55 protein-coding genes and 1 riboswitch are annotated in these 56,460 nt (G+C 65.4%); of the genes, 24 read left to right on the top strand and 31 right to left on the bottom strand.

Annotated features, from left to right (window positions below; genetic code table 11):
- Positions 1–26 precede the first annotated feature (26 nt).
- From PV761_RS06635 to PV761_RS06625, 3 genes are read left to right on the top strand one after another with little or no spacing between them, the layout of a single operon-like run.
- Positions 27–695, top strand: coding sequence for a TetR/AcrR family transcriptional regulator (locus PV761_RS06635; protein WP_028272582.1), 669 nt, complete (start codon positions 27–29; stop codon positions 693–695).
- 51 nt (positions 696–746) lie between these two features.
- Complete coding sequence (locus PV761_RS06630) at positions 747–971, top strand: DUF3107 domain-containing protein (RefSeq protein WP_028272581.1); 225 nt, start codon at positions 747–749, stop codon at positions 969–971.
- Between the two features lie 46 nt (positions 972–1,017).
- Positions 1,018–1,320 carry a hypothetical protein gene (locus PV761_RS06625; RefSeq protein ID WP_028272580.1) on the top strand — a complete coding sequence of 101 codons (303 nt, stop codon included), beginning with the start codon at positions 1,018–1,020 and terminating at the stop codon, positions 1,318–1,320.
- Positions 1,321–1,326: 6 nt separating this feature from the next.
- Here PV761_RS06625 and PV761_RS06620 read toward each other — a convergent pair whose 3' ends face one another.
- From PV761_RS06620 to thiO, 4 genes are all read right to left on the bottom strand, one after another.
- Positions 1,327–1,992 carry a 4a-hydroxytetrahydrobiopterin dehydratase gene (locus tag PV761_RS06620; protein WP_347895344.1) on the bottom strand — a complete coding sequence of 222 codons (666 nt, stop codon included), beginning with the start codon at positions 1,990–1,992 and terminating at the stop codon, positions 1,327–1,329.
- Between the two features lie 27 nt (positions 1,993–2,019).
- Positions 2,020–2,838, bottom strand: coding sequence for a thiazole synthase (locus tag PV761_RS06615; RefSeq protein ID WP_028272579.1), 819 nt, complete (start codon positions 2,836–2,838; stop codon positions 2,020–2,022).
- Positions 2,839–2,843: 5 nt separating this feature from the next.
- Positions 2,844–3,080: a sulfur carrier protein ThiS gene (gene thiS, locus PV761_RS06610; RefSeq protein ID WP_028272578.1), complete on the bottom strand. Its 237-nt coding sequence runs from the start codon at positions 3,078–3,080 to the stop codon at positions 2,844–2,846.
- Positions 3,077–4,414 carry a glycine oxidase ThiO gene (thiO, locus tag PV761_RS06605; protein WP_347895341.1) on the bottom strand — a complete coding sequence of 446 codons (1,338 nt, stop codon included), beginning with the start codon at positions 4,412–4,414 and terminating at the stop codon, positions 3,077–3,079. Before thiO ends, thiS begins: the two co-directional genes overlap by 4 nt.
- Positions 4,401–4,520, bottom strand: a riboswitch (TPP riboswitch). (Overlaps the previous gene by 14 nt.)
- 26 nt (positions 4,521–4,546) lie before the next feature.
- On the opposite strand from thiO, the gene thiE reads away from it, so the two are divergent.
- Complete coding sequence (thiE, locus tag PV761_RS06600) at positions 4,547–5,227, top strand: thiamine phosphate synthase (RefSeq protein WP_347895339.1); 681 nt, start codon at positions 4,547–4,549, stop codon at positions 5,225–5,227.
- On the opposite strand, the gene PV761_RS06595 is transcribed toward thiE, so the two are convergent.
- Positions 5,228–5,902, bottom strand: a complete 675-nt coding sequence (locus tag PV761_RS06595) for a ferritin-like fold-containing protein (protein ID WP_347895337.1) — start codon at positions 5,900–5,902, stop codon at positions 5,228–5,230. It lies immediately after the preceding gene.
- 41 nt (positions 5,903–5,943) lie between these two features.
- Between PV761_RS06595 and PV761_RS06590 the strand changes: the two genes are divergently transcribed.
- The 3 genes from PV761_RS06590 to PV761_RS06580 all read left to right on the top strand — a co-directional run bounded on the left by PV761_RS06590 (position 5,944) and on the right by PV761_RS06580 (position 10,327).
- Positions 5,944–7,419, top strand: a complete 1,476-nt coding sequence (locus PV761_RS06590; RefSeq protein WP_347895335.1) for an RNB domain-containing ribonuclease — start codon at positions 5,944–5,946, stop codon at positions 7,417–7,419.
- Between the two features lie 299 nt (positions 7,420–7,718).
- Positions 7,719–9,446, top strand: coding sequence for a DEAD/DEAH box helicase (locus PV761_RS06585; RefSeq protein WP_347895333.1), 1,728 nt, complete (start codon positions 7,719–7,721; stop codon positions 9,444–9,446).
- Positions 9,447–9,454: 8 nt separating this feature from the next.
- A complete protein-coding gene (locus tag PV761_RS06580; RefSeq protein ID WP_028269419.1) occupies positions 9,455–10,327 on the top strand; it encodes a site-specific DNA-methyltransferase in 873 nt (290 codons plus the stop codon).
- A 71-nt stretch (positions 10,328–10,398) separates the two neighbouring features.
- Here the strand turns inward: PV761_RS06580 and PV761_RS06575 are convergent, their stop codons facing one another.
- Positions 10,399–11,247 (bottom strand): PHP domain-containing protein, encoded by an 849-nt coding sequence (locus PV761_RS06575; RefSeq protein WP_347895330.1) that lies wholly within the window; start codon positions 11,245–11,247, stop codon positions 10,399–10,401.
- 129 nt (positions 11,248–11,376) lie between these two features.
- On the opposite strand from PV761_RS06575, the gene PV761_RS06570 reads away from it, so the two are divergent.
- Entirely contained in the window at positions 11,377–12,963 is a 1,587-nt protein-coding gene (locus PV761_RS06570; RefSeq protein WP_347895328.1) for an aminopeptidase P family protein, read from the top strand.
- Positions 12,964–13,039: 76 nt separating this feature from the next.
- Here the strand turns inward: PV761_RS06570 and PV761_RS06565 are convergent, their stop codons facing one another.
- Positions 13,040–13,921, bottom strand: a complete 882-nt coding sequence (locus PV761_RS06565) for a general stress protein (protein ID WP_347895326.1) — start codon at positions 13,919–13,921, stop codon at positions 13,040–13,042.
- A gap of 76 nt (positions 13,922–13,997) precedes the next feature.
- Here PV761_RS06565 and PV761_RS06560 point away from each other — a divergent pair, with 76 nt between their 5' ends.
- The 3 genes from PV761_RS06560 to PV761_RS06550 are packed head-to-tail and all read left to right on the top strand — an operon-like array spanning position 13,998 to position 17,117.
- Complete coding sequence (locus PV761_RS06560) at positions 13,998–15,281, top strand: CBS domain-containing protein (protein ID WP_028269423.1); 1,284 nt, start codon at positions 13,998–14,000, stop codon at positions 15,279–15,281.
- Entirely contained in the window at positions 15,262–15,978 is a 717-nt protein-coding gene (locus tag PV761_RS06555; RefSeq protein WP_028269424.1) for a DUF1003 domain-containing protein, read from the top strand. Before PV761_RS06560 ends, PV761_RS06555 begins: the two co-directional genes overlap by 20 nt.
- Positions 15,979–15,989: 11 nt before the next feature.
- The gene (locus PV761_RS06550; RefSeq protein WP_028269425.1) at positions 15,990–17,117 is read left to right on the top strand and encodes a P-loop NTPase; all 1,128 of its coding nucleotides are present in this window, start codon (positions 15,990–15,992) and stop codon (positions 17,115–17,117) included.
- A 76-nt stretch (positions 17,118–17,193) separates the two neighbouring features.
- On the opposite strand, the gene PV761_RS06545 is transcribed toward PV761_RS06550, so the two are convergent.
- The 3 genes from PV761_RS06545 to sigE all read right to left on the bottom strand — a co-directional run bounded on the left by PV761_RS06545 (position 17,194) and on the right by sigE (position 19,391).
- Positions 17,194–17,595 (bottom strand): protein translocase TatA, encoded by a 402-nt coding sequence (locus PV761_RS06545; protein WP_028269426.1) that lies wholly within the window; start codon positions 17,593–17,595, stop codon positions 17,194–17,196.
- Positions 17,596–17,676: 81 nt separating this feature from the next.
- Positions 17,677–18,753: an anti-sigma factor gene (locus tag PV761_RS06540; RefSeq protein ID WP_347895322.1), complete on the bottom strand. Its 1,077-nt coding sequence runs from the start codon at positions 18,751–18,753 to the stop codon at positions 17,677–17,679.
- Between the two features lie 8 nt (positions 18,754–18,761).
- Entirely contained in the window at positions 18,762–19,391 is a 630-nt protein-coding gene (gene sigE, locus PV761_RS06535) for an RNA polymerase sigma factor SigE (protein WP_028269428.1), read from the bottom strand.
- 300 nt (positions 19,392–19,691) lie between these two features.
- On the opposite strand from sigE, the gene PV761_RS06530 reads away from it, so the two are divergent.
- Positions 19,692–20,324, top strand: a complete 633-nt coding sequence (locus PV761_RS06530) for an O-methyltransferase (RefSeq protein WP_028269429.1) — start codon at positions 19,692–19,694, stop codon at positions 20,322–20,324.
- Between the two features lie 45 nt (positions 20,325–20,369).
- Here the strand turns inward: PV761_RS06530 and PV761_RS06525 are convergent, their stop codons facing one another.
- The 4 genes from PV761_RS06525 to PV761_RS06510 form a co-directional block, all read right to left on the bottom strand.
- Positions 20,370–20,537 (bottom strand): DUF3117 domain-containing protein, encoded by a 168-nt coding sequence (locus PV761_RS06525; RefSeq protein ID WP_009357720.1) that lies wholly within the window; start codon positions 20,535–20,537, stop codon positions 20,370–20,372.
- A 265-nt stretch (positions 20,538–20,802) separates the two neighbouring features.
- Positions 20,803–22,020 (bottom strand): hypothetical protein, encoded by a 1,218-nt coding sequence (locus PV761_RS06520; protein ID WP_347895319.1) that lies wholly within the window; start codon positions 22,018–22,020, stop codon positions 20,803–20,805.
- A gap of 62 nt (positions 22,021–22,082) precedes the next feature.
- Entirely contained in the window at positions 22,083–22,442 is a 360-nt protein-coding gene (locus tag PV761_RS06515; RefSeq protein WP_028269431.1) for a DivIVA domain-containing protein, read from the bottom strand.
- Positions 22,443–22,465: 23 nt separating this feature from the next.
- A complete protein-coding gene (locus PV761_RS06510) occupies positions 22,466–23,293 on the bottom strand; it encodes a TIGR00730 family Rossman fold protein (protein ID WP_028269432.1) in 828 nt (275 codons plus the stop codon).
- A 164-nt stretch (positions 23,294–23,457) separates the two neighbouring features.
- On the opposite strand from PV761_RS06510, the gene PV761_RS06505 reads away from it, so the two are divergent.
- The 4 genes from PV761_RS06505 to PV761_RS06490 all read left to right on the top strand — a co-directional run bounded on the left by PV761_RS06505 (position 23,458) and on the right by PV761_RS06490 (position 26,748).
- The gene (locus PV761_RS06505; RefSeq protein WP_028269433.1) at positions 23,458–24,213 is read left to right on the top strand and encodes an amino acid ABC transporter ATP-binding protein; all 756 of its coding nucleotides are present in this window, start codon (positions 23,458–23,460) and stop codon (positions 24,211–24,213) included.
- Between the two features lie 69 nt (positions 24,214–24,282).
- Positions 24,283–25,167 carry a glutamate ABC transporter substrate-binding protein gene (locus PV761_RS06500; RefSeq protein WP_347895316.1) on the top strand — a complete coding sequence of 295 codons (885 nt, stop codon included), beginning with the start codon at positions 24,283–24,285 and terminating at the stop codon, positions 25,165–25,167.
- A 94-nt stretch (positions 25,168–25,261) separates the two neighbouring features.
- Positions 25,262–25,912 (top strand): amino acid ABC transporter permease, encoded by a 651-nt coding sequence (locus PV761_RS06495; protein ID WP_028269435.1) that lies wholly within the window; start codon positions 25,262–25,264, stop codon positions 25,910–25,912.
- Complete coding sequence (locus PV761_RS06490; protein ID WP_028269436.1) at positions 25,909–26,748, top strand: ABC transporter permease subunit; 840 nt, start codon at positions 25,909–25,911, stop codon at positions 26,746–26,748. Before PV761_RS06495 ends, PV761_RS06490 begins: the two co-directional genes overlap by 4 nt.
- Before the next feature lie 76 nt (positions 26,749–26,824).
- Here the strand turns inward: PV761_RS06490 and dapE are convergent, their stop codons facing one another.
- Complete coding sequence (gene dapE, locus PV761_RS06485; protein WP_028269437.1) at positions 26,825–27,949, bottom strand: succinyl-diaminopimelate desuccinylase; 1,125 nt, start codon at positions 27,947–27,949, stop codon at positions 26,825–26,827.
- Positions 27,950–27,999: 50 nt separating this feature from the next.
- Here dapE and dapD point away from each other — a divergent pair, with 50 nt between their 5' ends.
- Together dapD and PV761_RS06475 are read left to right on the top strand one after the other, a co-directional pair.
- On the top strand, positions 28,000–29,031 hold the full coding sequence (gene dapD / locus PV761_RS06480) for a 2,3,4,5-tetrahydropyridine-2,6-dicarboxylate N-succinyltransferase (protein ID WP_028269438.1): 1,032 nt from the start codon (positions 28,000–28,002) through the stop codon (positions 29,029–29,031).
- A 55-nt stretch (positions 29,032–29,086) separates the two neighbouring features.
- Positions 29,087–29,938, top strand: coding sequence for a hypothetical protein (locus PV761_RS06475; RefSeq protein ID WP_347895313.1), 852 nt, complete (start codon positions 29,087–29,089; stop codon positions 29,936–29,938).
- A gap of 29 nt (positions 29,939–29,967) precedes the next feature.
- Here the strand turns inward: PV761_RS06475 and PV761_RS06470 are convergent, their stop codons facing one another.
- Together PV761_RS06470 and PV761_RS06465 are read right to left on the bottom strand one after the other, a co-directional pair.
- Positions 29,968–30,579 (bottom strand): hypothetical protein, encoded by a 612-nt coding sequence (locus PV761_RS06470; protein ID WP_028269440.1) that lies wholly within the window; start codon positions 30,577–30,579, stop codon positions 29,968–29,970.
- A gap of 58 nt (positions 30,580–30,637) precedes the next feature.
- Complete coding sequence (locus PV761_RS06465; protein WP_028269441.1) at positions 30,638–31,276, bottom strand: TetR family transcriptional regulator C-terminal domain-containing protein; 639 nt, start codon at positions 31,274–31,276, stop codon at positions 30,638–30,640.
- An 81-nt stretch (positions 31,277–31,357) separates the two neighbouring features.
- On the opposite strand from PV761_RS06465, the gene galE reads away from it, so the two are divergent.
- Positions 31,358–32,371, top strand: coding sequence for a UDP-glucose 4-epimerase GalE (gene galE / locus PV761_RS06460; RefSeq protein WP_347895310.1), 1,014 nt, complete (start codon positions 31,358–31,360; stop codon positions 32,369–32,371).
- 80 nt (positions 32,372–32,451) lie between these two features.
- On the opposite strand, the gene PV761_RS06455 is transcribed toward galE, so the two are convergent.
- The 3 genes from PV761_RS06455 to fdxA all read right to left on the bottom strand — a co-directional run bounded on the left by PV761_RS06455 (position 32,452) and on the right by fdxA (position 35,480).
- Positions 32,452–33,735: a citrate synthase gene (locus tag PV761_RS06455; RefSeq protein WP_028269443.1), complete on the bottom strand. Its 1,284-nt coding sequence runs from the start codon at positions 33,733–33,735 to the stop codon at positions 32,452–32,454.
- A 259-nt stretch (positions 33,736–33,994) separates the two neighbouring features.
- Positions 33,995–35,143 (bottom strand): succinyldiaminopimelate transaminase, encoded by a 1,149-nt coding sequence (gene dapC, locus PV761_RS06450; protein ID WP_347895307.1) that lies wholly within the window; start codon positions 35,141–35,143, stop codon positions 33,995–33,997.
- A gap of 10 nt (positions 35,144–35,153) precedes the next feature.
- Positions 35,154–35,480, bottom strand: a complete 327-nt coding sequence (fdxA, locus tag PV761_RS06445; protein WP_028269445.1) for a ferredoxin — start codon at positions 35,478–35,480, stop codon at positions 35,154–35,156.
- Between the two features lie 170 nt (positions 35,481–35,650).
- On the opposite strand from fdxA, the gene PV761_RS06440 reads away from it, so the two are divergent.
- Positions 35,651–35,896 carry a hypothetical protein gene (locus PV761_RS06440; RefSeq protein ID WP_347895305.1) on the top strand — a complete coding sequence of 82 codons (246 nt, stop codon included), beginning with the start codon at positions 35,651–35,653 and terminating at the stop codon, positions 35,894–35,896.
- Positions 35,897–35,915: 19 nt separating this feature from the next.
- Here PV761_RS06440 and PV761_RS06435 read toward each other — a convergent pair whose 3' ends face one another.
- Both PV761_RS06435 and typA read right to left on the bottom strand, forming a co-directional pair.
- Positions 35,916–36,278 carry a hypothetical protein gene (locus tag PV761_RS06435; RefSeq protein WP_347895303.1) on the bottom strand — a complete coding sequence of 121 codons (363 nt, stop codon included), beginning with the start codon at positions 36,276–36,278 and terminating at the stop codon, positions 35,916–35,918.
- Between the two features lie 48 nt (positions 36,279–36,326).
- The gene (gene typA, locus PV761_RS06430) at positions 36,327–38,255 is read right to left on the bottom strand and encodes a translational GTPase TypA (protein ID WP_028269448.1); all 1,929 of its coding nucleotides are present in this window, start codon (positions 38,253–38,255) and stop codon (positions 36,327–36,329) included.
- A 274-nt stretch (positions 38,256–38,529) separates the two neighbouring features.
- Here typA and PV761_RS06425 point away from each other — a divergent pair, with 274 nt between their 5' ends.
- Positions 38,530–39,474: an SGNH/GDSL hydrolase family protein gene (locus PV761_RS06425; protein ID WP_347895300.1), complete on the top strand. Its 945-nt coding sequence runs from the start codon at positions 38,530–38,532 to the stop codon at positions 39,472–39,474.
- A 169-nt stretch (positions 39,475–39,643) separates the two neighbouring features.
- Here the strand turns inward: PV761_RS06425 and PV761_RS06420 are convergent, their stop codons facing one another.
- The 5 genes from PV761_RS06420 to PV761_RS06400 all read right to left on the bottom strand — a co-directional run bounded on the left by PV761_RS06420 (position 39,644) and on the right by PV761_RS06400 (position 47,149).
- On the bottom strand, positions 39,644–41,371 hold the full coding sequence (locus PV761_RS06420; protein WP_347895298.1) for an ABC transporter ATP-binding protein: 1,728 nt from the start codon (positions 41,369–41,371) through the stop codon (positions 39,644–39,646).
- An 11-nt stretch (positions 41,372–41,382) separates the two neighbouring features.
- Positions 41,383–42,333, bottom strand: a complete 951-nt coding sequence (locus PV761_RS06415) for an ABC transporter permease (protein ID WP_347895296.1) — start codon at positions 42,331–42,333, stop codon at positions 41,383–41,385.
- Positions 42,323–43,252, bottom strand: coding sequence for an ABC transporter permease (locus PV761_RS06410; RefSeq protein WP_347895294.1), 930 nt, complete (start codon positions 43,250–43,252; stop codon positions 42,323–42,325). The genes PV761_RS06415 and PV761_RS06410 overlap by 11 nt, the downstream gene beginning before the upstream one ends.
- Positions 43,253–43,386: 134 nt before the next feature.
- Entirely contained in the window at positions 43,387–45,075 is a 1,689-nt protein-coding gene (locus PV761_RS06405) for an ABC transporter substrate-binding protein (RefSeq protein WP_028269453.1), read from the bottom strand.
- A gap of 238 nt (positions 45,076–45,313) precedes the next feature.
- The gene (locus PV761_RS06400) at positions 45,314–47,149 is read right to left on the bottom strand and encodes an ABC transporter ATP-binding protein (protein WP_347895291.1); all 1,836 of its coding nucleotides are present in this window, start codon (positions 47,147–47,149) and stop codon (positions 45,314–45,316) included.
- A gap of 77 nt (positions 47,150–47,226) precedes the next feature.
- Here PV761_RS06400 and PV761_RS06395 point away from each other — a divergent pair, with 77 nt between their 5' ends.
- Positions 47,227–47,856, top strand: coding sequence for a PH domain-containing protein (locus PV761_RS06395; protein WP_347895289.1), 630 nt, complete (start codon positions 47,227–47,229; stop codon positions 47,854–47,856).
- Between the two features lie 24 nt (positions 47,857–47,880).
- On the opposite strand, the gene PV761_RS06390 is transcribed toward PV761_RS06395, so the two are convergent.
- The 3 genes from PV761_RS06390 to PV761_RS06380 form a co-directional block, all read right to left on the bottom strand.
- On the bottom strand, positions 47,881–48,981 hold the full coding sequence (locus tag PV761_RS06390; RefSeq protein WP_347895287.1) for an ABC transporter permease: 1,101 nt from the start codon (positions 48,979–48,981) through the stop codon (positions 47,881–47,883).
- The gene (locus tag PV761_RS06385) at positions 48,978–50,519 is read right to left on the bottom strand and encodes an ABC transporter permease (protein WP_347895285.1); all 1,542 of its coding nucleotides are present in this window, start codon (positions 50,517–50,519) and stop codon (positions 48,978–48,980) included. Before PV761_RS06385 ends, PV761_RS06390 begins: the two co-directional genes overlap by 4 nt.
- Before the next feature lie 180 nt (positions 50,520–50,699).
- On the bottom strand, positions 50,700–52,478 hold the full coding sequence (locus PV761_RS06380; protein ID WP_347895283.1) for an ABC transporter family substrate-binding protein: 1,779 nt from the start codon (positions 52,476–52,478) through the stop codon (positions 50,700–50,702).
- A gap of 398 nt (positions 52,479–52,876) precedes the next feature.
- Between PV761_RS06380 and PV761_RS06375 the strand changes: the two genes are divergently transcribed.
- The gene (locus PV761_RS06375) at positions 52,877–53,917 is read left to right on the top strand and encodes an LLM class flavin-dependent oxidoreductase (RefSeq protein WP_347895281.1); all 1,041 of its coding nucleotides are present in this window, start codon (positions 52,877–52,879) and stop codon (positions 53,915–53,917) included.
- 54 nt (positions 53,918–53,971) lie between these two features.
- Here the strand turns inward: PV761_RS06375 and ychF are convergent, their stop codons facing one another.
- Entirely contained in the window at positions 53,972–55,057 is a 1,086-nt protein-coding gene (gene ychF, locus PV761_RS06370) for a redox-regulated ATPase YchF (protein ID WP_028269460.1), read from the bottom strand.
- A gap of 114 nt (positions 55,058–55,171) precedes the next feature.
- Between ychF and PV761_RS06365 the strand changes: the two genes are divergently transcribed.
- The gene (locus PV761_RS06365) at positions 55,172–56,383 is read left to right on the top strand and encodes a DNA recombination protein RmuC (RefSeq protein WP_028269461.1); all 1,212 of its coding nucleotides are present in this window, start codon (positions 55,172–55,174) and stop codon (positions 56,381–56,383) included.
- Positions 56,384–56,460 lie beyond the last annotated feature (77 nt).

The following is a 56,460-nucleotide window of genomic DNA, read 5'->3' as shown; positions in this document are numbered from 1 at the left end:
TAACTGCAATCGAAAGAAGGCCAACAGTGGTTCATCATGCACCGGTTGATCGGACACAGGCCGGGAAGGCAGCCGCGGGACAGGCGCGCACCGGCGGTGCGCGTTCAGCGCGGCTTCCGCGTGACGAACGGCGCGCCCAGCTGCTGGCCGCCGCGCAGGAAGTCTTCGTGGCCAACGGCTACCACGGTGCGGCCATGGACGAGATCGCGGAAACGGCCCACGTCAGCAAGCCGGTGCTGTACCAGCACTTCCCTTCCAAGCGCGAGCTCTACCTCGCCCTGCTGGACAGCCACCTCAGTGCCCTGACCGAGTTGATGATGGGGGCGCTGAATTCCACCGACGACAACGACGAACGTGTCCAGGCGGTCATGCGGGCCTATTACCGCTTTATTGCCAGTGACGACCAGGCACACCGCCTGGTCTTCGAATCAGACCTGATTAATGACAGCGACGTCAGCTCCAGGCTCGAAACATTCAACAAGGCTTTTGCCGATGCCATCGCGCGGGTCATCGCCGAGGACACCAAGCTCCCCATGCTGGAGGCCCAGCTGCTGGGGCGCGGACTCGCCGGAATGGCGCAGGTCAGCGCGCGTTACTGGCTCGAAACCGACGGAAACCTGGACCTCGATGTGGCCAGCGACCTGATCTATCGTTTAGCTTGGCGCGGAATCTCCCGCTTTCCCAAGGAAACCTAGACTACAAATAGAGAACACCTTTAGAACTTTGATTGGCTGGGAGGCCTCGCTGTGGAAGTAAAGATCGGCATTCAGAACATCGGCCGCGAAATTGTGCTGGAATCGGCTCAGGATGCTGACGCTGTTGCAAAGCTCGTCGAGGAAGCCATCGCCAAGGGCTCCGAGCTTCGCCTGGCTGACGAAAAAGGCCGTGTGGTCATCGTTCCCGCCAACGTCCTGGGCTACGTCGAAATCGGGGCAGAAGAAGCCCGCCGCGTCGGTTTCGGCCAGCTCTAGGCCCCCGCTTAGCCCAACCCGCCCCGCAGCAAGGAGTTCGCCGAAAATGCTTTCCCTGGTCATCGTGGCCCTGGTCACCGCTGCCGCAGGCTTTGTTGTCTGGGCCAACGACCGGCGCCACGCGAAGTACGGCATCGCCATGCCGCCGGGCGTCTCCGTCGCCGTGGGGATGCTGAGCTGGATCATCTTCATGGCAGCGGGGCTTGGCTACCAGCCCGGCCTGACGTGGATTCCGTGGGTTCTGCCCATGGTCCTGGGCACCGGGGCGGCACTCGCCGCCGCGGTGTACCTGGGCCGCAAGCGCACCCTGCATGACACGAGGCAGCTGACGGCCGCCCTCAGGCTCTAGCCGGAGCTACAGATCCGGTTCGTGCCCTTCCTCGGTGCAGAGGCACAGCCGGTTTCCCTGAGCATCCGTGACCACCACCCAGTTGGGTGCGTGGTCACGGTTCATTAAGGCCCCTGTGGCGGCTGTTTTCTCCAGTGCCGGGCCGGATTCCGCCTTGCTGCGGTGGATGTCCAGGTGGAAGCGGTTCTCGTTCGGGGCGGGCGTTTGCTGGAACCAGACTCCGGGGCCGCGGCCGTAGGGGTCAACCAGGTCGCCGTACCGGCCTTTCCGGTAGCCAAGGGCAGTCCGCCACACCTCGGAAATCTCGTCGGGGTTTGCCGTGTCGATGGCGATCTCCACCGTCCGGTACAAGCCGGGTTCCACGGCCGCCGAGGCCGCAGCGGCCGCCAGGCTCACGGCCGCAGCTGCGGCGACGTCACGCTCCGTCACCTCCGTGCCGGCGTCGTGCGAGGTGAAGCGGATGAACACCCTGTTGTAGCGCCAGTCCAGGTCCGGGTGGTGGTTTTGTTCCTCAGCAAGGCGCCCGACGGCGGCAATCAGGTCAAGCGCTCCGGCCGCCGTCGGCGTCTTGAAAACGGTCACCAGGCCGCCCAGCCGGTACCTCCAGTCGGGCAGGTCCGCCAGGGCGGCGTCGATCCGGGCTCGGGTCAGAACATCTTCCTTGCCGGTCACCGCTGGCTCCTTGCATGGTTCGGACTGCTACAGGAACTCCGCCCGGCCTTCCATGGCGGACGAGGCAAGGGCGTGTTCGCGGCGCGGAATCCGGCCGGCCGCCTTCGCCAGCCTACCGGCGATGACAGCGTGTTTGAAGGCCTCTCCCATCATCGCCGGGTTCTGCGCCCGGGTCACTGCGGTCGCCAGCAGCACGGCGTCGCAGCCCAGCTCCATGGCCAGGGCCGCGTCGGACGCCGTACCGATGCCGGCGTCCAGCACCACGGGAACGGATGCCCTGGAAACGATGAGCTCGATGTTGTGCGGGTTCAGGATGCCCAGGCCGGTGCCGATGGGCGATCCGAGCGGCATGACGGCCGTGGCTCCGAGGTTCTCCAGCCGCAGGGCCAGCACGGGATCGTCATTCGTGTAGGCGAACACCTTGAACCCGCGGTTGACCAGTTGTTCGGTGGCGTCCACCAGCTCAACGGCGTCCGGCAGGAGGGTGTGTTCGTCGGCAATCACTTCAAGCTTCACCCAGTCCGTTTCCAGGGCTTCCCGCGCCAGTTCCGCAGTCATGACGGCGTCGCGTGCCGTGAAGCAGCCCGCCGTATTGGGCAGCACCCTGATGTTGTGGTCCACCAGGAGCTGGAACAGCGAACCCGTTTCCGCCGGGGAGTAGCGGCGCATGGCCACGGTGGTCAGCTCCGTGCCCGACGCGATTAGAGCCGCCCCCAGGCCGTCCAGGCTGGGCGCGCCGCCGGTGCCCATGATCAGCCGTGATCCCAGGTGGACACCGTCCACGATGAAGGGGTCCGCCGTGTGCTGTGCGGTCCCTGCCGCGCCGGCAACCGTAGTTCCTGCCATGATGCTCAACCTCCCTGTACTGCGGTAACGAGTTCGACGTCGTCGCCCTCGGCGAGCGCCGTGACGAACCACTGGCTGCGCGGCACCACCTCGGAGTTCCGGGCCACTGCGACGCCCAGTTTCCGACCGTCGGCGGCCTGCCCGCTGGGGGCGAGGTTCCTGCCCGTGACCTGGCTGATGAGGGTGGTGACGGACGCGCCGTCCTCCACCGCATGGACGGTGCCGTTCAGAGTGATGTTCATGCTGTTTCCTTGTTCGGGTCAATTGTGACGATGTTCAGTGGCGCTGCCGGCGTTCCCGGCGTCGGCGAGGGGACGGAAAACCGGTCGGGCCGGAAGGGCGCCCAGCGGGGATCGGCGTTGCCGTCCATGAGCTGCCTGCAGATGGACCCCGCCGCAGGAGTGAGCAGGACACCGTGCCGGAAGAACCCGGTGGCAATGATCAACCCCTCGACGTCGCCGCCGGTTCCCGCGGCGGCTACGCGCCCCAGCAGGGGCGCGTTGTCCGGTGTTCCCGGACGGGCCCGCGCCGTGGCTTCCAGGAGTTCCAGTTCGGCGACGGCCGGAACCAGCACCTGCGCGTCACGGAGCAGCTGGTAGACGCCGCCGGCGGAAACAGCTGAACGGGCCGGCGTTGCGTGTTCGGTTCCAAGGCCGGCAGCCTCTGCCCCCGGGAGGGCGTCTTCACGCTGGGTGGCCCCGATCACCACGGTTCCGTCCTGCCGGGGCACGATGTAGACGGGAACCCCATGGACCATGCCGCGGACGGTGGATGTCAGCAGCGGCCGCAGGTAGGCGGGGACCCGAAGGCGCAGGATGTCGCCGTACACCGGGCGGAGGGGCAGCTTCAGTCCCGCCGGCAACCCGTTGAGGGCCGCAGACTCCAGCCCGTTGGCAATGATCGTCTCCCCGGCATGCACCGCACCTCCCCCGGCCAGGCTGACGCCGCTGACCCGCCCGTCCGCCCACAGCAGGCCGTCCGCCCGCCGGCGCACGGCGGAACCTGCCAGCGACTCGGCGATCAGGGCAAGGAGCTTGCGGGGATCCACCTGGTGGTCCGCCGGGATGTCGAAGGCACAGGAGATTCCGGGGCTCAGCAACGGTTCCCGTGCCCGCGCCTCCCTGACAGTCAGCGGTTCCACCGTGAGGCCGCTCGACAGCTGGACGCCGCGCAGGTCGGCGAGCGCCCGGCGGTCGGCGGCGTCGGCACCCACGGCGAGGGTCGACGTCGTGAGGTAGCCGGTGTCCGGGCCGCCGCTGCCGGATTCCCCGGGTTTCCCCCGGGGTTGAAGGCTCGCGGCAAAGCCGGGCCACAGCGCGGAGGAGTGAAGCATGAGCTCCAGGAGGTCCTCCTCCTGGTAGTGGAGTTCGCTGACCGGTGCCAGCATGCCGGCGGCGGCCCAGCTCGCTCCGGTGCCGGGCGCGTCATCGATGAGCACCACGGACCGGCCCGACTGCCGGGCCTCCCAGGCGATGCCGTGGCCGATGATTCCACCGCCAACCACGGCGACGTCGGCGCTGATGTCGCGGCTGCGCGCGGCGGGGCTGCCCGTTGGGGATTGCGGGGTCATTGTCATCCTTCCCTACGCCGGTACTAACCGGATCAGGTCAAGCGGTCGGCTCTGACGCCCTCTCAGCCCTGCAGCTTTGTGACAGCTGCCGCGGGCTCCCGCGGTACTCCCCCAGTTTAGGGGAACTAGGCTGGTGCCATGACCGAGCAAGCTCTCCTCACTGACGCCCGCCTGTACCTCTGCACCGACGCCCGCACGGATCGCGGCGACTTCGAAGACTTCGTCGATGCCGCCTACGCCGGCGGCGTCGACATCATCCAGCTCCGCGACAAGAACCTGGAGGCAGCCGAAGAACTCGAGCTTCTTGATGTGCTGCAGTCCGTTGCGCGCCGCCACGGACGCCTCTGGTCGGTCAACGACCGCGCGGATGTCGCCTCGCTCTCCGGCGCACCGGTGCTGCACATCGGGCAGAAGGATCTTCCGCTGGCGGCTGCCCGGAAGTTCCTCGGCAACGACGCCGTAATCGGCCTGTCAACGCACGGCACCGAACAGATCGACGCCGCGGTGGCCGCCTCCCGCGGTACCGGCGGGCTGGACTACTTCTGCGTGGGGCCGGTCTGGGCCACGCCCACGAAGCCGGGCCGGGCCGCCGTCGGCCTCGACCTGGTCCGCTACGCGGCCCGGGCCAGCGGCAACGAAACAGCAGGCGGGACCACGGTCCCGTGGTTCGCCATCGGCGGCGTTGACCTGGGCAACGTCGAGCAGGTGGTGGCTGCAGGGGCGCAGCGGATCGTGGTGGTCCGCGCCATCACCGAGGCTGACGACCCCGCCGCAGCCGCGCGGTCACTGCTCGAAGCGCTCGACGCCGGCGCATCCTGACTACCCGGTCAGTCCGAGCTGCGTCATCCGCTTGGAGTGGTTTTCCGCCAGCCCGGCGATCAGGCCGCTGACCAGCTCCTTCGCCGCGGCGGTGTCCTCACCGCCGATCAGGTTTCCGGGGAACGCGTGCTCGTAGCTGACGCGCTGTGCCTGGGTCAGGGCTTCGCCCAGCAGCCGCCTGCCCCAAAGCGCCAGCCTGGAGGCGAGCCTGGGATCATCGGCGAGGGCGCCCTTGAGCCGGTCGCGGAGAACCTCCGTCGTTTCATCGGAGGCCTGGATCTGTTCGATGAGCTCCCGTGTATCGGCGTCGACGTAGTGTGAGATGGCCCGGTAGAAGTCGGCGGAGACCGTGTCGATGACATAGGCCTTCATCAGCGATTCGAACCAGTCGGCCGGGCGTGTCCGCGAGTGGAAATAGTCCACTGCCGGCTGGAACGGCAACATGGCGTCCTCGGCGTCGAACCCCCTGGCCTCGAGCCTGGCGCTCACCAGTTCGTAGTGCCGGAACTCCACTACGGCGATCCTGCCGAGCACGGCACGGTCGTGGAGGGTGGGTGAATAGCGCGCGTCGGCGGCAAAACGCTCAAAGGCCGACAGCTCGCCGTAGGCCATCATTCCGAACAGGTCTGTGACGAAGCGGTTGTAGCGAGCAGTGTCAGCCGAGGTTGAGCTCATCGTCCAAGACTAATGGCGGAAATGGAGCTAACCTGACTTTCGTGTCCCATCATCGCCTGACTCCAAGTGTCCACGAACAGACCAACCGGCTGGCCGACGCGCTGAACGCGCTCCGCACGGAGTTGGAACTGCCGGGGCCTTTCCCTGACGATGTCCTGCAGGATGCGCTGGCGGCCATTGCGGAACACAAAATGCCGGACCTGGACCTTACGGATGTGGGCTTTGTGACCATAGATCCGGCGTCGTCCACGGACCTGGACCAGGCCCTGTTCATCGAGCGGTCCGGCGACGGATACAAGGTGTTCTACGCCATCGCCGATGTGCCGTCCTTTGTGGCACCGGGCGGGGCGCTGGATGCCGAAACCCGCCGCCGGGGGCAGACGTTCTACGCCCCGGACGGGCGGATTCCGCTGCACCCGGAAGTCATCAGCGAAGAGGCAGGCAGCCTGCTGGCCGGCCAGTTGTGCTCCGCTTTCGTCTGGGAGTTCGACCTGGACGAAGCAGCCCGCGTGCAGTCGGTGCTGGTGCGCCGCGCCAAAATCCGGAGCCGTGCCAAGCTCAGCTACAAGGGCGTCCAGGCCGAACTCGACGCCGGCACTGCCGCCCCCGTCCTGCAACTGCTCAAGGAAGTAGGGCTCAAGCGGGTGGAACTGGAGAGGCTGCGCGGCGGAGCCAGCCTGAACATGCCGGAACAGGACATCGAACAGCTGCCCGACGGCGGCTACCGCATTGTGGCTGCCCCGTCCCTTCCGGTGGAGGACTGGAACGCCCAGATCTCCCTCATGACCGGCATGGCCGCGGCGGACCTCATGCTCGAAGGCAAAGTGGGCATCCTGCGGACCATGCCGTCCCCCGATGAACGCTCGCTCCTGCACTTCAAGCGGCAGACCAACGCGCTCGGAAAGCCCTGGGACGGCCGGGCCAGCTACGGGGAATACCTGCGCTCCCTTGATCCCACCGACCCCCGGCAGCTGGCCATCCTGCACTCCGCCGGCATGTTGTTCCGGGGCGCCGGCTATACGCCCTTCGACGGCACCGTGCCGAAGGACGCCATCCAGTCCGCAATCGGAGCTGCCTACGCGCACACCACGGCCCCGCTGCGGCGCCTGATTGACCGTTTTGTCCTCGTGATCTGTGAGGCCCTGAGCAACCGGACCGCTGTTCCCGGCTGGGCCCGTGACGCCCTGCCGTCCCTGCCGGAGATCATGGCGGCCTCGGACCAGCTGGCAGCAAGGATGGAGCGGCTGGCCCTGGATACGGTGGAGGCCGCCCTCCTCGTCAACCACATCGGGCAGGAGTTCGACGCCGTGGTCATCTCCGGGTCCAAACCGGGCAAGACGAACGGAAACGGCGGCGGCAACGGCAACGGCAACGGACCGTCCGGCATCATCCAGATCGCGGACCCCGCGGTGACGGCCAGGTGCCCCGGCGAACTCGAATCCGGCACCACTGTCCGGGTCAGGCTGATCTCCTCGGACATCGACACACGCGAGATCCGGCTGGAGCTGGTGGAGTGATTGAGGATTGACTATGGGCCGTGCCCGGGGCGTCAGTCGGTGATGGTTGCGGTCAACAGCTAGACTGAAGGGGTAGTAATGGATGCCCGGTCGTTGATTTCCATGATTTTTGAATTCAACAAGCCCGCCCCTACGCGATCTTGAGATACACCCGTTGGTCCCCAGTGCCAGCATTTAGATAGCCCGCGATCGGCTTCCACTGGATTTGCTTGCGCGCCTGAGCGTGCTCCGGAACGGCCTTGCGGCCGGCCCCGTTGAGCAAGCAGCGCCAATGCCCAAATGAATAAGGAAACTCCCCTGTGAGTGAATTGCACACGCACCAACTTCTGACCGACGACACCGGCACCGAATCGATCGAGCCGGAAGAGACCATCATCTCGGACGAAAAACCGCACGAGATCGAGGAAAAAACCTTCGCCGACTACAACGTCCGCGCCGACATCGTCGAGTCCTTGGCCGACGCCGGAATCACCCACCCCTTCCCCATCCAGGCGATGACCCTGCCCGTGGCCCTCGCCGGCCACGACATCATCGGCCAGGCGAAGACCGGTACCGGCAAGACCCTGGGCTTCGGCATCCCCGCGCTGCAGCGCGTGGTGGGGCGCGACGACCCCGGATTCGACAAGCTGGCCGTCCCGGGCGCCCCGCAGGCCCTGGTGATCGTTCCGACCCGCGAACTCGCCGTCCAGGTGGCCAAGGACCTGGAAAATGCCGCGAAAAAGCGCAATGCCCGCATTGCCACCATCTACGGCGGCCGCGCCTATGAGCCGCAGGTGGAAGCCCTGCAAAAGGGCGTCGAAGTTGTTGTCGGTACCCCCGGCCGCCTGATCGACCTGTACAAGCAGAAGCACCTGAGCCTGAAGAACGTCAAGATCGTCATCCTCGATGAGGCCGACGAAATGCTGGACCTCGGCTTCCTGCCGGACGTCGAGACGCTGATCGCCGGAACCCCGGCCGTCCGCCAGACCCTGCTGTTCTCGGCCACCATGCCCGGCCCGGTCATCGCCATGGCCCGCCGCTACATGACCCAGCCCACCCACATCCGTGCTGCTGACCCGGACGACGAGGGCCTCACCAAGCGCGACATCCGCCAGCTGATCTACCGCGCCCACAGCATGGACAAAGTCGAGGTCGTCGCCCGCATCCTGCAGGCCCGCGGACGCGGCCGCACCATCATCTTCACCAAGACCAAGCGCACCGCCGCCAAGGTGGCCGAGGAACTGGTGGACCGCGGCTTCGCCGCCGCCGCCATCCACGGCGATCTCGGCCAGGGCGCCCGCGAACAGGCACTGCGTGCCTTCCGCAACAACAAGGTTGACGTCCTGGTGGCCACCGACGTCGCCGCCCGCGGCATCGACGTCGACGACGTCACGCACGTGATCAACTACCAGTGCGTGGAGGACGAAAAGATCTACCTGCACCGCGTGGGCCGCACCGGCCGCGCCGGCAACAAGGGCACTGCTGTGACCTTCGTTGACTGGGACGACATGCCCCGCTGGGGCCTGATCAACAAGGCGCTGGGCCTGAGCTACCCGGAGCCGGTGGAAACCTACTCCTCCTCGCCGCACCTCTACGAAGAGCTGGACATCCCCGAAGGCACCAAGGGCCGCCTGCCCCGCGACAAGCGCGTCCTTGCCGGCGTCGACGCCGAAGTCCTGGAGGACCTGGGAGAGACCGGCAAGAAGCCGGGGCGCAGCAGCTCCAGGGACAGCGGCCGGGACACCGCCCGTGGCGGAAACACCGGAGGCGGGCGCGACAGCGGCCGCACCGGCAGCAGGACCCCGCGCCGCAGTGGCGCCGAAGCCGGCGGACGCTCGGGTGAGCGCCGCCGTCGTCCCGCCGAAACGGACGCCGCCGCCCCGGCCGAGGCTCCGGCCCAGGCCCCCGTCTCGGCACGGGCAGCTTCAGCCAGCGCCCCGGCCGAGGTGGACCGGGCAACCCGGGCCCGGCGCCGGACCCGCACCCGCCGCCGCAACGGCGAGGTGGTTGCCGGCGGCGACTCGCAACCAAGCGGCGCCGAGGCCTAACCCCCTCAATGACTGACACCGTCTGGGCGCCGGACGGCAGCAACCTGGTGGTACACGCGGACAACGCCGAGTACCTCCCCACGCTGCCGGACGGCGCCTTCACACTCATCTACGTCGACCCGCCGTTCAACACCGGCCGCGCCCAGAGCCGGCAGCAGACCACCATGGTGCGGAACGCGGACGGCGGCGGCGACCGCGTGGGTTTCAAGGGCCGCTCCTATGACACGATCAAAGGCGCCCTGCACAAATACGACGACGCCTTCAGCGACTACTGGTCGTTCCTGGAACCCAGGCTCGTGGAAGCGTGGCGGCTGCTGGCCGACGACGGCACCCTCTACCTCCACCTGGACTACCGGGAAGTGCACTACGCCAAGGTGATGCTGGACGCCATCTTCGGCCGCGAATGCTTCCTGAACGAAATTATCTGGGCCTACGACTACGGCGCCCGTGCCAAGTTCCGCTGGCCCACCAAGCACGACAACATTCTGGTGTACGTCAAAAACCCGTCCAAGTACCACTTCGACAGCGCTGAAGTGGACCGCGAACCCTACATGGCGCCCGGGCTGGTGACTCCGGAAAAGCGGGAGCTCGGCAAGCTGCCCACGGACGTCTGGTGGCACACCATCGTCTCCCCCACCGGCAAGGAAAAGACCGGCTACCCGACGCAGAAGCCCGAGGGCCTGATCCGTCGCGTCGTGGCTGCTTCAAGCCGGCCGGGCGACTGGTGCCTGGACTTCTTCGCGGGCTCCGGCACCCTGGGCGCGGTGGCCGCCAAGCTCGGCCGGAAATTCGTCTGCGTGGACCAGAACCAGCCCGCCATCGACGTCATGACCAAGCGCCTCAGCGCCCAGGCCACGTTCACGTCCTTCCCGCCCAACTAGGTCGCAGCAGGTGTCGTTTTGAGCCTCCAAAACGACACCTGCTGCTACCTACTTGGGATTCTCGGGTCACATCACGGACGCACGACGGCGGTTCCGGTCGCCTGCTCTTCGATCCTCGCCAGGACCTCGGGCGAGGTCAGGTTCTCGCCCAGCACGTTGGGCTTGCCGGTGCCGTGGTAGTCGGAGGAGCCCGTGATCAGCAGGCCATGTTCCTCGGCAAGCGTCCGGAGGTAGGCCCGGCCGTCTTCCGGGTTGTCGCGGTGCTCGATCTCCAGTCCGGCCAGTCCGGCGTCGATCATTTCCAGGTACGTGCTCCTGCCCACCACACGGCCGCGTGCGGACGCCACCGGGTGGGCAAACACCGGCACGCCGCCCGCCGCCCGGACCAGGGCCACGGCGACGGCCGGATGCGGGGCGTAGTGCTGGACGTAGTACCGGGAATGGGAGGTCAGGATCGAGGCGAAGGCTTCGGTCCGGTCTGCGACCACTCCGGCGGCCACCAGGGCGTCGGCAATGTGCGGCCGGCCGAGCGTAGCGCCGGGTGCTACGTGGTGGATGACGTCGTCCCAGGTCAGCGGGTAGTCCTCGGCCAGGAGGGTAACCATGCGTTCGGCCCGGGTGAGGCGCGCGTCCTTGGCCTTGGTGATTTCCTCCAGCAGGCCCGGGTGCGACGGATCATGGAGATAACTGAGGAGATGGACGCTGATCCCTTCGTCGGTCCGGCAGGAGACTTCCATGCCCGGCACGAGCGCAATCCCTTCGGCCCGGGCCGCGAGCGAGGCCTCGGCCCAGCCGTCGGTGGAATCGTGGTCGGTCAGGGCCACCACGTCCAGGCCCGCCGCTGCGGCGGACGCCATCACCGTTGCAGGCGGCTCCGTGCCGTCGGAAACGTTCGAGTGCGCATGCAGATCAATCCTCACTTGCCCAGCCTAGTAGATGCCCGCCGCGGGTGGCCGGTGCAGTACCGGCCGGTTGCCGGTGCGGTACCGGCCGGTGGCGGGCGCAGTGCTCGGTGGCCCCGGCCACGCCGCTGGTGAGACGATGGGACGGTGAACGATGCAGACAACACCTACAACGGTGAAACGACAGCTACCCAGCCCCTCGAAGAGCGCGTCAACAACCGCTCGCAGCGGCCCAGTTCCGACGCCTTCAAGGCCTTTATGGCCAGCAACTGGGCGCCCTCGGCACAAGAGCTCCCCGATCGGGATGCCGTGGCCGACCACGCCGCCGCCCGGCGTCGCGCCATTTCGGGCCTGTTCAAAGGCGAACGCCTGGTGGTCCCCGCCGGGCCGCTGAAGGTCCGCTCCAATGACTGCGACTACCGCTTCCGGCCGCACTCCGGCTTCGCGCACCTGACCGGCCTGGGCCTGGACCATGAGCCCGATGCCGTGCTGATCCTGGAACCTGTTGAAGAAGGAAAGGGCGACGACGGCGGGAACCACCGCGCCACGCTGTACTTCCGGCCCCTGGCCGGCCGGGACACCGAACAGTTCTATGCAGACTCCCGCTCCGGCGAATTCTGGATCGGCGCCCGCCCCACGCTCGCTGAGTTCGAGCGGAGGCTGGGCCTCGCCACGGCCCACATCGACCAGCTCGAACTCGCCATCACCAAGAACGTGGGCGCCCCCGAAATCGGCGGCATTTCCATCCGCCTGGTGCGCAAGGTGGACGAGAACATCGACGCCCTCGTGGACACGGCCCGCTACAACACGGCCAAGGACCCGGACAACCTGGACCTGGGCGTGCTGGATGCCCTCGATGAGAAGCTCACGGAAGCCCTCTCCGAGCTCCGGCTGCTCAAGGACTCCTGGGAAATCGAGCAGATGAAGATTGCGGTGGCGGCCACGGTGGAAGGGTTTGCCGAGGTGGTCAAGGCGCTGCCCCGCGCGCTGACGCACCAGCGCGGCGAACGGGTCGTCGAAGGCGCTTTCTTCGCCCGTGCCCGGGAAGAGGGCAACGAGCTCGGCTATGACACCATCGCCGCTTCGGGCAACAACGCCACCGTCCTGCACTGGACGCGGAACACGGGCAAAGTCAACGCCGGCGAACTGCTGCTGCTGGATGCAGGCGTTGAGGCTGATTCCCTCTACACCGCCGACGTCACCCGCACCCTGCCCGCCAACGGCACGTTCAGCGACATCCAGCGGAAGGTCTACGAAGCCGTCCTGGACGCAGCGGAGGCCGGCTTCGCCGCAGCCCGGCCCGGGACCAAGTTCCGCGACATCCACACGGCCGCCACCACCGTACTGGCCGAACGGCTTGCCGAATGGGGCCTGCTGCCCGTGTCCGTCGAGGAGGCCATCAGCCCCGAGGGCCAGCAGCACCGCCGCTGGATGCCGCACGGCACCAGCCACCACCTGGGCCTCGACGTGCATGACTGCGCCCAGGCCAAGCGGGAGCTCTACCTGGACGGCGTCCTCACGCCGGGAATGGTGTTCACCATCGAACCCGGCCTGTACTTCAAGAACGAGGATCTCGCGATTCCCGCGGAGTACCGCGGCATCGGCGTCCGGATCGAGGACGACATCCTGATGACGGCAGACGGACCGGTCAACCTCAGCGCGGCGCTCCCCCGCAAGGCCGACGACGTCGAGTCCTGGATGGCGGGCATCTACCAGGAAGCCGACCACGCGTAGCCCCATGAAGCCGTAAGCCGGATACACAGAGGCCTCCGTCCGGATCGTCCGGACGGAGGCCTTTGGCTTTTCCGCGCTAGTGCTGAGTGTCGCCCTCAGCAGGCTCGTGCTTGGCGCCGCCCTCACGCTGGGGCGCGTCGGTCACGCGCACCCCGTACTGCGGCCGGCCGTCAGGGAGGTCCGGGTAGCGCACCGCGCCTGTCGGCGCTGCCCGGTGCTGGGGGTGTTCCTCGGAAGGGGCCTGCGGCCCCTGGGTTGCCGCTCCGGACGCCGCATGCGCGCCCGCTGCCGGCTGGTTCCCAGCCTCCGGGGTCCTCTGGCCGTAGGGGTCGTTCCAGCCTGCGGGCCGCTGCGGCCCCTGCTGCGGGCCGTGCTGGTGCCCGGGCTGCTGGAACGGCTGGTTCTGATAGCCCCCCTGGCCGTACGAACCGGACCCGGCGGATGCGTCCGAGGTGGTCATGGGCAGCTGCTGCAGCATGCGCCGGGCCTCGTGGGAAGCCTCGAAGGCCACCACGACGTCGTAGTTGGTGGCCACCACCTGGCTCGTGGACGTGAAGTCACGCTTCCCGCGCTGCGTCGCGTACGTAACAATGCCGAAGAGCATAAAGAACGCCGCGCCCATGAGCACCGAGGTCACAATCGAGAAATAGCCGCCGGTCGGCGAGAAGAAGGACAGCATGACGCCGACGAACAAGCCGAACCACATGCCGCTCAGCGCGCCCGACAACGCGACCCGGGGGTAGCTGAGCCGCCCGGTAACGCGCTCCACCATTTTCAGGTCGTTGCCCACGATGGACACCAGCTGGACGGGGAACTGCTGGTCCGCGAGGTAGTCCACCGCCTTCTGGGCGTCCAAGTAGGAGGTGTACGAACCGACGGTGTCCCCGGCCGGAACCGTGCGGAATTCATCCGGCCCGTTCGGGACACCGGCCTTGGGAGCACCAAAAATGTTTGACATACCTCCATTCTTGCCCATCCGGCTGTGTGCAAGCTGAAATTCAGCTAAAAGAGAGCAGACTCGGTAGCCTGTACAAGTGAGCACAAATCTTTCGCGGGTGTTTGTTGCGCGCCTTCTCGGACTGGATGTCTTCGACCCCCTGGGCGACCGGCTGGGCAGGCTGCGCGATGTCGTTGTGCTCTCCCGCGGCACCAGGGGGGCTCCCCACGTGGTGGGCATCGTGGTGGAAGTACCCGGCAAGAAGCGGGTGTTCGTCCCGATGACCAGGATTACCTCAATCGACCAGACCCAGGTCATCTGCACCGGCCTGGTGAACCTGCGGCGCTTCGAACAGCGCGGGGCCGAAACGCTGGTGGTGGCCGAAATGTTCGACCGGCGCGTCACCCTGGCGGACGGCAGCGGCGACGCCACCATCGAGGACATCGCCATGGACCGGCACCGTTCCGGCGACTGGTTCGTCAGCAAGCTGTTCGTGCGCCGCGGACACTCCCTCTCGCCGCTGAGCCGGCTCCGCCGCAACGAGACCATGATCATCGACTGGGCGGATGCCCTGCAGGGCGCCAGGACGGAGCCCCAGGCCGCCACGCAGTTCGTGGCCACGCATGAGGACCTGAAACCGGCCGACTTCGCCGAAGCGCTGCAGGAAATGAGCGACAAGCGCCGCTTCGAAGTGGCCAGCGAACTGCAGGATGAACGGCTCGCCGACGTCCTGCAGGAGATGCCCGAAGGCGACCAGGTGGAAATCCTGTCCGCCCTCGACGTCAACCGCGCCGCCGACGTCCTCGAAGAGATGGACCCGGACGACGCCGCCGACCTCCTCGCCGAACTCCCGTCGGCCCAGGCCGAGGAACTGCTCCAGCTCATGGAACCCGAAGGGGCCGAGGACGTCCGGCGGCTCCTGGAATACGACGAGGACACCGCCGGCGGACTCATGACGCCTGTCCCGGTGATCCTTCCTCCCGAAGCCACGGTGGCCGAAGCCCTCGCCCACGTCCGGCGGGAGGAGCTCTCACCTGCCCTCGCGTCGTCGATCTTCATTGCCCGTCCGCCGCTGGAAACGCCCACGGGTCGGTTCCTCGGTGTGGTCCACATCCAGCAGCTCCTTCGCTACCCGCCGCCCGAGCCGCTCGGAAACCTGGTGGACAAGAACCTGGAGCCTGTCTCGGACCAGGCGCACATCAGCGAGGTGGCCCGCACCCTGGCCACCTACAACCTGAACTCACTCCCCGTCGTCAACAGCGACGGCCGGCTTGTCGGGGCGGTGACTGTTGACGATGTGCTGGATCATCTGCTCCCGGATGACTGGCGGGCCCACGATGATGACGCCCCGATAAGGAAACTTGGAGGCCGCATTGGCTGATCTCAGCTCACCGAGGAACCCCGGACACCGTCCCGGAGCCAAGATCACCGCCGGCCTGGACACGCCGCTGAGCGGACGCCAGCGGATCCTGCCCAAGTTCTCTCCCAATCCGGACGCCTTCGGCCACGCCACGGAAGGCTTCGCCCGCTTTATGGGCACGCCGCAGTTCCTCGTCTACATGACCATTTTCGTCGTGGTGTGGCTGGCCTGGAACACCTGGGCGCCCCTGACGTGGCAGTTCGACTCCCGGGAGCTCGGCTTCACCCTGCTGACCCTGATGCTGTCGCTCCAGGCCTCCTACGCGGCTCCGCTGCTGCTGCTGGCCCAGAACCGGCAGGATGACCGCGACCGCGTGTCGCTGCAACAGGACCGCCAGCGCGCGGAACGCAACCTGTCCGACACCGAGTACCTCACCAGGGAACTGGCCTCGCTGCGCATCGCACTGCGCGAAGTTGCGACCCGCGACTACGTCCGCGCCGAACTTCGCAGCCTCCTGGAGGACATGCTGGAGGCACAGGAGGAACTCCGCACGCACGATCCCTCCGGGGCGGGCAGCCACGAATCCCCCAAGGACAAAGTCAAGGAGAAACTGAAGGAGCGGCGCGACAAGCAGCGCAACCCCCGCACCCAGCAGATCCCCCGGGTCAAGCCGGACAAGCCCGGCAACCCTGCGCACCTCAACACCCCCGAAAGCTGAGCACTGACCGCATGAGCACCCCCCTGGCCCAGGCAGTGGACGCTGCACTGGCCACAGTCATCGACCCCGAACTGCGCCGCCCCATCACCGAACTTGGCATGGTGGACTCGGTGGAGATCGACGACGACGGCCGGGTCCGGCTCGTCGTGCTGCTCACCATTTCCGGGTGTCCGCTGCGCGGCACCATCACCGCGGACTCCGAGGCCGCGCTGTCTGCGGTCCCCGGCGTGAGGGCGGTCGACGTCGAGCTCAAAGTCATGACGCAGGAACAGCGGGACGCGCTCAAGGAAAAGCTCCGCGGACCGGGCGGCCAGCGCGGCATCCCGTTCAACCAGCCCGGGTCCCTCACGAAGGTGTTTGCAGTGGCCAGCGGCAAGGGCGGAGTGGGCAAGTCCTCCGTCACGGTGAATCTCGCCTGCGCCATGGCTGCCCAGGGGCTGCGCGTCGGCATCATCGACGCCGACGTGTACGGGTTCTCGGTACCTGCCCTGATGGGAATCGACCAGGCCCCCACCCGCGTGGACGACATGATCCTGCCGCCGGTCGCGTACGGGGTGAAGGTCATTTCCATCGGCATGTTCGTCAAGGGCAACCAGCCGGTGGCCTGGCGCGGGCCGATGCTTCACCGCGCCCTTGAACAGTTCCTCACCGACGTCTACTTCGGCGACCTGGACGCGCTGTTCCTCGACCTGCCTCCGGGCACCGGGGACATCGCCATCTCCGTGGCGCAGCTGCTTCCCAAGGCCCAGATCCTGGTGGTGACCACGCCGCAGGCCGCAGCCGCCGACGTCGCCGAACGGGCGGGTGCCATAGCCACACAGACGGGCCAGTCCGTGGCCGGGATTGTGGAGAACATGTCCTACCTGGAAATGCCCGACGGCGGCAGGATGGAACTGTTTGGCAGCGGCGGCGGCGCTGTCCTCGCCGAGCGCCTGAGCGCGACTGTCGGCACTGATGTGCCGCTGTTGGGCCAGATTCCGCTGGACATCCTGTTGCGCGAAGGTGGCGACGCCGGCGAACCGATCGTGCTGGGACGGCCCGAGACCCCGGCGGCCAGGGCGCTGACGGGAATCGCGGACAAGCTGGCGGCAAAGCCGCGGGGCCTGACGGGGATGAAGCTGGGCCTCCAGCCCAGGTGATGGAGCCTGTGCCCCGTGATTAGACGTGTCTAACCCGGTGATGGAGCCCGCTGATTGAGCCTGTCGAAATCCCGGCTCAGGTAGCCTCGGAGTCGAACGGGGCAGGCTCACCCTCGGGCAGCCGTTCGATGACGCGCGCCGGCCGCTCTTCCGCATAGGATGCCGCGGAGGCGGAGGCAACTGCCGCGACCGCAGCCGGCGCCCCGGCGCTGACAGGCTTGGTGTCGTCGTCGAGCAGGGCTTCCTTGATGATCCGGCGGGGATCGTACTGGCGGGGGTCGTATTTCTTCCAGTCGACCTCGTCGATGTCGATGCCGACTTCGTCCTTGATCTGCTCCCGGGCGCCGGACGCCATCCGGCGGACTTCCTTGACCAGGTTCGCCAGTTTCTGGGTGTATTCGGGCAGCCGGCTGGGGCCGATCACCAGGACCCCGATGATCAGCAGAAGAAGAAACTCCGGACCGTTGATTCCAAACACCTTAGGAAGATTACCCTCTCCGGCACAGTGGTGACGATTCTGACGCGGACCGCACAGCGAAGGCCGCTCCGGGCGGACGGCTCATGGGGTAAAAAGCTCCACGATGCGCCCGAGACCGCGCTGCAGCCTGGCGGGCAGGCCTTCCGCGGCGGGCACGCTTTCCGTGCCGGGCACGGCGCTGCCGGCCGTTCCGGACGCGGGGACCCCGGGGCTGCGCACTGGGGTGGTGGAACCCGAGCGAACCAGTTCTGCCACGCCGTCATCGGCGGAGTCAGCAGGAAGATCCGAGATGTAGGTGAAGGTCACGCCCGGAGCCTGGTAAATGGCCCGCCACGGGGCAGAAGCATTGATCCACACCGCTCCGCCTGCGGCATTGCCGGCAGCAGCGCCCCCAGGCGCACGCACGAACCCGTCGGCCTCGGCAGTACGGCCTGTCAGGATGTTCGTGGGTGATGACAGCGGCACGGCGGGTTGTGCGCCGTCAGCGGGCACGGGCTGCGAGTGCTGTTCGAGGACGGTGGCAAAGTGCGTGCCGTCAGTGAGCCGCAATTCCAGGACTGCCTGTCCCGCGACGGTTTCGTGCCGCGCCCAGAGCACGTGGAACCCCATGTCGCGAAGCTCCGGGCACGACCACCCCTGCGTGCGGAGTCCCTCAAGGTCTGTGGACGTCAGCATGCCGTCGGACCCGGGGGACGCGCTGCCGGCCGGCGGTTGAAGTCCGAAAGCTGCCTCGTGCTGCTGGGACCACGTGGCAGGGGTGCCGTCGGCGACGGGGCGGGGGTCACCGGCCAGGAAGTAGGCAGCGCCGGTGACCACCCCGGCCGCAGCCAGGGCCCCGCCCGCTGCGATGCCCAGCGCGCGGAGCGCCGGGAACCCCGCGGGCGAACGTCGGTGCCCGGCATGGCCGGCGGCTGAACCGGCCGGCACGGACGCAAGCTGCTGCGTCCTGGCCAACAGCCTGGCTGTGAAGTCCTCGCTCGCGGCCGGGATGGACGCGCTGCGCAGGCGCTCAAGATACTGGCGCTCACGCCACTGGAGCGACGTGCATTCCGGGCAGGATTCTATGTGCTTTGAGCTGCGGCCGCGCTTACCGCGCGGCAGGAGTCCGCGCGTACAGTTGCCTCCAAGGCCACGCAGCAGTTTTCTCAGCTGACCCATGGAGCCGATCAGAGGATGCCGGCGATGCGCGGCAGCTTTAGCCGCGGCTTGAGGGACTGGCGGGAGCGGGGATCACGGTGGGCCAGCTTTTCGCGGAGCATGGTCCGGCCGCGGTGGATACGGGACCGCACGGTTCCGAGCTTGACTCCCAGCGCCTCGGCCACCTCGTCGTAGGACAGGCCCTCAAGGTCACAAAGCACGACGGCGGCCCGGAAGTCCGGCGGCAGTTCTTCAAGGGCGGCCTGCACGTCGAGGTCCAGGTTGTTGAATTCAAAGCTCTGTTCCGGGCCGGGCTCGCGGCCTGGCAGCCGCGATTCGGCGTCATCAGCGAGGGCGTCGAAGCGGATGCGGCTCTTGCGCCGCGCCTGGTCAAGGAAGAGGTTCGTGGTGATGCGGTGCAGCCAGCCGTCGAGCGTGCCGGGCTTGAAGTTCTCCAGCGACCGGAACACCCGGACGAACACCTCCTGGGTGAGGTCCTCGGCGTCGTACTTATTGCCGGTCAAACGGTAGGCAAGGCGGTAGACCTTGGCGGAGTGGTTCGTGACCACTTCCTCCCAGGTTGGCCTGACCCACTCGGCGTCCGGCCGGGCCACTGAATCTTCAATTGCCGGGACAGGTGCCACAACTGATGCTGACATCGTCCACTCCCCTCGTGGATGGAACTAACGCCTGGATGGTGCTGACACCAGTGCTTCGGCGCCGATCACCTCCTGGATGAGCGGATTTCCATCATTTCAAAGTTGGCTGGGAATTTCCTGACTATTGCAGGGCTTCAGCCTTAGGCGGAACCACCCGCGCCACCGGCCGGCCCGAAAAGGGTGGTTCCCGTCACATCGGCGGAAAGCCACAGCCTGCCGCACCGCCACCTCCGGGCCCGGCACCGCCTGACACAGTACGCTGATAGGAACAATCCCCTGCCGCCCAGAAAGCGAATCCTCATGAGCGCCGATAAGTCCACGAGCTGGTCCTATGCAGAAGATCTGCCTGCCGAGGACGAAGTACTGCTGCATGCTCGGGAGCGTTCCTTTGAGCTGGGCGTGACTCCGGTGGGACCGGGCGTGGGAGCGGTTCTCACCGTATTGGCGGCAGCCTCCAAGGCGCAGACAGCAGTGGAAATCGGAACCGGGGCGGGCGTCTCCGGTGTATGCCTGCTTCGCGGACTCGGCCCCCAGGCGGTGCTGACCACCATTGATGTGGATGTTGAACACCTCAGGGCGGCGCGGGAGGCATTCCAGGAAGCAGGAAGCCCTGCCAACCGCACCCGCACAATTTCCGGCCGCGCCGGCGACGTCCTGCCCCGGCTGACCGACAGCGCTTACGACCTGGTGTTCGTCGATGCGGACAAGCCGGGCATCCCCGGGTACGTCGAGCAAGCCATCCGGCTGCTGAAGCGGGGCGGGCTGCTGATCATCAACGACGCCCTGGACAAGGACCGGGTGGCCAACCCGGCTGCCCGCGATTCCACCACGGCGGTGCTGCGCCAGGTGGGCAAGTCCATCCGCGACGACGACCGCCTGGCTTCGGCAATGCTGCCCACCGGCGACGGACTGCTGGTAGCGGTTAAAAAATAAGGCGGGGCCCGCAGCCTTACGGCCGCGGACCCCGCCCCAGCAAATCTATTCGGTAACGCCGACGAGGCATTCCTTAAGGTTTGCCGCCTCCGCCGCGTTGAGTTCGACCACAAGCCGCCCCCCGCCTTCGAGCGGCACACGCATAATCAAGCTGCGGCCCTCTTTGGTTACTTCCATAGGGCCGTCGCCGGTGCGTGGTTTCATAGCCGCCATGAGGAAAATCCCCTCCAATAGTCCCAGGACCTACCAGCCCGGGCGGGCTGTGGCCGCGTCGTCAATCAAGCCCCCATGGCGGCCTACCAGCTACCGCCATGGCTGAACAGTGCTGAATGCAATTTGTTCATGCTTAACCCCTATTATCCTGTAATTACCCGCCTGTAGCTAATTGATGGATTTTCTTCATCGCTTGGAAAATTGCGGCCGGCTGTGCCGTGCGTCATAGCACCCGTGCCCGGCCCAATGCCCGCTGACGGCCGCCTCACGGCGGATAGTCTCCCCCGCCTGGCAGTTCGGCCCAGGCCCACAGCCAGACGATCCAGACAATCTGGAGCAGCACGAACATGATGACCACCGTCCCCCGGTAGGCCCGGGATCGGGATAGCAGTGCTGCGCCCAGGGCCAGCGGAAACAGCGGCAGCAGCATGCGGAAGGTGCTGGTCTGCGGGTGCAGGAACACGAGCAGGTAGCCCATGTAGCAGACGCACCAGAGCCGCAGCTCAGCCCCCAGCGCCACCACGGGCGGGGACGTCATGGCAAGCCCGAAGACGGCAACAAAGACAAAGGGAGCCAGCACCCCCAGCACCGGGCCAAAAAGCTGGATGCCCGTGTCGAACCAAGGCTTGAACGGCACAAGGTCGTGGCCGCGCCAGACGGTCTCCGTTTTGGTATAGGCAGCGGGATCGCCGGTCACTGCCCAGGCGATGGCGGGCCAGATCAGGGCGCTTATCCCGCTGACTGCGGCCAGGGCCGCCAACGCAACGAGGTCCCGGGCACTGTGCCGTGCCGCCTGGCTGCCCGGGGCGGCAGGACGGTTCCGCAGCCACAGCCGGTATGCGAGCAGCCCGCACACCATCGCCGCGAACGGAACCCCCGTTGGCCTGGACAGACACATGAGGACCACCACCGGCATGGCCCACAGATACCGCCGTTGCATCACCAGGAGCAGTGCCGACGCCAGCAGCAGGAGGTTCAGCGATTCGGCATACGGAACCTGGAGCACGGCAGCGACGGGGAAGGTGGAAAAAAAGACCACGGCCCACATGGCCGTGCGGTGGCCGGCTTTCTGCCGGAAAAGGCGGTACACCACCAGGACGGCCCCCAGCCCGGAAGCCATTGCAATGAACGTGAGGGCCAGTGCGGGGTCCATCCCGGTCATGGCCGACAACGCCCGCCCCAGCATCGGAAACAGCCCATAGAAGGCCCAGGCGTTCTCCTGGACGTTTCCGCTTTCGTCCACGGGCAGCTGGCTTGGATATCCGCTCCGGAGCACCTCGCCGTACCAGCGGGCATCCCAGATATTAATGAAGTTCCAGTAGTCGGGTTTCGCGGGTAACCACGGGTTGGCGCCCTGATGCAGGGCGGCCGCCATGAAGATGCCGGCACTGACGGCCCGCGCCGCAACGTAGACGCCTGCGACCTGCGCCCACCACGGCCAGGTGCTGGCGCGGGCGGCAGCGGACGCAACTTTGGTTCGCACCAGGCCGTTCAGTCCCGGGTTTCGATCCTGCCCCACGCGGCCGCTGGAAGTGCCCGCTCTGCTCAAGGCCCGCTCTCCCCCGGCTGCGCCGGCGCGCGAAGTTCCGCCCGCAACCGCTCAATTTCACGGTCCTTCGCGGCCAGCTGGTCACGGAGTTCGTCCAGCACCTGATCGACCTGGTCCATGCGGTAGCCCCGCAGGCCCAAAGCAAACCGGATCCGGTCGACGTCGGCCGGTGCAGCGTCGGCAGGGAGCAGCACAGGCGGCAGCGAGGCCACCGGCTCGTCGAATCCGTCCAGCAGCGCAGGGCCTCCGGAATGCCGGCGCCGGAAGATGCCGGACGTAAAATCTGCTCCGAAGAACAGCGCGGCGCCGATCAGTGCGATGGCGAGGAATATCAGGAAGAAACTCACAGGATCCATCGTGCCAGACGCCGGCCCGGCCGCTATTCCGGCCGCTGGTTACCGTTCGGCCCGCCAGTGCCGTTGGCTGCACTGGTTTCCGGCGACGGACGGATGGCACCGTGGATGACGAGGTCCACCGCGTGCGCCGGCTCATCGACAACCTGGATGAGGCCGAGGTCCTTCTCGGAGATCATCCCGTCTTCCACCAGGGTGCCCCTGATCCAGTCGAGCATGGGCCCCCAGAACGCGGTGCCCAGCAGCACGATGGGGAAGGACGTCACCTTCTTGGTCTGCACCAGGACCATGGCTTCGAAGAGCTCGTCCAGGGTGCCCAGGCCGCCGGGGAGCACAATGAATCCCTGGGCGTATTTCACGAACATGGTTTTCCGGGCGAAGAAGTAGCGGAAGTTGATCCCGAGGTCCACCCACTGGTTGAGGCCCTGTTCGAAGGGAAGCTCGATGCCGAGACCCACGGAGACGCCGTTGCCCTGGACGGCGCCTTTGTTGGCCGCCTCCATGGAACCCGGCCCGCCGCCGGTAATTACGGCCACGCCGGCTTCGGCCAGTTTGCGGCCCACTTCAACGCCCAGTTCGTAGTAGACGGAGCCCGGCTTGGTGCGTGCGGAGCCGAACACGCTGACGGCGGGCCCGAGGTCCGCCAGTGCACCGAAGCCTTCCACGAACTCACTCTGGATTCTGAGCACCCGCCACGGGTCAGTGTGGACGAACTGGCCGGGCCCCTTCGTGTCCAGCAGGTGCTGGTCCGACATCTCCACTGCCGCCTGCTTTCGACGCAGCTCCAGCGGACCCTTGTGACGGGTGGCAATGGGAGGTACTGGAGTTGGAGAAGGGTGCGGATCGGTACTCATCCACCAAGGCTAGCGCGGTTCTCCAAGCCCGACTGTCCGGCGCGTCCGATCCAGTTGCAGAGGGCAACCGGGGCGCTGACCTGCAGGTATCTCTTGAATCACGATCTGCAGGAAGTTGGAGTGATTGCCGTCATATCCCGCTAATGTTCGCTAGATTCTCTCTTATGACTACTCAAGTGCCCGGCGAAGCTCTCGTCTCCCTGAAAGCCGTGAATAAGCACTACGGCCAGCTGCACGTACTGAAGGACATCAACCTGAACGTCCGCAAGGGCGAAGTTGTTGTGGTCATCGGACCCTCCGGTTCCGGTAAGTCCACACTCTGCCGGGCCATCAACCGCCTGGAGACCATCGACGACGGCAAGATTGCCATCGACGGCAAGGAGCTCCCGGAGGAAGGCAAGGAACTCGCCAAACTGCGTGCCGACGTCGGCATGGTGTTCCAGTCCTTTAACCTCTTCGCTCACAAAACCATCCTGGAAAACGTCACCCTGGGGCCCATCAAGGTCAAGGGTGTGCCCAAGGCGCAGGCGGACAAGGACGCCATGGCGCTGCTGGAGCGTGTCGGTGTGGGACACCAGGCACCCAAGCTCCCGGCGCAGCTTTCCGGCGGCCAGCAGCAGCGCGTGGCGATTGCCCGGGCCCTTGCCATGAAGCCGAAAGTCATGCTCTTCGATGAGCCCACGTCCGCGCTTGACCCGGAAATGATCAATGAAGTCCTTGACGTCATGATCCAGCTGGCCAAGGAAGGAATGACCATGATCGTGGTCACCCACGAGATGGGCTTTGCCCGCAAGGCCGCCGACCGCGTGGTGTTCATGGCCGACGGCCAGATCGTCGAGGACGCGACGCCTGAGGAGTTCTTCACGAACCCGCAGAGCAACCGCGCCAAGGACTTCCTCTCCAAGCTCCTCACTCACTGATTCCCCGAGACCGCACCTACTCGGTTCGCACCCAGGCCACCACAGTGGCCGCCAATGAAAGGTAATGTCATGAAGGCATTTTTGACCCGACGAAAGTCCTTTGTGGTTGCAGCATCAGCAGCCCTCGCCCTGACACTGAGCGCCTGCGGCGGCGGGGGCGGAACCACCAGCAATCCGACAGTGGCCGAGAAGCCCACCTTTGCGGCAGGCAGCACCATGGAGAAGCTCTCCAAGGCCGGCACCATCAAGATCGGCACGAAATTTGACCAGCCGCTGTTCGGCCAGGTCGGCCTGGACGGCAAGCCCATCGGTTTCGACGTCGAGATGGGCAAGCTGATTGCCGCCAAGCTGGGCATTGCTGCGGACAAGATCGAATGGTCGGAGACCGTCTCAGCCAACCGCGAGCCCTTCATCGAACAGGGCAAGGTGGATCTGGTCATCGCCACGTACACCATCAACGACAAGCGCAAGCAGGTCGTTAGCTTTGCCGGGCCGTACTACGAGGCCGGCCAGGCGCTCATGGTCAACAAGGACAACGACACCATCAAGAAGCCGGAGGACGTCAAGGGCAAGAAGGTCTGTTCCGTGACCGGTTCCACCCCTGCCGGCACCATCGTGGAGAAGTACGGAGCAGAACTCGTTCCCGCGGCCACATACTCCGCCTGCCTCGAACCGCTGCGCAACAAGCAGGTGGAGGCCATCACCACCGACAACGTGATCCTTGCCGGCTTCGTGGACAAGGAACCTGAAGCCTTCAAGCTGGCCTCGGACGAAACCTTCACCAAGGAGCCCTACGGCATCGGCCTGAAGAAGGACGACACCGTCTTCCGCAACTGGATCAACGACCAGCTGGAGGAATTCGGCAAGGACGGCTCCTACAAGAAGGCATGGGAAGCCACCGCCGGCTCCGTCATCAAGACGGCTCCGGAACTCCCGGCCATCAACCGTTACTAAGTAACGCCGGCGGTTGCCGGAGTCCGCTTAACGCGCCTCCGGCAACCGCCCTCCCATCTTCGCTCCCGTCCGCGACACACAGCCAAAGGATGTTATGGACGTCATCATCGAAAACCTGCCACTCTACTGGGAAGGCTTTCTCCGAACCCTGTTCCTGTCCGCCGTGTCCGGAGTCATCGCCCTCCTGCTGGGGACCGTGCTGGCCGCAGCCCGGGTCTCCCCTGTTGCCGCCCTCCGCGGCTTCAGCATGACCTACGTGGAGATCCTGCGGAACACCCCCCTGACCATTGCTTTCTTCTTTGCCGCAATCGTCCTGCCCCGGCTCGGGGTGAAATTCGAGCAGTTTGAGGTGGCGGCCATCATTGCCCTGAGTGCCTACACTGCGGCCTTCATCGCCGAAGCCGTGCGCTCCGGCGTCAACAGCGTTCCCGTCGGCCAGGCCGAGGCAGCACGCAGTATCGGCATGAAATTCGGCCAGGTGCTTTCCCTGATCATTCTCCCGCAGGCACTGCGGACGGTGATCCCGCCGTTGATCAACATCCTGATCGCGCTCGTGAAAAACTCCTCCGTTGCCGGCGCCTTCTTCGTCCTGGAGCTGTTCGGTTACGGCCGCCAGCTCGCCAATTCCAATGGCGACCAGGTCCTGGCCGTTCTCCTCGGAGTGGCGTTCTTCTACCTGCTGATCACTGTTCCGCTGGGCATCCTGGCGAGCACCGTCGAACGAAAGGTGGCGATCGCCCGATGAGCTCAGTTCTATACGACGTCCCGGGGCCGAAAGCCCGCCGGGTCTCACTGATCGGTTCCGTAGTCGGGTCCCTGCTGATCCTTGGCCTGTTGGCGTGGATCGTCAGTACCCTGGCGCAGCAGGGCATCTTCGAGGGACGCCGCTGGGCCATCTTCACCCGCGCGGACGTCTGGACGCTGCTCGGCAACGGCATCGGTGCCACCCTCAGTGCTGCCGCCGTGGCCGCCGTCATCGCGTTTCCCCTGGGGCTGTTGCTGTGCCTGCTTCGGATTTCCGACCTCGCCGCGATCCGGATTCCCACCCGGATCGTGCTGGAATTCCTGCGCGGCATGCCCGTCGTCCTGATGATGTTCTTTGTCCTGCTGGTCTTTGGCACCAACCAGTTCATCGCAGTGGTGGCCGGCCTGGTCCTTTACAACGCGGCGGTCTTCGCGGAGATCATCCGCGCGGGCATCCAGTCCCTGCCCAAGGGACAGCGCGAAGCGGGCCTGACCATTGGCCTGACAAGTTTCCAGTCCCGCATGATCATTGAGCTGCCGCAGGCCGTCCGCCGGATGATGCCTTCGCTCGTGGCCCAGCTGGTGGTGCTGCTGAAGGATACGTCCCTGGGTTACATCGTCGCGTACGGTGAGCTGCTCCGGGCCGTGCAGGTCATGGCCGACTTCCTGGGGACGCAGTTCCTGTTCCCGGTCTTCTTCGTGGCCGCTGCGATCTACATTGCAATCAACATCTGCGTTTCGCGGATCGCAGTGTGGATTGAACGCCGCGGTTCCAAGAAGGCCGCCGGCGGCGTGGCCAAAGCGGAACCTGAGCCAATTGAAGCCGAAGTGAAATAGCAGTAACGAAGGCGAGTACCAGGAAGGCCCTGATCAACAGATCAGGGCCTTCCTGCTTGCCGGGACTTGGTCCTGACTAGTTGGCCAGCCACGTCCGGAGCGCCCTCAGGCATTCGCGGACCGCGTCGGCGTCAACGTGCTCATTGTCCTTGTGCGCCAGCAGGGGGTCGCCCGGGCCGAAGTTGACCGCGGGAATACCCAGTTCGCTGAAGCGTGCGACGTCGGTCCAGCCGTACTTCGGCTTGGGCTCGGCACCGACGGCGGCCACGAAGGATGCGGCCGCCGGATGGTTCAGCCCCGGCCGCGCGCCGGCCGCGCTGTCCGTCTTGACGACGTCGAACCCGTCGAGGAGTTCGCGGACATGGGCTTCGGCCTGGTCCGGAGTCTTGTCCGGAGCGAAGCGGTAGTTGATTTCCACCACGCAGCGGTCAGGGATGACGTTGCCGGCGGTGCCTCCGTTGATTTTCACCGCGTTGAGGCTTTCCCGGTAGTCCAGGCCGTCCACGTTGATGGTGGCCGGTTCGTAGGCGGCCAGCCTGGCGAGGATGGGGGCGGCGGCATGGATGGCGTTGCTTCCCATCCATGCCCGGGCGGAGTGTGCTGCTTCACCGATGGTGGTTGCTTCGAACCGCATGGTGCCGTTGCACCCGCCTTCCACCGTTCCGTGCGTCGGCTCGAGCAGGATGGCAAAGTCGCCGTCCAGGAGGCCGCCGTGGTTGCGGACCAGCCGCCCGAGGCCGCTCTTCACCGCTTCCACTTCCTCGTGGTCGTAGAACACGAAGGTGACGTCCTTGCCCGGTTCCGCGCCGCCGTCGAACATTGTGGCCGCCAGCGCCAGCTGCACCGCGACGCCGCCCTTCATGTCCGTGGTGCCGCGGCCGTACAGCAGCCCTTCCCCGGGTGCGCCGGACGGCCAGAACGAGGGAACAGTGCCGAGGGCCCCCTCGGTGGTGGGGAGGGGCACCGTATCCAGGTGCCCGGCCAGGATGACCCGTTCAGGGCGGCCAAGGGCGGTCCGGGCAATGATGGAGTCGCCGTCCCGGACCACGGTAAGCTGCGGAATCTTCCGCAGGGCATGTTCGACGGCGTCGGCCAGCTCCTTCTCGTTGGCCGAAACGCTGTTGATGTCGATGAGCGCAGCGGTGAGGAGGGCGACGTCCTGGCGGAGATCCAGGCGGACAGAGGCAGTTTGAGCAGTCACGATGACAGTCTAGTTCGAGACCTGAGCCTCCCTCTCGATAGACTGGTGGCATGACTGAAACCGCTGCTGCTTCCGCCGTGCCCGCTGACAATTCCGCGTCCGCCGACGCCCGCTCCGCCTACGGCTACGGTGTGGCCACCATTTCCACCCGCAACGGCGAGGCCACCGTGCTGGACGTCTGGTTCCCGGCGCCGTCCCTCGGAACCGCAGCGGACACCCTTCGGAATGTGGAGAGCGCGGATCCCGTGCTTGCCGAGATCGCCGCAGCCGGCACTGACACCGACCGCGGCACCGAGCAGCAGGTCGTTTTCGTCCAGGTGCACCTTGACGAAGCCCCCGCCGACACTGCGGACGCCTACCTCCGCCTGCACCTGCTTTCGCACCGGCTGGTCCAGCCCAACACCATCAACCTGGACGGCATCTTCGGCAAGCTCCCCAATGTCGTCTGGACGAACTTCGGCCCGGCTGCCGTCGACGGCTTCGAGCTGACCCGGGCCAAGCTGCGCAAGCGCGGCGCCGTGACGGTCTACGGCGTGGACAAGTTCCCGCGCATGGTGGACTACGTGGTGCCCGCAGGGGTCCGGATCGCCGACGCCGACCGCGTCCGCCTTGGCGCCCACCTGGCCGAAGGCACCACGGTCATGCACGAGGGCTTCGTGAACTTCAACGCCGGCACCCTGGGCACCTCCATGGTGGAAGGCCGCATCTCCGCAGGCGTCGTCACCGGCGACGGCACCGACGTCGGCGGCGGCGCGTCCATCATGGGCACCCTCTCCGGCGGCGGAAAGGAAAAGATCTCCCTCGGCCAGCGTGTGCTGCTGGGCGCCAACTCCGGCGTCGGAATCAGCATCGGCGACGACTCCGTGGTCGAAGCCGGCCTGTACGTCACGGCCGGCACGCGCGTCCGCGTGATCGGTCCGAAGGACGCCGACGGCGAGGACACCACCCGCGTGGTGAAGGCCGTTGAGCTCTCCGGCGTGCCCAACCTGCTGTTCCGCCGGAATTCCTCGACCGGTGCGGTGGAGGTACTCCCCCGCAAGGGGCAGACCGTGGAACTCAACGAGGCACTCCACGCCAACTGATTCCGTCCGCCTGCAGAAGTCAACCGGCCCGTCCAGGGCGTGAGGGAGTAACTTCGTGTCACGGAGACGTGGCCTGCGCCGCCTGCTAGTGCTGGGGCTGGCTCTGGCACTTATTGCCGGCGGCGTTTACACGGCCGTGGCCTTTATCCAACGCTCGGAAACGCTGATTGCCGAGAAGTGCACCGCCGCCGTCGGGTCCCGCAAAGCCGACCTGGCCACCGACCAGGCGGCCAATGCGGCCCTGATAACAGCGGTCGCCGTGCGCCGCGGGCTGCCTCCGCGGGCGGCGAGCATCGCCCTGGCCACTGCCATGCAGGAATCCAAGCTGCGCAACATCGGGCACGGCGACCATGCCGGGCCGGATTCGCGCGGACTGTTCCAGCAGCGTCCCTCGCAGGGCTGGGGCACCGAGGAACAGGTGATGGACCCGTATTATGCGAGCGGGGCGTTCTACGACGCCCTGGTGAAGATCCCGGAGTACGAATTGCTGGAAATCACCGCCGCCGCACAGCAGGTCCAGCGTTCGGCGTACCCGCAGGCCTACGCCGAACACGAGGACATGGGCCGGGTCTTCGCGTCCGCCCTGACTGGCCAGTCTGCCGCAGCACTGGACTGCACCCTCAAGTCGCCTGAACAGGCCGGTGACGTCCAGGCGGTCGTCGACGAACTGACAGCGGCGTTCGGGAACGTACCGGCAACGGCCGACGGCAGCACTGTCGTGCTGGAGGCGAGCGGCAGCCAGGCCTGGGCCGTGGCGCAGTGGGCCGTGGCCAACGCGAAATCCCTGTCCGTGACGGAGGTCGGCGTCGAGGGCAGCAGCTGGGACCGGGCGTCCAGGAACGGCTGGCAGCCCTCGGACGCCCCGTCCGGCCAGGTCACGATCACGGTGGCCGCCGGGACTTCCTGACGCTGCCGGGACTCCGTGACGTTAGTGCCTCAGACGAGCAGTTCCACGACGGGCTGGACGTAGCTTCGGAACACCTCGGGCTGGGACAGTAGTTCCTTGCTCATGATGATCTTGTCCGGCTCCAGGTACCAGGCCCGGGGTTCCGTCAGCGGAAGTTCGACGATGGTCAAGGTGAAGTCCCTCGAACCGCGGCCCACCTCCAGCAGCCGGTCCTCCACCATGTCGCCCAGGAGCTGCGGGGCGCCGCTGGCCTCCCGTTCGGCTTCCAGCTCCGCATACTCGGCGCGGCGTTCCCGCGCCCACGTCAGCGCCGAGCCGAAGTGCGCCTGCAGCACGCGCTGGAGGGCCGGGGAGTTGCCGAAGGCCTCAAAGTCGGGGGGCGTCACGTCGGGGGTCATTTGCGGATGCGCCTTGAGCAGCTGCTCCCACCAGGCCTCCCATTCAGTCTTCAGGGCGCTGATCCCGCCTACTTCGGACGTGAGGTTGGTGTGGTCCACCGGACGGATCTTGGGTGCCATGTGACACAATGCCGGACGCCCGGCACTGTCGAGGCCGGCGGCGTCGCGAACGTAAAGTGCGATGAGCATGGGACCTGATGTGTCCATGGTGATTCGCCAGCCAGGACCGCCTGTTTGGTGCATCCGAATGGCCTCCCTTGGCTTGTTTACTGTCCCAGTCTAATCCTGTTGACTACTGACGTTAATGGGTGGTTTCAGACTGTCCCAGGCTGTGCAGGTGGGACGACAGAACGTCCCTGCACATTTCGGCAGTCATCCATTCCGGCTGCAGCAGGGCATGCATGGTCAGGCCGTCCAAGGTGGCCAGCAGCCGCTCCGCTTCGGTGACCAGGCCCTGGTGCCCGTCGCCGTCCACTGACTCCCCGGGGGCCCGCAGTTCCATGATCAGCCAGCCGATGACGGCGGCCACGGCCCGGTGGCTGCGGTCGGCCTCGGCGGCCAGGAAGGGCCTGATCCGGGCTGCGTTCTTGAACGCCATCCAGACGCATGCGTCCACCGCCCGTTCCTCATCCAGGGGAAGGAACTGGCCCAGCAGGGTTAACACGCCTTCCCGGTGCTCAGCCGTGCCGGGGACCTGCCGGTTGAGGTGCTCACGGGCCGCCTCCAGCCTGCCGGTGATCCGGTCCACCGCAACCCCGAAGGAATGGGCCAGAAGCTCTTCGCTGCTGGAGAAGTAATGGCGGACGGAACCCACCGCCAGCCCGGCTTCGTCGGCCACTTCGCGCAGTGAGGCACGTTCCAGCCCGTCCATGGCGATGATCCTGAAGACTGCTTCGACAACTTCCTGTCGCCGGGCTGCGGCATCAACGATTTTGGGCACCCCTATTATTTAGCACAGTTGTGCCGCCAAGTTGTGGGCAACACGGGCGGATGCCCGGCGAAGTGGGATAGCGTTGAGCCCATGAGAATTCTGGTTACGGGCGGCACCGGCTACATCGGGTCGCACACAGTTCTGTCCCTGCAGGAAGCCGGCCATGAGGTGGTGGTCATCGACAATCTCGTCAATTCAAGCGAGGAGTCGCTGCGCCGCGTAGCCGAGCTCAGCGGCAAGGAAGCGGTCTTCCACAACGTGGACCTCGTGGACGAGGCGGCAGTTGATGCCGTCTTCGCCCGGGACCGGATCGACGCGGTGATCCACTTCGCCGGCCTCAAGGCCGTGGGCGAATCCGTCCGGGAGCCGCTGAAGTATTACTACAACAACCTGGTGGGCACCCTGAACCTGATCCGGGTGATGGACCGGCACGACGTCCGCTCCCTCGTATTCAGCTCCTCAGCCACGGTGTACGGCGAGCACAACCCCATTCCGTACGTCGAAAAGATGGAGATCGGCGCCAACAACCCGTACGGCCGGACGAAGGAACAGATCGAGGACATCCTGTCGGACCTCGGCGCCGCGGACAACCGGTGGCACATCGCGCTCCTGCGCTACTTCAACCCGGTGGGCGCACACCCGTCCGGGCGGATCGGCGAAGACCCCCAGGGGATCCCCAACAACCTGGTGCCGTTTATTGCCCAGGTCGCGGTGGGCCGCCGCGAAAAGCTGATGGTGTTCGGCGGCGACTACGACACCCCTGACGGCACCTGCCTCCGGGACTACATCCACGTCGTGGACCTGGCCGAAGGCCACGTTGCGGCGCTGAACCACGTGGCCGAGCGCACGGGCGTGTTCCGCTGGAACCTCGGCTCCGGCAAGGGATCCTCGGTGCTGGAGGTACTGCGTTCTTTCGAAAAGGCCGTGGGCCACGCACTTCCCTACGAGATCACCGGCCGCCGGGCGGGCGATCTCCCCGCTTTCTGGGCCGATGCCACCTCCGCGCTGGCCGACTTGAGCTGGTCCACCACCAAGACCGTTGACCAGATGTGCGAGGACCACTGGCGCTGGCAGAAGAACAACCCGCTGGGCTACAACTCCTAAACCGGAAAACGACGCCGGCTACGCACCTGGGGTGCGTAGCCGGCGTCGTTCTTTGTCAAACGGCTAGCTGCATCAAACGGCTAGCTGGCCGGGTAGTTGCGCTCCGGCTCACCTGTGTAGAGCTGGCGCGGACGCCCGATCTTGGTGTTGGGGTCGCTGATCATTTCGCGCCACTGGGCAATCCAGCCCGGCAGGCGGCCGATGGCGAACAGCACGGTGAACATCTTCTCCGGGAAGCCCATGGCCTTGTAGATCAGGCCGGTGTAGAAGTCCACGTTCGGGTAGAGCTTGCGCTGGATGAAGTAGTCATCATTCAGCGCCTTCTCTTCGAGCCGCAGGGCGATCTCCAGGAGTTCGTCGTTGCCGCCGAGCTTGGTGAGGATCTCGTGTGCCGTGTCCTTGACGATCCTGGCCCGCGGATCGTAGTTCTTGTAAACGCGGTGTCCGAAGCCCATGAGGCGGACGCCGTCTTCCTTGTTCTTGACCTTCTCCATGTAGTCCTCGGGCTTGGTGCCGTCGGCCTGGATCTGGCGGAGCATCTTCAGGACGGCCTCGTTGGCGCCGCCGTGGGCGGGGCCGAAGAGGGCGTTGATGCCTGCCGAAACGGAGGCGAAAAGGTTGGCGTTGGACGAGCCCACCAGCCGGACCGTGGAGGTGGAGCAGTTCTGCTCGTGGTCGGCGTGCAGGATGAGGAGCAGGTCCAGCGCCTTGGCGACAATCGGGTCCACCTCGTACTGCTCGGCCGGAAGGCCGAAGCTCAGGCGCAGGAAGTTCTCCACGAGGTTGTGGGAGTTGTCCGGGTAGAGCATCGGCTGGCCGATGCTCTTCTTCAGGGCGTAGGCGGCGATGACCGGCATCTTGGCCAGGAGCCGGTACGTGGAGACCTCCACCTGTTCGGCGTTGAACGGGTCCAGCGAGTCCTGGTAGAACGTGGAGAGCGCGGACACAGCCGAGGACAGCACGGGCATCGGGTGGGCGTCCCGCGGGAAGCCGCTGAAGAAGCCCTTGAGCTCTTCGTGCAGCAGGGTGTGGTGGCGGATCCGCTGGTCAAAGGCTTCCAGCTCGGTGGCGTTCGGCAGGTTGCCGTAGATGAGCAGGTAGGAAACTTCAAGGAAGCTCGAGTGCTGGGCGAGCTGCTCGATCGGGTAACCGCGGTAGCGCAGGATGCCGGCGTCGCCGTCAATGTAGGTGATCGCCGAAGTGGTGGCCGCGGTGTTCATGAATCCCGGGTCAAAGGCAACGGCGCCTGTCTGCTTCAGCAGTTTGGAAACGTCATAGCCTTCGTTTCCTTCTACAACCTTGATGCGCGGGAGTTCGAGTTCGCCGCCCGCATGGCGCAGGGTTGCGCTGGTGGTCTCAGTCATGGAGTCTCCTCATGAGGCGTCAGGGCCTCTCTGTAGAAAGCTTGATCCAACATCCGGTGGAGCCGCCCGAGGAGCCTGCGTGGCAGGGTTTCCAACGGTCGGGCTGCCTTCTTGTAGAAAGCCACCATTGATAGTCAGTTAAAAAGTACCGCTCAAAGGCAAGGTGACACTAATCCGATAGTGCCGAAATGCCCCAAAAAGGCCCCCGTTGTGTTGCGTGTCACATCATTGTTACGGACCCGTGGCGGGTTCGTGGCGGCTAGGCGCCGGTGCTCAGCCGGGCTACCGCCGCGTCGATCCGCTCATCCGCGGCCGTCAGCGCAACGCGGATGAACCCGTTGCCGGCATCGCCGTAGAACACACCGGGTCCCACCACGATCCCCAGCTCGGCCAGCCTGCCCACGGTGTCCCAGGTGGCTTCGCCGGCGCTGCACCAGAGGTAGAGTCCCGCCTGCGATTCGTGGATGGTCAGCCCGAACGCCTCGAGCGCCGGCACCAGCCGCTCCCGCCGGCTGCGGTAAAGGTCCTTTTGGGCCTGGACATGGGCGTCGTCGCCCAGTGCCACCCGCATGGCTTCCTGCACCGGGTACGGCACGATCATGCCGGCGTGCTTGCGGCTGTTGACCAGGTTGGCCATGATCACCGGGTCCCCGGCCACGAACGCCGCACGGTATCCCGCCAGGTTCGACTGTTTGCTCAGCGAGTAAACCGCCAGCAGGCCGTCATGGGAGCCGCCGGCAACGCGCGGGTCCAGAACACTGGGCACGGGGCTGCCGCCGCGCTGGACGTCCCACTCCCCCCAGCCAAGCTCCGCGTAGCATTCGTCCGAAGCCACCACGGCGCCAAGCCCGCGGGCCTGGTCGACGATCCGCTTCAAGGACGCCACGTCACGGACGCTTCCGGTGGGGTTGGCCGGCGAATTCACCCAGACGAGCCGGACGCGCTGCCGTGTCTCGTCATCCAGGTCATCGAGGTCGTCAGCGGCGATCTGTTCGGCGCCGGCGAAAGTCGCCCCGATGTCGTAGGTGGGGTACGCAACCGTAGGACGGACGACGACGTCGCCCGGCTTCAGTCCCAACAGGAACGGAAGCCATGCCACCAGCTCCTTGGACCCGACGGTGGGCATAACATCGCGGGGATCCAGCCCGGGAACGCCGCGGCGCCGGGCGAACCAGTCTGCAATGGCTGTGCGGAGCGCCGGCGTCCCGTGCACCGTGGGGTACCCGGGGGCGTCGGCGGCGCCCTGGAGCGCCTCCTGGATCAGGACGGGCGCGGGGTCCACCGGTGTGCCGATGGAAAGATTGACCGCCCCTCCGGGGTGCTCCGCAGCCCTGGCAAGGTAGGGTGCCATGGCCTCCCACGGGTAATCGGGCAGGCTGAGGCCGAAGCTGCGTACTGCGGATGTCACGCCAGGCGCCTCAGTGATCCTGGTTCTGCGGCGGCAGGGCAGCAATCATCGGGTGGTCGGTGTGGGTGTTGCCGACCTTCGCAGCGCCGCCGGGCGAGCCGAGGTCGTCAAAGAACTCAACATTGGCCTTGTAGTAGTCGGCCCACTCCTCCGGGGTGTCATCCTCGTAGTAAATGGCCTCAACGGGGCAGACGGGTTCGCAGGCACCGCAGTCGACGCATTCGTCGGGGTGGATGTAGAGGGACCGCTCACCCTCGTAGATGCAATCGACGGGGCATTCTTCAATACATGCCTTGTCCTTGACATCTACACACGGCTGCGCGATTACGTACGTCACGTCCCTTGCCTCTCCACGTTGGTTTCCGGCATTTGGCCGGTGATCATTTCCGGCCAGAGCGCCGGACTGCTGACTTCTGAGCCTATTATCTATCAGGCTGTTCCCGCGAACCTAGCGTCGCGTCATACATTCCCCCGCGTCATACTAGCGCGGGGTCCTAGGATGGAGTGGTGAATTCCCAGATCCCTGCACCCCGACTGTTCCTGGAAGGCGCGCCGCTGGGCACCAGGGTGGTGGTCCGTTACAGGATCCCGGAGGGCATGACGGATGCCCTGGGGGACCTGGTGGGAATCAACCCCGTGGAATGCACCGTCCGCACCCGGCGGACCGACGTCGTCATCCCTTTGGCCCTGGTGGTGGCAGCGAAAGCGGTGCCGCCGGCGCCGGCACGGCGTGCCCCGCGGCCCGCACCCTAGCCTCTGGCACACGCGGCCGTCAGGCCGGTGGCCTGAGCACCCGGTAGCGCCGGCACCAGACGAGCATCAGCACTGTTACCCCGGCAATGCCGTAGATCCAGGTGTACCCGGGAAAGTCCCCGGCGATCAGTCGCTTGCCGGGCTCCAGCGTCGACCACAGGCCCGCCAGCACGTAGCACAGCAAGCCGCAGGCCGCCGTCGGGATCACTGACCGGAAGGCCGCCCCGAGGAGCAGCTGGACCGATCCGAGAAGCACCAGCGCTGCCACTGCACCCCAGGGCAGGACGACGCCGGGAAGCAGCAGCTGCTGCCGGTGCAGGGCCGTACCGGCAGCGGCTACAAAAAGAGCTGCCGGCACGGCGGCGGCGATGCCGCCTGCCATGCCGGCAGCTCTATTGTTCACGAGGGTGATGACCGGAACGTGCCCGGATCAGACCTTGGCGCGGGCGCGGTTGGCCTTGGCGCGCTCGTTGGTGTCCAGGATGACCTTGCGGATGCGGATGGACTCCGGGGTAACCTCGACGCACTCGTCTTCGCGGGCGAATTCGAGGGACTCTTCGAGGGTCAGGTCGCGCGGGGGCGTCAGGTTCTCGAAGGTGTCGGAGGAAGCGGCACGCATGTTGGTGAGCTTCTTTTCCTTGGTGATGTTGACGTCCATGTCGTCGGCGCGGGAGTTCTCGCCAACGATCATGCCCTCGTAGACCTCGGACGTGGGCTTCACGAAGAAGGAGCCGCGTTCCTGCAGGTTGATCATGGCGAAGGGCGTAACAACACCGGCGCGGTCGGCGATCATCGAACCGTTGGTGCGGTACTCGATCGGGCCGGCCCAGGGCTCGTAGCCCTCGGAGATGGAGGCAGCGATGCCGGCGCCGCGGGTGTCCGTGAGGAACTTGGTGCGGAAACCGATCAGGCCGCGGGCCGGAACGATGAACTCCATGCGGCACCAGCCGGTGCCGTGGTTGGCCATGTTGGTCATGCGGCCCTTGCGGGCTGCCATGAGCTGGGTGACGGCGCCGAGGTACTCTTCGGGCACGTCGATGGTCATGTGCTCCATCGGCTCGTGGATCTTGCCGTCGATGGTCTTGGTGACCACCTGGGGCTTGCCGACTGTCAGTTCGAAGCCTTCGCGGCGCATCTGCTCAACGAGGATGGCCAGGGCCAGCTCGCCACGGCCCTGGACTTCCCAGGCGTCGGGACGCTCGGTGGGGAGGACCTTGATGGAGACGTTACCGATCAGTTCCTTGTCGAGGCGGTCCTTCACCTGGCGTGCGGTGACCTTGGCACCCTTGACCTTGCCGGCCAGCGGCGAGGTGTTGATACCGATGGTCATGGAGATCGCGGGATCGTCCACGGTGATCAGCGGCAGCGGCTGCGGGTTCTCGGCGTCGGTCAGGGTCTCACCGATGGTGATGTCCTCGATACCGGCGACGGCCACAATCTCGCCCGGGCCTGCGGACTCGGCCGGCACGCGGTCGAGGGCCTTGGTGGCCAGCAGTTCGGTGATCTTGACGTTCTTCAGTTCGCCGTTGGCACGCGCCCAGGCAACGGTCTGGCCCTTGCGCAGGGTGCCGTTGTAGATGCGCAGCAGAGCCAGGCGGCCCAGGAACGGGGAGGCATCCAGGTTGGTGACGTGCGCCTGGAGGACACCGTTCGGGTTGTACGTGGGTGCCGGGATGTGCTCGATGATGGTCTTGAACAGCGGCTCAAGGTCCTCGTTCTCCGGAGCCGTGCCGTCAGCCGGCTGCTCAAGGGAAGCGCGGCCAACCTTGGCTGCGGCGTAGACCACGGGAACTTCGAGGATCTTGTCCAGGTCCAGGTCCGGAACTTCGTCGGCGAGGTCGGAGGCCAGGCCCAGGAGCAGGTCCATGGACTCGTGGACGACTTCGTCGATCCGTGCGTCGGGGCGGTCGGTCTTGTTGACCAGCAGGATGACCGGCAGGTGCGCGGCAAGGGCCTTGCGGAGCACGAAACGGGTCTGGGGCAGGGGGCCTTCGGAAGCATCGACGAGAAGCACAACGCCGTCAACCATGGACAGGCCGCGCTCCACCTCGCCACCGAAGTCGGCGTGGCCCGGGGTGTCGATCACGTTGATCGTGATGGTCTCGCCCTGCGAGGACGGTCCGTTGTAGGCCACGGTGGTGTTCTTGGCCAGGATGGTGATGCCCTTTTCGCGTTCAAGGTCACCGGAGTCCATGACGCGGTCTTCGAGGTGGTTGTGCTCGGCAAAGGAGTTGGTCTGCTTGAGCATGGCGTCGACCAGCGTGGTCTTGCCGTGGTCAACGTGGGCCACGATCGCGACGTTGCGCAGGTCACTGCGCGATGCAGTGGCTACCGCGGTGTTGGTGGTGGTTTCAGACATGCGTTATTGCTCGATTCAGTGGTGAAGTCAGCTGTGGTATCGCGACATTTCCAACCGGAACGCACGACGGATGAGACCCTTTGGCACAGGGCACCTTCTACCATTCTAAGCGCTAGGTCATTTATTGGCCTAAAAACCCCAAAACGGGGTCCGTCAGCCCCCGTTACTGGATCGTCATCTGAATGGGACGAATAGTGGCTTAAGTTACTGGATATTCCTGTTGCGATGCCCCATCATTACGGAGGTAACAGCAAGCAAAGCCCGGAGACCATAGATGCGAAACGCTTCAGCCCTGACCCGCTTCGTCGCTCCTATGATCGCCGCCGGCGTTCTGATGGCCGGCTGCGGGCAGGCCCCACAGACAACGGGCGCGGCCCCGGAATCTGCCGCGCCGGCTGCCAGCACGGCAGCATCACAGCCGTCGGCGCCTGCATCCGGCCAGTCCGTTCCGCGGAAGTCGGCGGCCGCGCCGGTGGCTGCTGCACCGGGCGAGCCGGTGGCCGCCGGCTCGGCGGGGAAGGCCAAGCTTGCCCCGGAATCCGATCCGGCATCGATGGCGCCCGGATCGGTCTACCTGAACCCGGCAAACGGCCGCAACGAAGTCATCGTGGCCAACATCAAGCGGACCGCCGTGCTGATCGGGGACTCGCAGTCCGAGCCTGAAGCCGGCTGGCCCCGCCAGGGCCTGGCTGCCATGGGTTACAACATCTTCTTCTGCGGCCGCGGCGGCACCGGCTTTGTTGCTGCGAACGGTAAGACCGGCAACTACATCGATGCACTGCAGCGCGGCGACTGGAAGCTCCCGTATGGATCCCCGGCGCTGGTGGTCATCCAGGGCGGCGGAAACGATGCCGCCCGCGGAGCCACGGATGCCCAGATCGTGGCCAACGCCGACCGCCTGATCTCCTCGCTCAAGCAACGCTACCCGGGGTCGAAGTTTGCCATGATCGGCACCCTGGCCCGCGGAATCAACTACGGCGGAGGGCGGCGGTCACAGGTGGACGCGCTGCTGAGCACGGTGGCCGCCAAACACGCCATCCCGTTTGTCAGCGCCGGCGACTGGCTGACTAAGTACAACCTGGCCAAGGAACTGGCCGACGGCGTGCACATGAACAGTGTCGGCCACAAGGCACTCGGCACCATCCTTGCCGCAAGGCTGAAGGAACTGGGACTCGAGGCGCCGGCGGTGCCGGCCACCTCGGCGTTGCCGGTCGGGTGAGCGGAGCCGCGCTCCCCTGAGCCGGCCCTCCTGCACAGAGCCGCATCAGCAGCAGGACGTTTCAGCACCAGGCACTTCACATAAGAAAAGGAGCCGGTATCCGCCTTGTGGGCGGATACCGGCTCCTTTCGTGATGCACCTATGCAGGAAACATCTGCCCGGGTTCTACTCAGGCAACTTCCGGCGGCAGCATCAGCCGCGCGCCCGGGATGGCATGGAGCAAGGCCTTCGTGTAGTCCTTCTGCGGGGCGTCGAACACGTCGTCCGTGGAACCGGTCTCAACCAGCTTGCCCTTCTCCATCACGCACACGTGGTCCGCGATCTGCCGGACTACGGCAAGGTCGTGGGTGATGAACAGGTAGGTCAGGCCCAGCCTGGACTGCAGCTCGGCGAGCAGGTTCAGCACCTGTGCCTGGACCAGGACATCGAGGGCGGAAACCGCCTCGTCGCAGATGATCACTTCCGGGTCGAGGGCCAGGGCACGGGCGATGGCAACACGCTGGCGCTGCCCGCCGGACAGTTCGTTCGGGTAACGCTGCATGGTGGACTGCGGCAGTGCCACCTGGTCCAGGAGCTCGCGGACCTTCTTCTCGCGGCTGGCCTTGTCCCCGATCTTGTGGGTACGCAGCGGCTCCTCGATGGTCCGGAAGATGTTGTACATCGGGTCGAGGGAGCCGTAGGGATCCTGGAAGATCGGCTGCACGCGGCGGCGGAACGCAAAGATCTGCTTGCTGTTCAGCGTGGAGGTGTCTACGCCGTCGAACACGATTTTTCCGGACGTCGGCTGGAGGAGGTTCAGCACCATCTGCGCCACGGTGGACTTGCCCGAACCCGACTCCCCGACGATCGCCGTCGTCGTCCCGCGCTTGACGCTGAAGGAGACGTCGTCAACGGCAGCGAAGTCGGTGGACTTCCCGAAGCCGGAGCGAAGCTTGAACACCTTGCGGAGGTTCTGGATCTGGAGCACGTCTTCGGTCTTGGTCGGCTCGACGACGACAGCCCCGCCGGCAGAGCTGGAGGGAGCGAGCAGCTCGTCCGTTTCGACGCCGAGCTCCTTGGCCACCTGGATGCGCCGGGACGCGAGCGACGGCGCCGAGGCCACCAGGCGCTGCGTGTACGGGTGCTGCGGGTTCTGCAGCAGTTCCAGGGACGGACCGGCTTCCACCACGTTGCCCCGGTACATCACCACCACCTTGTCCGCGCGTTCGGCGGCCAGGCCCAGGTCGTGGGTGATCAGGAGCACCGACGTGCCCAGTTCCGAGGTCATCTTTTCCAGGTGATCGAGGATCTGGCGCTGCACCGTCACGTCGAGCGCGGAGGTGGGCTCGTCGGCGATCAGCAGCCGCGGCTGGCAGGAGAGGCCGACGGCGATCAGCGCGCGCTGGCGCATGCCGCCGGAGAACTCGTGCGGGTACTGCTTGGCCCGCCGTTCGGCGTCGGGCAGGCCTGCCTCGGCGAGAACCTTCGCAACGTCGGCGGGTCCGCTGGGACGGCCGTTGGCCCGCAGCGTTTCCTTGACCTGGTAGCCGATCTTCCAGACCGGGTTGAGGTTGGACATCGGGTCCTGCGGGACCATGCCGATCGTATTGCCGCGCAGCTCGATCATGCGCTTTTCCGAGGCATGGGAGATGTCTTCGCCGTCGAGCAGGATCTGCCCGCCGGAGACCCTGCCGTTGGCGGGGAGCAGCCCGATGGCGGCGAGCGCCGTGGTCGACTTACCGGAGCCGGACTCCCCCACAATCGCGACGGTTTCACCCGGCATGATGGTCAGGTGGGCGTTCCGGACGGCCTGGACCTCTCCGGACCCGGTCTTGAAGGAAATGGCGAGGTCGCGGATTTCCAGCAGGGGCGTGTCCGCCACGCCCGCCTCACTGATTCTGACGTCGGAAGTTGTCATGATTGCCTCGTTCATCGTTGACGGCTTTTCGGATCGAGGGCGTCGCGCAGCGCATCGCCGAGCATGATGAAGCTCAGGACGGTGATGGACAGCGCGATGGCCGGATACAGCAGGATGGCCGGGTTGGTGCGGACGGAAGACCTGGCGGAGGCGATGTCGTTACCCCAGGACATGATGCTGCCCGGCAGGCCGATGCCGATGAAGGACAGCGTGGCTTCCGCCACGATGAAGACACCGAGTTCCATGGTTGCCAGGACGATGATCGGCGCGAGGGCGTTCGGCAGCACGTGCCGGACGAGCGAACCGAAGCGCGAGACGCCCAGTGAGCGGGCAGCCGTCACGAAGTCCGCATTGCGCACTTCAATGACTGCGCCGCGCGTGATGCGGGCCATCTGGGGCCAGCTGAGGACCACCAGGATCATGACCACGGTCCAGACGCCGCGGTTATCGCGCATGAACGGAAGCTGCGAGACCACCAGGGCGCCCAGGATGAGCGGGATGGCAAAGAAGATGTCGCCGAGCCGGGCGATGACGGCGTCGAGCCAGCCGCCGTAGAAGCCGGCGATGGCACCGAGCGTGACACCGATGAGAAGGACGCAGATCACGGAGAAGACGCCGACCATCAGCGACGCCTGGGTGCCGTGGATGATGCGGGAGTACACGTCGCAGCCCTGGAAGGTGTAGCCGAGCGGATGCCCTGCCGAAGGAGCGCCGTCGGAGTTCGCCAGCTGGCAGTTGTCGTTCGGTGCCACCTGGGTGAAGAGGCCCGGAAAGAGGGCCACAATGATGATCAGCGCGATCATCACGGCGGAAATAATGAACAGCGGGCGACGGCGGAGCTTGCGCCAGGCGCCGGCCCAGAGGCTCAGAGGAGCCTGGTCTGCTTTGAGCGAGTCCGTTGCCAGCAGGGGGGTCTCCTCCACGGGGGCAACAAAGTGCTCGATTTCGCGATTAGTTTTCATAACGGATCCTCGGATCAAGCCAGGCGTACAGCAAATCGACCAACAGGTTGGCAATAACGAAGACAAGCACCAGGACGCTGACAATCGCGACCACGGTGGGGCCTTCGCTGCGGATAACGGCCTGGAACAGCTTCTGGCCAACACCCGGGACGTTGAAGATGCTCTCCGTGACGATGGCACCGCCCATCAGGCCGCCGAGGCTGGCGCCCAGGTAGGTGATGACCGGAATCATGGAGTTGCGCAGGATGTGAGTGACCACGACGCGCGGCCGCGAGAGGCCCTTGGCGGTGGCGGTGCGCACATAGTCGGCGTTCATGTTCTCGACCACCGACGCGCGCGTCAGCCGCAGGACGTAGGCAAAGGAAACCAGGCCCAGCACGGTGGCCGGCAGGATCAGGTTGCCCCAGTCCGCGTTGGCTCCAACGGTGGGCTTGGCCCAGCCGAGCTGCACACCGATCAGTAGCTGCAGGACGAATCCGAGCACAAAGGTGGGGATGGCGATGACCACGAGGGACGCGACGAGCACGGTGGCGTCGAAGAACTTCCCCTTGCGCAGCCCGGCAACGAGGCCGAAGGTCACGCCGAAGACAGTCTGGATGATGAGGGCTTCGACGGCCAGCATGACGGTGACCGGGAAGATCCGGCCGAGGGATGCCGCAATGGGCTGGCCGGTGAAGTCGACGCCGAGGTTGAAGGTGAACAGGTTCTTGAGGAAGAGCCCGTACTGCACCCAGAACGGCTGGTCGAGGTTGTACTGCTGGCGGAGCTGCGCGATGACGGCTTCGCTGGGCGGTCGGTCGCCGAACAGTGCCCGGATCGGGTCACCCGGGAGGGCGAAAACCATGAAGTAGACGAGCAGGGTGGTTCCGATGAACACCGGAATGATCTGCAGCAGGCGCCGGAGGATGTACTGGATCACAGCAGCGTCTCCTGAGCGTTTGTGGGGCTAAGGGGGATCATGTAGGACAGCTTTCGTGCCGGTTCCAAGGCTATGGGGGCCCGGCTTTGTGGCCGAACCCCCATTAGCTTTTTGACGTGGATTTGTTCTGCGGACTACTTGGCGGTGATGGCCCAGTACTGCAGAACACCGTTCCAGCCAGCGTCAACGTTGCTGACGTTCTGGCTCCAGACGGCCTGGCGTGCGGAGTACCACAGCGGCAGGTTGGGGAGTTCCTTGAAGAGGATCTCCTGTGCTTCCGTGAACTTCTTGTTGGCGTCGTCCGTGGACTTGGCGCCCAGGCCTTCGGTGAGGAGCTTGTCGAACTCGGGGTTCGTGTAGCCCTCGTAGTTGGCGCTGGCACCGGTCTTCAGGAGCGGGCCGAGGAAGTTGTACAGCGACGGGTAGTCAGCCTGCCAGCCGGCGCGGGTCAGGCCGGGAAGGTCCTTGGCCGTGCGCAGCTTCAGGATTTCAGCGAACTTGGCGAACGGCTGGCCTTCGGCCTTGATTCCCAGGTTGTTCTTGAAGTTGTTGGCAACAGCGTCGATCCATTCCTTGTTGCCGCCGTCAGTGTTGTAGGCAAGCTGCAGGGTCTTGTCAGCGGGCCACGGGGTGATGGCGTCGGCCTTCGCCCACAGGTCCTTCGCCTTGGCGGCGTCGAACTTCAGGACCTCGGAACCGGCAACATTTTCGTTGTAGCCGTCAACTGCCGGTGAGGTGAAGTCCTTGGCCGGGATGCGGGTGCCGGAGAAGATGACCTTGGTGATCTCTTCGCGGTTGATGGCCATGGACAGCGCCTGGCGGCGGAGCATGCCTGCTTCGCCCTGGAACTCGGGCAGGTAGCCCGGGATGTTCAGGGTGGAGTTGCCTGCGTACGGCTTGTTGAGGTGGTTCTCAGGGAAGTCCGTGGCGTAGGTCTTGAGGGCGTCCGTCGGCAGGACGTCCGTGACATCGAGGTTGTTGCCCTGGATGTCGGTGTAAGCCGGAGCCGGGTCGGTGTAGAACTTGAAGGTCACGCCGCCGTTCTTGGCAGCACGTGCACCCTGGTAGTCAGCGTTCTTGACCAGTTCGATCTGGCTGTCGTGCTGCCAGGCACCTTCCTTGGCCATCTTGTACGGGCCGTTGCCCACCGGGTTCTCGCCGAACTTCTTCGGGTCCTTGATGGCGTCTGCAGGCAGCGGCATGAAGGCGGAGTAGCCAAGGCGCAGCGGCCAGTCTGCTTCAGGCTGGGTCAGCTTGACCGTGATGGTGGAATCGTCCTTCAGGGCCAGGCCTGAGAGGGTCTGTGCGGTGGGGGCCGGAACGTCGGTGTCCTTGCCGTCCGCACCCTTCTCGGTCTTGGTGGCGCTGACCGCGTCATAGCCTTCGATGGATTCGAAGAAGCTGCTGTTGCTCTGGGCGTTGGTGCTCAGGGCGGCAAAGTTCCAGGCGTCAACGAAGCTCTTGGCGGTGACTTCCTCGCCGTTGGTGAACTTGCTGCCGGACTTGACCTTGATGGTGTAGTTCTGGCCGTCCGGGGACTCAATGGACTCGGCCAGGGCGTCGACGGATTTGCCGCTCGGATCGTAGCTCCGCAGGCCTTCGAACAGAAGCTCGACGACGCGGCCACCGTAGACTTCGCCGGTATCGGCGGGCATCAGGGGCTTCTGCGGCTCATTGCTGTACGCCGTGATGACCTTGTTGGGATCGCCGGCAGCCTGGCTGCTGCCACCGTTCGTGGAGCCGCCGCCGGCACCGCATCCGGTCAGGGCAAGGGCCGCGATGGCAACCATGCCCAGTGCTTTGGAAGTGCGCGAAAAACGCATTCCGCCTCCTATGAGTTGTGGGAGTGAGAAGGGAAAGTCTTGTGCTTCCCCGCAGGCCGGGCACAGAGGTGTCCTGTGACGTGGCATACATAAGTGAGTAGCCTAACCCCAAAATGTCCAGATATTGGAACTCTGTTGCCAAACTGCAACCCGGTCACAATTTGACCACTAGCGTCAACATCGGCGTATTTCAAGTCACACGTTACTCAGTGGTAGCCTACACCTGATGTGACGGACCTTACTCCACTCCACTCGCCAGCAGCTGTGCCCGCAGCTCCCGTCGCTCACGCTGTTTTTCGGGGTCCGGGAGGGGCACCGCAGCGAGCAGGCGCTGCGTGTAGGGTTCCTGCGGATTGCGCAGAATCTGGTCCCGTGTGCCCTGCTCAACGATTCTGCCCCGCTGCATCACGCAGATGCGGTCGGCCAGCACGTCGACCACTGCCAGGTCGTGCGTCACGAACAGGCAGGCAAAGCCGAGGTCTTTCTGGAGGTTCTGGAACAGTTCAAGTACTTTTGCCTGCACCGACACGTCAAGCGCCGACGTCGGTTCGTCCGCCACCATCAGCTTCGGCTTGAGCGACAGTGCCCGGGCGATGCCCACGCGCTGCTTCTGGCCGCCGGACAGCTCATGCGGATACCGGTTGCGGTAGCTCCTGGGCAGCTCCACCTGGTCAAGGAGCGCCTCGATCCGCTTCTGCAGCCCGCTTCCCTTGGCCTCCCCGGCAAGGAACATGGGTTCGCCGATGCTCTCGCCGATCGGAAGGCGCGGATTCAACGACGACGACGGGTCCTGGAAGACCATGCCGATGTGCCGCCGGACATGGTGCAGCTGCTTGCCGTTCTTCTTGGCAGCTGAAATGTCCTGGCCCACCACCCGCATTGTGCCTGCCGCGACGGGAAGCAACCCCACCGCCGCGCGGCCGATGGTGGTTTTGCCCGAGCCGGATTCGCCTACGAGCCCCACCACCTGGCCCGGGTAGATCACGAGGTTTGCACCCTCCACGGCCCGGAAGGCAGGCACACGGCCCTGTTTGGGGTATTCGATGGCCACATCGGTCAGTTCGAGGACCGGCTCGCCCTGGGGCCGTTCCGCGGCCGCAGCAGCCAGCGCCGCAACGTTCTCCCGCTCGCGCCGGACGAGTTCCTCATGGTCCACTGATTCCAGCTCGGCATGGGTGGCGGCTGCCAGCGCGGCGGTAACGTCGACTTCCTCGCCATGCTCCGCTCCGCCCTGGCCAAGGTGCGGCACCGCCGCCAGCAAGGCCTGCGTGTATTCGTGCCTGGGATTCCGGAAGACCTGCTCAGCCGTTCCGGTTTCGACAATGAGGCCCCGGCGCATGACGGCGATCCGGTCTGCGAGGTCCGCCACGACGCCCATGTCGTGGGTGATCAGCACAATGGCACTGTCCAGCTTGTTCCGGAGATTGCGCATGAGGTCCAGGATCTCGGCCTGGACTGTGACGTCCAAGGCCGTGGTGGGCTCGTCGGCAATCAGCAGCTTGGGGTCGCAGGACAGCGATTGCGCAATCATGGCCCGTTGCCGCTGGCCGCCCGACAGCTGGTGCGGGTAGGACTTGAACGCCTTCTCGGGGTCCGGCAGTTCCACCAGTTCCAGCATCCGCAGGGCACGTTCCTTTGCCTGCTCAGGTGAAACTTCATTATGCAGCCGCACCGTCTCCACGATCTGCGCCCCGACCGTGTAGACCGGGTTGAGTGCGGTCATGGGTTCCTGGAAGATCACAGCCACGTCCTTGCCGCGGACTTCCCGGATGTTGGCCGCGCTGGCGCCAAGGAGTTCTTTGCCGGAGAGGCGGACGCTGCCGGATACCCGGCTGTTGCTGGGCAGGAGGCCCAGCAGGGCCATGGAGCTGGCGCTCTTGCCGGAACCGGACTCCCCCACGATGGCCAGCACCTCGCCGGCCCTGACCTGATAGTTCAGGCCGATGGCCGCAGGCACCCATTTCTTGTCCACGCCGAAGTCGACGCTGAGGTCGCGGACCTCGAGGACAACAGCACCCTTTGCGGGTTCCTGCGCCGGCGCGGTGTCCTGGTGGGGGGTGATGTTGTCAGTCATGACGGGTTCCCTTCCGCCCAGGCCGCCGCTGCACGGGAAATTAGTGCTGCGGCCTGGAATCCTGAATTATTGGGGGCATGAGCAGTGTGCCGCACGCCGGAAATGTTGAAGTCTTCAAAGCCCCTACGAACAAGTGGTTCGCTTGGCTTTCCTGGCTGGTGGCAGCGCTTGGCCTCGTGGTCACCGCCGCGGCCGGCGGCCCGGCCGCCCTGCTGGGGGCAGGCCCGCTGCTGCTGATCGGCTTTCTTGGCTGGCTGCTGTTCTGGATGCCTTCGGTGGTGGTTCACGACGGCGGCATCACCTTGGAGAATCCGTTCCGCTCCGTTCTCGTCCCCTGGGCTGCCCTGGTCAATGTTGATACGCGCTACGCCCTGACGCTGGTCACGCCGGCCCGGAGCTACGTTTCCTGGGCTGCACCGGCGCCGGGCATCTGGGGCGGCCGGAACGCCCGCCCTGAGGATCTCAAGGGCCTTCCTTCCGCAACGTACGGACCGGGAAGGTCCGTGCGCCCCGGTGACCTGAAAACCACTGATTCGGGGCAGGCAGCCCGGCTGGTACGCAGACGCTGGGAACAGCTGGTCGAAGCCGGCACCCTGGACGCCGGGAATGCCGATTCGACCGGCGTCAGGGTGACGTTCCGCTGGGGGGCGGTTGCAGCCACCGCCGTGCTGCTGGCCGCCAGCTGCTGGGCCGTCGCAGTTCCTTAGGGCGGCTGCCCGGACTGGCCGCATTCAGTCGCCCGCTGACCCGTCGGCTGCGGGAGCCGGCTTCTTGGCCGCTTCCCCGGACAACTGCGTGTCCTTGGCCTTCTTGGCGTTGAACTTCTTCTGCCTCGGGTCGAACGCGTCCCGGAGCCCGTCGCCGATGAAGTTGATGCTCAGGCAGATCAGGACGATGAAGATGCCCGGGAACCAGAACAGCCACGGCCGGGTGGAGAATGCTTCCTGGTTTTGCGAGATGAGCAGGCCCAGCGACGTGTCCGGGGATTTCACGCCCACACCGAGGTAGCTCAGGGCCGTTTCCAGGAGGATGGCAGCGGACATGGTCAGCGTCACGTTGACGATCAGCACGCCGATGGCGTTGGGCAGGATGTGCTTGAAGATGATCCGGGCATTGCTGGCTCCCGAGATGCGTGCTGCATCAACAAACTCGCGTTCGCGAAGGGTGAGGAACTCACCGCGCATCAGCCGGGCGAGGCCCACCCAGCTGACGAGGCCGAGGAAGATTCCGAGGATCAGGATGCCGTTGCTGGCCGCGAAGCCCGAAAACCAGCCGCCCTGGTCCCTGCGGTTGACGCTCTGGGCCACGACGGCGGCGAGGAGCAGTACGGGGATGATGATGATGACGTCGGTGATCCGCATCAGCACCGCTTCGACCCAGCCGCGGAAGTATCCGGAGAGTCCGCCCACTACCGTGCCCAGCAGGCCGGCGATCGTCCCGATCAGGAGCATGATGATGATGGACTGCTGGGCTCCGCGCATGGTCATGGCGAACAGGTCCCGGCCGATCCGGTCCTGCCCGAACGGGTGTTCGCCCCAGGCGGGCGGCCACAGGGACGCCGTCGGAACGCCGTCGTTGACCAGCGGCGAGACATCCAGGTGGTCATATTTCCACCAGCCCGGGATCCCCGCCCAGCCCACGGACGTGAAGGCGAGCAGGAATATGACGGCAAAAATGAACAGGCCGACGAGGGCTCCGGTGTGCCCCAGGAACCTCTTACGGACAATCTGCCCCTGGCTCAGCCCCTTCGCTTCCGGCTCGTCGAATGAGCCGGGCTGCCGGGAACGTGCGTGCTCGGCGAGGAATTCTTCCTGCTGGGTTGGCTGGCTCATGCCTTAATCCTTACGCGGGGATCGAGTGCGGAATACGCAAGGTCTGCGATCAGGTTGAACACCATGGCGGTAACTGCCACGCAGACGAAGACTCCCATCACGGGGTTCGGGTCAGTGTGCACAATGCCGTCCAGGAAGAGGAACCCCATGCCGCGGACGGAGAACACAGTCTCTGTGATGACGGCCCCGCCGATGAGCGCCCCGATATCAAATGCCACGATCGTTGCGATCGGAATCAGGGCATTACGGAACGCGTGGCCCATCACCACGGACCGTTCGGAGAGGCCCTTGGCCCGGGCCGTCCGGATGTAGTCCATGTTCATGATTTCCAGCATGGACGACCTGGTGAACCGCGTGTAGCTTGCCAGCGAAACAAGGATGAGCGCCATGGTGGGAAGAATCAGGTGGGTGAAGGTGTCCAGGGTCAGGATCCAGAAGTCGCCCTGGATGTTGGGTGTGCCTGCACCGATGGTGGCGATCGGCCTGCCGCGGACGCGGCTGTTGCTGAAGTAGCTGGGCCACGCCTGCATGAAGCGGTCCATCAGGATGAGTCCGCCCACCAGGAAGGCAGTGATGCCGGCAGCCCGCATCGACTGTCCGCGGTCGTAGCCGCCCATCAGGTAGCCCGTTCCCACGCCCACTCCGATGGTGGCGATGCCCAGCAATACGATCATGATCGCCGTCGCCTGGTTGAGGAGCGGCTGGACAGCGAAGTATGCGACGATGCCGAGTGCCACCACGATGAGTGAGGCCTGGAGCGCCTTCCTGTTTTTGAGTCCTGCCACGAGGAGTGTCACGGCGAAGGCGAGGCCCACCCCGGCAATGGCAATGACAACCGGGCCGAGGCCGGGATTCCGGAACCACTGCACGAGGGAGAAGTAGACCAGGATGAGGCTGACTGCAACGAACACGATGCCGCCCGAGACAAGCCTGCGGCGGGCCGCTCCGCCCACTGCAACGGCAACGATCAGGCCCGCAACGGCGCCGACGCCCAATGCCACCGGCAGTGGTATTTCGGGGTTGCGGAGAAAATCGTTGAAACCGATGGCCCCGTATTCCTTCAACAGCACGGCAACCCAGAAGATCGGAAGCGAGAAAAACAGGAAGGCCATAAACGTCACGCCATAGTCCAGGGCGCTGTACTGCCGCAGTGCGGTAATAATGCCCAGGGCAATACCGATGAGGATGGCGAGGATCGTGGCGCCTGTGACGAGTGTCAGGGTTTGCACCAGCGCGAAACCAAGGGCTTCGGTGATGGGCTGTCCCGCAATATTCTTTCCGAGGTCGCAGGAACCGGCGAAGGGGACCAGGCACCTGGCGGCTCCGCTGAGCCATTTGAAGTACCGGAGCGGGGCGGGCGTATCCAGGTCAAGGAGCTGGCTGCGGGAGTCCATGAGCTGTTGTTTGTTCGGGGCGCTGCTGGCGCGGAATTCCTCCAGTGGATCCCCTGACGACGCTGTCAGGAGGTACACGAGGAATGAAGCCCCGAGAAGAATGAGTGCGGCAGTGATCAGCCGCCGGACGATGTACGTCACCATGGTGGAAAGCCTCTATATCCGGGCCCGGGATCTCGCCGGGCCCATCGCAGAATCTATCCGGATTCCCGACTGAGGTGCGCGGAAACCCGGCAGAATGCCGGTGGTGCCGGAGAAGGCGCCGGGACGTTGGTGCATTTGTCCCGGCGCCTTCTCCTGCTGTTCACTCGCTGAGCGGGGGCTCTACTTCTCAGCCCACTCCCAGAAGTTCCACCAGACACCGGTCTGGTTCGGCATGAACTTCACGCCCGTGATGCGGTCGCTGTAGGCGTCCACTCCGACGGACTGGAAGAGAGGAAGGCCGTAGGCGGACTCCCAGATCTTCTTGTCGATCTGCCTGGTCAGCTCGTCCTGCTTGCTGCGGTCGGTGGTGACGATCAGCTCATCCATCAGCTTGTCCGCTTCCGGATCGGCGAACTGGTTGAAGTTGGATCCGTTGCCGCTGCGGAAGATCTGCGGGACGCCGGATACGCCGACACCCGGGTTGGTCCAGCCGAAGATGGTGGCATCGTAGCTGCCGTCGCCGAGGGCCTTGCCCCAGTCGGACGCTCCCAGTCCGCCGTCAACGATCTTGAAGCCGGCCTTGGTGGCCGATTCGCGGATCAGGGAGAAGGCGTCAACACGGTTGGGGTTGTCCTTGTTGTACATGATGCGGACCTCGGGCGTCTTGCCGGCAAGGAGCGCCTTGGCGCCGTCAATGTCCACGTCCTGGTATGCCGAGGAACCGTTGTTCTTGGCTGATTCCTCGTATGCTGCCTGGGCCGGAACGAAGAGCTGCGAATCCAGCGGTTTGGCTTCCGGGTCGAGCTTCTTCACGATCTTGTCGACGATGTCCTTGCGCGGGACCGTCTTCATGAACGCTTCGCGGACGCTCTTCTCGGCAAACGGACCCGAGTAGTTCAGGTCGATGTGGTCGTAGGAGAGCTGGTTGCCCTGTTCCACGGTGACGCCCTGGCTTTCGAGGGCCTTCAGCTGCTCGATGGTGTCCGCCGAGGCCTGCGGAGCAATGATGTCAGCTTCGCCGTTCTTCAGTGCCTGCACCTGTGCCGGAGCTGAGCCGATGTAGCGGACAGTGATTTCGTCCAGGCTGGCTTCCGGTCCCCAGTTGTAGTCCTTGTTGCGGACCATGGTGAGGGACTGGTCCTGGGTGACGCTCTTGACGATGTACGGACCGTTGGAAAGGAAAAGGCTGGGATCGGACGGCAGGGTCTTCGTGTCAAAGCCTGTGTTCCAGAGGTCAGCCATGGCCTTCAATTTCTCGTCGGCCGGCTTCGGGGCCTTGGGATCGCCCTTGGGCTTTTCCTTCAGGTAGTCCACGAGCGCCTTGGCGTCGCTCAGGCCGGCTTTCTTGGCCAGCACGTGCGCCGCAATGTCGATGCCCGGTCCCCCAAGAACGGTTTCCCAGTCAGCGAAGGGCTTGGAGTACTTGATGGTCATGGAACGGTTGTCGTCGCCGAGCTCCGGGAAGTCCGTGAGCTTGAGGCCGGTGGGGTCGCCGGCGTACGAGAAGTACTGCGTGCCGGTCTTTGCCTCGGAGTCGGCATCATCGTAGTAGCCGGAGAAGGCCGCCCACTGCAGCAGGAGGTCGGCCGCCGTCACGGGTGTGCCGTCGGACCACTTCACGCCTTCGTTGACGGTGTACTTGATCGTTAGCGGGTCATCGGAAGTCTTTTCCATCTTGCCGAACTTCTCGTTGCGTACAACGTTCAGCTGGTTGTCGATGTAGTAGAAACCCGAGTGGGTGGCATAACTGATCTTCGAGTTAATGTCCGTGTTGCCGTCGGCGGTGTTCGGGTTGAACGTGTTGAACGCGTTCACCTCGACCACCGTGGCTGAGCCACCCTGTTTGCCGGCAGTAGCGCTGGACGGGGTGGTCCCGCCGCTGTTGCCGGCGCAGGCGCTGAGAGCTAGCGCGGCAGCTGCCGCGACGCCTACCGCTTTGGAAATACGACCTAAGCGCATTCCGCCTCCTATGTTTCTGTGGTGTTGAAAAGACCGCCGCTGTAGGCGCCGGCCAGACCGCCCATTCCCCCAGTGAGAATGTGGCTAGTCTCACATGAGCAGTAGCCTAGACCCGAAAAGAAAGCCAATGGGACCAAAGTTGCCCATGGGTAAAGGTTGTTACCGAGCTGCAACAATGGATTTGCGGACGCGGTTTATCACCGGAGAAGGCAGGGCGGGAAAACCCGCACGGGAGCGGGTCCAACCCCCGACAAAAGCCCCGGTTCAAAGGAATCGGGGCTAACACCGTTAATGAACAATTACTGACTTGGGGGGTAACTTTGCTCTCTCCCCCGGAGCAGCACACGCACCCCGCATATCATGAGGATCAGCTGTACACCGATCCCTGAAGGAATCCCATGCCCGACTCCTCACAACCGTTACGCAAGCTCGGATTCCTCACTATTGGCCTGTTCGACCCCGCGGAGCCAGCCGCGGGGCACGAATCGACCTTGCAGGTCATCGCACTGGGCGAGCAGCTTGGATTCGACAGCGCATGGCTGCGCCACCGCCATCTGCAGTTCGGAATCTCCTCGCCTGTTGCGGTCATGGCGGCGGCCAGCCAGCGCACTTCCCGGATCGAGCTTGGAACCGCCGTGACCCCGATGGGCTGGGAAAACCCTTTGCGCCTTGCCGAGGACCTGGCCACCGTGGATCTGCTCGCCGGCGGACGAATCAATCCGGGCCTGAGCGTGGGCGAACCAATGCACTACGAGACGGTGAAGCACGAGTTGTACCCGGATTCCGCCGAACTGGAGGACTTCGGATATGCACGCCTGGACCGGCTTGCGCGCCTGATCGCGGGGGAACCGGTCCGGGAATTTTCCGGCAAGCAGGGTGTCGTCGAGGAATTCTCCAATCGCGTGGAGCCGCACTCCGCCGGGCTGCGTGCCCGTCTTTGGTACGGGGCGGCAAGCCGGAAATCGGCCATCTGGGCGGGGGCGAACGGATTCAATCTGCTCTCCAGCAGTGTGATCTTCCCCGAAACGGACGAGGAACCGGCGTTTGCCCAAATCCAGCAGTCCCAGATCCGGGCCTACCGTGAAGCAGCCGCGGCATCAGGCCAGTCGCACGGACCAGCCCGGGTCTCGCAAGGCCTGGTGGTCATCCCGACCGATTCGGCTTCAGCGCAACAGCGGGAAAAGTACAGGCGATACGTCGATGAACGCACGCCCCGCACCCGGACGCCGCAGGGACCAAAGGGCATGCTGTTCGCCCCTGACCTCATGGGCACCAGCGATGAAATCGCCGAGCAGCTGTACGCACACGCGGGGTTCCGCGAGGTCGACGAAGTGGCGTTCGCGCTGCCGTTCAGCTTCGACCATGGGGACTACATCCAGATCCTCACCGACATCGCCACCAGATTGGGTCCCGCTTTGGGATGGGCTCCGGCACGTTGAGAAAGACGAAAATCGCGCCCCGGCTGTGCCAGGACGCGATCTTCGCAGATGAGCCTAAACGTTGAAGCGGAACTCCACCACGTCGCCGTCGGCCATGACATATTCCTTGCCTTCGATGCGGACCTTGCCGCGGGCTTTGGCCTCGGCCATGGATCCGGCCTCGATAAGGTCGTCGAAAGACACGACTTCGGCCTTGATGAAGCCGCGCTGGAAATCCGAGTGGATGACGCCGGCGGCCTGCGGGGCGGTGTCGCCCTGGTGGATGGTCCAGGCGCGGGTTTCTTTGGGACCGGCCGTCAGATAGGTCTGCAGTCCCAGCGTGTGGAAGCCGACGCGGGCCAGCTGGTCGAGGCCTGATTCGTCCTGGCCGTTCATCTCCAGCATCTCGCGGGCTTCTTCCTCGTCCAGTTCCACGAGGTCGGATTCCAGCTTGGCGTCGAGGAAGACGGCATCCGCCGGAGCAACCATGGCCCGCAGCTCTTCCTGCTTCTCGGGGTTGCCCAGGATTCCCTCGTCCGAGTTGAAGACGTAGATGAAGGGCTTGGCTGTCAGCAGGCCCAGCTCCTTGAGGTGCTCCATCTCGAGCTTGTCGCTCTTGATCGAGGAGAAGATGGTGTCGCCACGTTCAAGCACGGCCTGCGCTGCCTTGATGGCGGCCAGTTCAGCCGCGTCGCGCTTTTTGATCTTGACTTCTTTTTCGATCCGGGGGATCGCATTTTCGATGGTCTGGAGGTCAGCCAGGATCAGTTCGGTGTTGATGGTCTCCATATCCGAGCGCGGATCCACCTTGCCGTCGACGTGGATGACGTCCGGGTCATCGAACACGCGGACAACCTGTGCGATGGCCTCGGCCTCGCGGATGTTGGCGAGGAACTTGTTGCCCAGGCCTTCGCCTTCCGATGCACCCTTGACAATCCCGGCGATATCGACGAACGACACGGGAGCAGGGAGCAGGCGCTGGGAGCCGAAGACGGCGGCCAGCTTGGCGAGCCGCGGGTCCGGCAGGTTGACCACACCGACGTTCGGCTCGATGGTGGCGAACGGATAGTTCGCAGCCAGCACCTGATTACGGGTCAGTGCGTTGAAAAGGGTTGATTTGCCGACGTTGGGCAGTCCGACGATGCCAATAGTAAGAGCCACGAGCACTAATTCTACCGGTAACCGGCCGCGAACCATGCGGTGGTCCGTTCCCGGTCTCCGCAGGCGGCGTGCGCCTGCGTCAAAAATGTCGGTGGCCCATGCCAAAGTGAACACATGGACGCTTTTGCACTGATACTTGCCCTGCTGATGCTGATTCTCGGCGCCGTGATTGGCGCCGCCTTCACCTACGTGGCGCTCCGCCGGCGGAGCGTGGCCCTGGAACAGGATTTCGACGGCGTCTCGGCGCGCCTTTCGGAGGTCAGCGCCCAGTTCGCGGCGGCCGACGCCGAGCGGCGCCTTCTGTCGGCACAGAACCGGGAACTGGGCGAGTCTCGCAACCAGGACGGCAGCGTCCTCCGGGCCCTGGCCCCGGTGGCGGAAAAGCTGACGGCGGTCCAACAGCAGGTGTCCCTGCTGGAACGCGACCGGCTGGAGCAGTACGGACAGCTGGCCCAGCAGCTGCAGGAGGCCAGGCTCTCCGACGAGCAGCTGCTGCGCTCAACCCATGCCCTGGAGTCCGCCCTGCGGTCCAATAGCGCCCGCGGCCAGTGGGGCGAGGTCCAGCTGCGCCGGGTCGTTGAAGCCGCCGGCATGCTCCGCCATGTGGATTTCCACGAACAACAGCACAGCACCGGAGGGGGAAACGCTGTCCGCCCCGACCTCGTGGTCCAGCTCCCGGGCGGGAAGCAACTGGTGGTTGACGCGAAGGTCCCCCTGGGGTCCTACCTAGAGGCCCAGGACCTGGGATCCTCAGCGGGACGCCAGCAGCAGGGGCCTGCCCTCAACGGCCAGAACGCGTTGCTGGCAGCCCACGCCAAGGCCCTGAAGTCCCATGTGGACGCGCTGAGCAACAAGAAGTACTGGGAGATCCCGGGCAATTCGCCGGAACTCGTCATCTGCTTCCTGCCGGCGGAATCCATCCTGGCGGCCGCACTGGCTGCGGACGCCGGGCTGCTTGACTACGCCTTGAACAAGAATGTGGTGCTGGCATCCCCCGGCACCTTGTTGGCCGTGCTGAAGTCGGTAGCGTTCACCTGGCGCCAGGACGTGCTCACGGACAGCGCCCGGGAGCTCTTTGAGTTGGCGCGGCAGCTCTACGAACGGATGGGCACACTGGGCGACAATGTGACCAAGCTGGGGTCGTCGCTGAAGACGTCCGTTGACCGCTACAACTCAATGGTCGGAACGCTGGAGGCGCGGGTTCTTCCGACGGCGCGGAAACTCAACGCCCTGGAAGCCGAGGGGCTGACCACACCGCCTGCGATCGAGGTGACTCCCCGGTCGGTGGCAGCTCCCGAACTGCAGTCGGAGGAGTCGGCCGCCTAGCCTCGATTTTTCATGATGGTCGGTGATGGTCGCTGGTTCGTGCCGGTGTGTTGATCGGCGGGTGTTTTCTGTTTTCG

It is taken from the genome of Arthrobacter sp. CC3, assembly GCF_039907775.1.
Taxonomy (GTDB): Bacteria; Actinomycetota; Actinomycetes; order Actinomycetales; family Micrococcaceae; genus Arthrobacter.
This window is presented reverse-complemented; position numbering and strand designations above follow the sequence as displayed.

Excerpts from the sequence above, each read along its gene's own strand:
- PV761_RS06385 (WP_347895285.1), bottom strand. The coding sequence starts at position 50,519 with ATGGTGACGTACATCGTCCGGCGGCTGATCACTGCCGCACTCATTCTT.
- thiS (WP_028272578.1), bottom strand. The coding sequence starts at position 3,080 with ATGAACATCACTCTGAACGGCACCGTCCATGCGGTGGAGGACGGCGCG.
- PV761_RS06550 (WP_028269425.1), top strand. The coding sequence starts at position 15,990 with ATGAGCACCCCCCTGGCCCAGGCAGTGGACGCTGCACTGGCCACAGTC.
- PV761_RS06470 (WP_028269440.1), bottom strand. The coding sequence starts at position 30,579 with ATGCACCAAACAGGCGGTCCTGGCTGGCGAATCACCATGGACACATCA.
- PV761_RS06455 (WP_028269443.1), bottom strand. The coding sequence starts at position 33,735 with ATGACTGAGACCACCAGCGCAACCCTGCGCCATGCGGGCGGCGAACTC.
- PV761_RS06365 (WP_028269461.1), top strand. The coding sequence starts at position 55,172 with ATGGACGCTTTTGCACTGATACTTGCCCTGCTGATGCTGATTCTCGGC.
- PV761_RS06580 (WP_028269419.1), top strand. The coding sequence starts at position 9,455 with ATGACTGACACCGTCTGGGCGCCGGACGGCAGCAACCTGGTGGTACAC.
- sigE (WP_028269428.1), bottom strand. The coding sequence starts at position 19,391 with ATGTCAGCATCAGTTGTGGCACCTGTCCCGGCAATTGAAGATTCAGTG.
- PV761_RS06500 (WP_347895316.1), top strand. The coding sequence starts at position 24,283 with ATGAAGGCATTTTTGACCCGACGAAAGTCCTTTGTGGTTGCAGCATCA.
- PV761_RS06525 (WP_009357720.1), bottom strand. The coding sequence starts at position 20,537 with ATGGCGGCTATGAAACCACGCACCGGCGACGGCCCTATGGAAGTAACC.
- typA (WP_028269448.1), bottom strand. The coding sequence starts at position 38,255 with ATGTCTGAAACCACCACCAACACCGCGGTAGCCACTGCATCGCGCAGT.
- PV761_RS06405 (WP_028269453.1), bottom strand. The coding sequence starts at position 45,075 with ATGCGTTTTTCGCGCACTTCCAAAGCACTGGGCATGGTTGCCATCGCG.
- PV761_RS06530 (WP_028269429.1), top strand. The coding sequence starts at position 19,692 with ATGAGCGCCGATAAGTCCACGAGCTGGTCCTATGCAGAAGATCTGCCT.
- thiO (WP_347895341.1), bottom strand. The coding sequence starts at position 4,414 with ATGACAATGACCCCGCAATCCCCAACGGGCAGCCCCGCCGCGCGCAGC.
- dapD (WP_028269438.1), top strand. The coding sequence starts at position 28,000 with ATGACTGAAACCGCTGCTGCTTCCGCCGTGCCCGCTGACAATTCCGCG.
- PV761_RS06615 (WP_028272579.1), bottom strand. The coding sequence starts at position 2,838 with ATGGCAGGAACTACGGTTGCCGGCGCGGCAGGGACCGCACAGCACACG.
- PV761_RS06420 (WP_347895298.1), bottom strand. The coding sequence starts at position 41,371 with ATGACAACTTCCGACGTCAGAATCAGTGAGGCGGGCGTGGCGGACACG.
- PV761_RS06425 (WP_347895300.1), top strand. The coding sequence starts at position 38,530 with ATGCGAAACGCTTCAGCCCTGACCCGCTTCGTCGCTCCTATGATCGCC.
- PV761_RS06565 (WP_347895326.1), bottom strand. The coding sequence starts at position 13,921 with ATGTCAAACATTTTTGGTGCTCCCAAGGCCGGTGTCCCGAACGGGCCG.
- PV761_RS06380 (WP_347895283.1), bottom strand. The coding sequence starts at position 52,478 with ATGCGCTTAGGTCGTATTTCCAAAGCGGTAGGCGTCGCGGCAGCTGCC.
- PV761_RS06505 (WP_028269433.1), top strand. The coding sequence starts at position 23,458 with ATGACTACTCAAGTGCCCGGCGAAGCTCTCGTCTCCCTGAAAGCCGTG.
- PV761_RS06495 (WP_028269435.1), top strand. The coding sequence starts at position 25,262 with ATGGACGTCATCATCGAAAACCTGCCACTCTACTGGGAAGGCTTTCTC.
- PV761_RS06435 (WP_347895303.1), bottom strand. The coding sequence starts at position 36,278 with ATGGCAGGCGGCATCGCCGCCGCCGTGCCGGCAGCTCTTTTTGTAGCC.
- thiE (WP_347895339.1), top strand. The coding sequence starts at position 4,547 with ATGACCGAGCAAGCTCTCCTCACTGACGCCCGCCTGTACCTCTGCACC.
- PV761_RS06595 (WP_347895337.1), bottom strand. The coding sequence starts at position 5,902 with ATGAGCTCAACCTCGGCTGACACTGCTCGCTACAACCGCTTCGTCACA.
- PV761_RS06390 (WP_347895287.1), bottom strand. The coding sequence starts at position 48,981 with ATGAGCCAGCCAACCCAGCAGGAAGAATTCCTCGCCGAGCACGCACGT.
- PV761_RS06375 (WP_347895281.1), top strand. The coding sequence starts at position 52,877 with ATGCCCGACTCCTCACAACCGTTACGCAAGCTCGGATTCCTCACTATT.
- PV761_RS06400 (WP_347895291.1), bottom strand. The coding sequence starts at position 47,149 with ATGACTGACAACATCACCCCCCACCAGGACACCGCGCCGGCGCAGGAA.
- PV761_RS06540 (WP_347895322.1), bottom strand. The coding sequence starts at position 18,753 with ATGGGTCAGCTGAGAAAACTGCTGCGTGGCCTTGGAGGCAACTGTACG.
- PV761_RS06415 (WP_347895296.1), bottom strand. The coding sequence starts at position 42,333 with ATGAAAACTAATCGCGAAATCGAGCACTTTGTTGCCCCCGTGGAGGAG.
- PV761_RS06490 (WP_028269436.1), top strand. The coding sequence starts at position 25,909 with ATGAGCTCAGTTCTATACGACGTCCCGGGGCCGAAAGCCCGCCGGGTC.
- PV761_RS06395 (WP_347895289.1), top strand. The coding sequence starts at position 47,227 with ATGAGCAGTGTGCCGCACGCCGGAAATGTTGAAGTCTTCAAAGCCCCT.
- PV761_RS06510 (WP_028269432.1), bottom strand. The coding sequence starts at position 23,293 with ATGAGTACCGATCCGCACCCTTCTCCAACTCCAGTACCTCCCATTGCC.
- galE (WP_347895310.1), top strand. The coding sequence starts at position 31,358 with ATGAGAATTCTGGTTACGGGCGGCACCGGCTACATCGGGTCGCACACA.
- PV761_RS06625 (WP_028272580.1), top strand. The coding sequence starts at position 1,018 with ATGCTTTCCCTGGTCATCGTGGCCCTGGTCACCGCTGCCGCAGGCTTT.
- PV761_RS06515 (WP_028269431.1), bottom strand. The coding sequence starts at position 22,442 with ATGGATCCTGTGAGTTTCTTCCTGATATTCCTCGCCATCGCACTGATC.